Genomic DNA, 57671 nt, shown 5'->3' with positions numbered 1-57671 from the left:
GAGTCACTGGATGACAAAACCTGACCTCAATTTATTAATTACACTCAATGTCCTGCTTGCGGAAGGTAGCGTGGTGCGAGCTGCTCAGCGATTAGGGCTTAGCCCATCGGCGATGAGCCGGTCACTGGCCAGATTGCGCCAAACCACCGGCGACCCATTATTGGTTAGGGCGGGGCGGGCGTTGGTTCCGACGCCAAGAGCGCTGGAGCTACGTGAACAAGTGAGCCAATTGGTACAAGACGCGACTTCGGTTCTGCGCCCGGCAGAGACACTCAATCTTGCGCAATTGACGCGTGTTTTCACATTGCGTAGCAGCGACGGTTTTTTCGAAAATTTTGGTGCGGCGCTGTTGGCTCGGGTTAACCAAGATGCTGCGGGGGTGCGGTTGCGCTTTATGCAAAAAATGAACAAAGACAGTGCGTTACTTCGCGATGGCATTGTCGATCTGGAAACCGGTGTGGTGGGGGCTGCGGCCAGCCCTGAACTGCGCACGCGGGCATTATTTGGTGACCGTTTTATCGGTGTGGCCAGAACTGGGCATTTATTAAATGAGGGGGAGATAACCGCTGAGCGCTACGCGGCCCAAGGCCACATTATGATTTCACGGCGTCAAGGTCATAAAGGGCCAGTTGATGAGGCGTTGCAATTATTGGGTCTTGAAAGAAACGCCGTCACTTATGTTGATGGCATCTCGACCGCACTGGCCTTAGTGAAAGGTTCTGATTTAGTGGCCACGGTTCCGGAACGTCACACACTGAATTTGCGCGGTGGTATGTTCAGCTTCCCGCTGCCAATAAACTTACCGACTATCAGGGTTTCTATGCTCTGGCACCCACGAATGGATGCTGACCCAGCGCATCGCTGGTTGCGAAAATGTGTGTTGGATGTCTGTGGTGATAGCGATTAGGGCAGCACATTCGCTGCCCTGTTAGCCAGTTGAATTAGAAGCGCGGGATTGCCGTCCCCCAATTGCGCCAGTCTTTAGGTTCTTGTGGGTTCAGCAAAAAGTGTTGATTAACTTCGGCTTTCGGGGCCAGCGGTGTGGTGGGGGGCGTGGCGAAAGCAATGCCACCGCGAATAAACTGCTGGAAAGTGCCACTTTTCACTACTCCGCCAGTCAATCCGAACTCAAGGTTATAGCCCGATGCTAGCCAGAAGACGGTATTTTGCCGCACTAATTGCTGGAATTTCTGACTGATGCGCAGAGAAACTTGCACCCGATCAGACATTGCCCCCAGATTAAACCCAGTGACAGTGCCCACTTCCAACCCACGGAACAGCACTGGCGTGCCAATTTGCAGCGAACCTGCTTCTGCGGTATCGAGAATAATGCTCAGGCCATCAAGATAGCGCGAGTCTGTGATGGTGGCGGTTTGCAGCTCAAAAGTGCGCAATGTGCCACCTTTACCCGGCTCGACATTAATGTAGGGCTGGAACAGGGTATCCAGATTATTGACCCCCGCGGCTGAGATCTCCGGCGAAACAATGGAGAAGCGGGTACCGGCGCGGGTAAAGCTCTGCACATATTCTGGGTAGAGCACCGCCTTGGCTAAAACTTCATTGCGCTCAGGGGCCAGTTTGAGTGATTCAACTTGACCAATATTGATGCCGAGATAGCGAATTGGCATACCCGCCGCCAGTTTACTGGCATCAAAAGTGCGTAAGATAATCTGGCTGCCGACCGCGCGGGCGGCGGTTTCATTGGCATAAAGTGTGCGTTTTGCCCCTTTATCCAGTGTGACGCCCTCCAGATTATCGAAACTGATGGCGCCTTTTAATGCCCGATTCAGCGGGGAGGCCTGCACGGTGAGGCCGCTACCATTAAATTGGACTTTCGCGCCGCCCTCGGCCCAGAAAATACTCTTATCTGTGAGTAGCTTGCGATATTCTGGCTGAATGTAAACATCCACCTCGAACTCATTGGCTTTCGGCCTGATTTGGGTAATTTCACCCACCTGGAACTTGCGATACAGCACCACGGATCCGGTTTGCACATCGGGCAAGCTGGTGGCGGTCAAGGTGAGGGTGGCGGCCGGGCCGCTGCCTAAAATCCCATCAAGGGCTTTATTCACACTGCGGTACAGCGGGTATTTATTGAGCGGCTCGCCTTTACTGCCCGGCAGAATCAAGATGCCGCCATCAATCCACTCCTGTGCACTGGCGCCTTGTATGTCAATGCCGTCGATGCCGAATTTCACATCCAGCCGGCTGTTCACCACAAACTTGCTGTCTTTATGCACTAAGTTCCGGTATTTCGCTTCAATTGCCACGGTAAAGCTGACGCCATTGGCAGACAGCTCGCGTGTCAAAACCTGACCAATTTTAATGCCATGCAGTGAGATTGGCTGACCCACATCAATGCCATAGCTTTCTGGTGCGGTGAGTTGCAATTCAAGCACATTAGGTTGCTGTAACAGGCTTTTACTGCTGGGCAGCACGGTAAAGCGCTGTTGCGGCTCACCCTCGCCGGGGATAAGTTCCAGGGTATTGCCGGTTAAAAGTTCACTCAGTTTGGCGTCATTAAGACTGATTCGCGGGCTGTTCATCTCAATACGCGTGCCGGTGCGCATTAAATCCACCACTGACGGATCAATGGTCAATTCGCCGGTCACTTTGCTGTCTGGCTGAAGAGTCATTTTTGTCAGAGTTCCGACTTGTAAACCCTGATAAATCAGTGGGGTGCGCCCCTCACTCAAGCTGCTGCCGCTGGGCAAATCCAGTGTGATAGCCACACCGCGTTGGCTGTGCGCTAAATCTGGATAGAGCTGGAAGGGCTGATCTGGCTTCGCATTCTGGCTGTTTGGTGGGGAATCAAAGGCAATCGCGCCATTCACCAAAGCGGCCAAGCTTTCCATTTGCACAGAAGCGCCACTTAGGCTGAAATCACCTTTAAAACCAGATACATTCCAGAAACGGGTGTCATTCTTGACCAGTTTGGCAAAACGCCGGTCAATCAGCACGTCAATGACAACGCCGCTATTATCAGGCGCGATGTTGTAATCATAGACTTTGCCCACCGGAATTTTACGGTAATACACCAGCGAGCCGCTATTGAGCGAACCTAAATCAGGCGCATGAAGATGCACCATTAACTCGCCGGTATTTAGACGGAATTTGGGCTGAGTATCTAACGCGGTAAAGTGGCTCTGAGGTTTACCCTCTCCCGGCATCATGCCGATATAGTTGCCGCCCACTAAAGCATCCAGCCCGGAAACCCCAGCTAATGAGGCTTTTGGGGTGACCAACCAGAATTGAGTCCCTTCGCGCAGTGAATCTTCCATATCATTTTTGATACTGGCGGTGACTTTAATATTCCGCAGATCATCATCCAGACTGATGGACTGCACTATGCCAACTTCTACACCTTGATAGCGAATCGGGGTGCGCCCCGCGACAATCCCTGCCGCAGACTGGAAATCAATGGTGACTTCGGTGCCGCGTTCCTGCCAGTTGTTATAAACCAGCCAGCCAGCAATCAGCAGGGCAATAAAAGGCAGCAGCCAAAAAGGCGATATCCGGCGTTTATGTTTAACCTGTGCCTCAGTCGGTGTACTCGGCGTTTCCTGTTGCATGTGCATCCCAAATCAACCGGCTATCCAGCCACTCAACAGCAAGGATAGTCAAAATGACCGCAGACCCAAAATAGAAAGCTGCTGGCCCCATAGTGAAAGAAAGGAGCTGATCGCGATTAATCAGCGACATCATTAGTGCAATAACAAAGAGATCCAGCATTGACCAGCGGCCAATCCAGGTTATCAAACGCAGCAACCGCATGCGGGTTTTCAGACTGTGCTGTGTCTTGAGATGAATACTCAGCAACAATGTTATTAAGACAATGACTTTAGTAAAGGGCACCAACACACTGGCGATAAATACCACGGCGGCTATGGGCATATTACCCGATGAAGCCAGAGAAACCACGCCCGAGAAAATAGTATCCTCCATACGCACGCCGTTGGCATAAACAATTGATATCGGCAATAGATTGGCGGGCAGTAACAATACAATAGAGGCAATTAAGGTTGCCCAGGTTTTTTGGATGCTATGACGGCGGCGATGGCGCAAAGGTGTATGGCAACGCGGGCAGCGCCCCAGTGCATCAGGATGCCCGGTGTAATGGCAGGAGAGACAAACGCGCAGTGTTTCTCTGGGGCCAGGCGGCTGTTCTTGCGGATAAAACCGCTCCCACAATTGCTCCAAATTCAAATGCACCAGCGCCAGAATACTCAGCAATGTTAAAGTCAGGTAGGCTATTAATCCGCTACCGGCCATCACGTCGGCGTATTCTTTGACTTTAATACAGGCCACCGCCATGCCGATAAGATAGATATCCAGCATTACCCACTCTTTTAAGCGCTCCAACATCAGCAAAATAGGGCGCAGGTTCATGCCAATCCGGCTACCAATTCGCAGATACAGTATTGAGACGGTCAATGTAATTGGCGCACCCATAATACAAAACGCCACCATACTGGCGGTGATGGGGTGACCCTGACGGCTCATTTGCCAAATGCCCTCCAGCAAACTGGCATCAATCCGCGTGCCGAGCAGGCGGATAGTGATGAGCGGCTCGGTAAAGGCAAACGGCATCAATAACAGCATGGCGACAGCAATGGCCGTCAGCCGGGTTAATGACCAATCGCGCCCATTGGCTATTTTCGCACTGCAACGCGGGCAATAGGCAGTCTGCTTGCCATTGAGAGGGGGCAAGGTAAATAGCGCATCGCACTGACAGCACCGCTGAACTCTGGCGGTGGACAAGGGGCGTTGAATGGCATGTATCTTCATCAGATAAGAACCCTGACCCCAATATATAAATAATAAAGCGGATGGTAGCAGAGCAATGAGTCAAAACAAGGGGCAAAAAGGGGCAAACCCCACGGTGGGCAAATCTTTTCCATGGTAAGCGCCGAATAACCTTGTAGCAACGCGCATTTAATGATTATTTTATATAAGCTAGGCAGATCAATTGTCTCTGGCTATTTTTAGGTTTCTAACGGTTATTACATGAAAAAAGCAGAATTCTACGCGGAATTAAAACGTGATTTGAGTGCCCTGATTGCAGGTGAAACCAACTTCATTGCCACATTGGCTAATGCCAGCGCGTTAATTTATGAACGCCTTGAGGGTTTGAATTGGGCCGGTTTTTATTTGCTCGATGGCAATCAATTGGTATTAGGCCCTTTCCAGGGGAAAATCGCCTGTGTACGAATTCCTGTCGGGAAAGGGGTATGTGGAACAGCTGTAGCAGAAAATCGCGTTCAGCGGGTCGGTGATGTGCATGCATTCCCCGGTCATATTGCATGTGATGCCGCCAGTAATGCTGAAATTGTGCTGCCAATCACAGTTAAAGGAAATGTTATCGGCGTTTTGGATATCGACAGCATTGTTTATGATCGCTTTGATAAAGACGACGAATTAGGCTTAATCTCAGTCGTGGCGGGGCTTTGCGAGCATCTTGAGCTTTGTGACAGTGCAAAATATGTTACAAAGAGTGCAAGTTGATAGACGGATAACGTGGCAATTGCTGATGGCGTCATTATAATGACGCCTGTTCATGCCTGCGCTGGTTGGCAAACCCGTTGTAATCAGGAAATTTCATGGAAAATCAACCTAAGTTGAACAGTAGTAAAGAAGTCATAGCCTTTTTGGCTGAGCGGTTCCCGCTTTGTTTCACCGCCGAAGGCGAAGCACGTCCACTGAAGATCGGTATTTTTCAAGATCTGGTCGAACGTGTTCAGGGGGAACAGAATTTAAGCAAAACGCAATTGCGTTCTGCGCTGCGTCTCTATACATCTAGCTGGCGTTATCTTTATGGGGTCAAAGTCGGTGCTGAACGTGTTGATTTAGACGGCAACCCTTGTGGTGTGCTGGAAGAACAACATGTCGAACATGCCCGCAAACAGCTGGAAGAGGCGAAAGCCCGTGTTCAGGCACAACGTGCTGAACAACAAGCTAAAAAGCGCGAAGCTGCCATTGCTGCGGGTGAAACTCCAGAGCCACGTCGCCCACGTCCGGCAGGTAAAAAACCTGCACCGCGTCGTGAAGCGGGTGCTCCGGTGGAAAACCGCAAGCCTCGTCAGTCACCTCGCCCACAGCAGGCTAATCAAAAACAGGCTCGGCCACCTCGTCCACAGGCCGAGGAAAACCAGCCACGCCCTGTGCCGGTCACAGATATCTCTAAACTGCAAATTGGTCAAGAAATCAAAGTCAGAGCAGGCAAGAGCGCGATGGACGCAACCGTATTAGAAATCGCTAAAGATGGCGTACGGGTGCAGCTGTCTTCAGGTCTGGCGATGATTGTGCGCGCAGAACACTTGCAGTTCTGATACGGAGGCCAACCTAGGCATGAACAAATTTGTCAGACTAACAGCAATCGCAGGCTTGTTACTGGCGGGGGCAAGTTACGCGGCTGATACAACGTATCGCGTCGATCAACTTCCTCAATTGCACCAGGAACCAGAGCATGCAACCGTGAGTGAGCGCGTAACATCGCGCTTCACTCGCTCTCACTATCGTCAGTTTGCATTGGACGATCAGTTTTCTGCCAAAATATTTGATCGCTTTCTCAACATGCTGGATTACAGCCATAACCTGTTGTTGGCATCAGATGTGGCACAGTTCGCGGATAAAAAACATTCGCTGGACGATGAGTTAAAATCCGGCCAGCTAGATACGCCGTATGCATTATTCAATCTGGCGCAAAAGCGCCGTTTTGAACGCTATCAATATGCGCTGTCAGTTTTAGACCGGCCAATGAATTTCGCCGGTAATGACACCATTGATATTGATCGCAGCAAAGCGCCTTGGCCGACCAGCGAAGCTGAGCTGAATAAGCTTTGGGACGCAAAAGTTAAGTATGACCAGCTCAATTTGAAATTAACCGGTAAAACGGATAAAGAAATAAAAGAGACGCTGACCAAGCGCTATCAGGCAGCCATTAAGCGCTTGACGCAAAGTAATAGCGAAGACGTCTTCCAGCTGATCATGAATGCTTTCGCTCACGAAATTGACCCGCATACCAATTACTTATCCCCACGAAATACCGAACAGTTCAATACTGAAATGAGCTTGTCTCTGGAAGGTATTGGTGCAGTCCTGCAAATGGATGATGATTACACATTAATCAATTCCATGGTTCCAGGTGGCCCGGCAGCGAAAAGTAAAACTATCGCGGTGGGTGATCGGGTAATCGGCGTAGGGCAAACCGGTAAACCGATGGTGGATGTCATCGGCTGGCGTTTGGATGATGTGGTCGCGCTGATTAAAGGGCCGAAAGGCAGTAAAGTCCGGTTAGAAGTTTTACCTGCCGGTAAAGGGACTAAACCGCGCACTGTGACGTTGACGCGTGAGCGTATTCGCCTGGAAGACCGCGCGGTGAAAATGTCGGTGAAAACCATCGGCAAAGAACGCGTCGGCGTACTGGATATTCCGGGCTTCTATGTTGGCTTGACCGAAGACGTCAAGGTGCAATTGCAGAAGCTGGAGAAAGAAAATGTCAGTAGTATTATCATTGACTTACGCAGCAATGGTGGGGGTGCTCTGACCGAGGCTGTTTCTCTGTCTGGTTTGTTTATTCCGAGTGGTCCTGTGGTTCAAGTTCGGGATAACAATGGCAAAGTACGTGAAGACAGTGATACTGACGGCGTGGTGTATTACAAAGGCCCGCTGGTGGTCTTGGTTGACCGCTACAGTGCCTCTGCCTCTGAGATTTTTGCTGCTGCAATGCAAGACTATGGCCGTGCATTAATTGTCGGTGAGCCGACCTTCGGTAAAGGTACGGTTCAGCAGTATCGTTCGCTGAATCGTATTTACGATCAAATGCTGCGCCCTGAATGGCCAGCCTTGGGCTCACTGCAATACACTATCCAGAAATTCTATCGGGTAGATGGCGGCAGTACTCAGCGCAAAGGGGTTGTCCCAGATATCGTGATGCCAACGGGTGTTGATCCGGCAGAAACCGGTGAAAGCTTCGAAGATAATGCTTTGCCTTGGGACAGCATCAATGCTGCCAGTTATACCAAGACGGGCGATTTGAAACCGCTGGAGCCGGAATTGCTTAAAACGCATGCCGCGCGTATCGCTGCTGATCCTGAATTCCAACATATTCAGCAAGATATTGAACGTTATAAGGCGCTGAAAGATAAGAAGAACATTGTCTCTCTCAATTACGCTCAACGCGAAAAAGAGAATCATGATGATGATGCCACGCGCCTGAACCGCTTAAATGAGCGCTTCAAACGTGAGGGTAAAAAGCCGCTGAAGTCATTGGAAGATTTGCCAAAAGACTATCAGGAACCGGACCCTTATCTGGACGAAACGGTTCATATCGCATTGGATTTGGCCCATAAAGAAAAAGCGCAGCCGCAGGTTGAATCTCAACCCGCAGCACCTGCGCAGGTAGCTACCGCCGCAAAATAGTCTGCGGATGATAGACATAATCCGGGTTCTTGGAGCCCGGATTTTTTTTACTTTTTTTTCATGTCCAACCGTTGGATTGGTGGAAAAACAGCTTAATATGTAATGAAAAGTATCCAAATTTGTAAAGTTATGTTGATTTCCTCTCTTAGGACTTAACAAACCTTGAAAATTTGTCAGATGCCCATACGATCAGCATATCTCAGTAATCATTTAGCTAAGTCATCATGACAAATTTGGCTTAATACGATGTAGATTTAATACGGTCGTCAATTAACAGAATAAGGAAATAACTTTTTATGATGCGTATCGCTCTATTCCTTCTCACCAACTTGGCTGTCATGTTGGTGTTCGGGTTGGTGCTTAGCCTGACAGGTATTCAGTCCAGCAGTGTGCAGGGGCTGATGATCATGGCCGGTCTGTTTGGTTTCGGCGGCGCATTTGTTTCGTTGCTGATGTCAAAATGGATGGCTCTGCGCTCCGTGGGCGGTGAAGTGATTGAACAACCACGTAATGAAACTGAACGCTGGTTGTTGGAGACTGTCCGTCGTCAGTCTCAGCAGGTAGGCATAGCTATGCCACAAGTGGCTATTTACCAGGCCCCGGATATTAACGCCTTTGCGACCGGTGCTCGTCGTGATGCTTCACTGGTCGCCGTCAGCACCGGTTTGTTGCAGAACATGAGCCGCGATGAAGCTGAGGCGGTTATTGCCCATGAAATCAGCCATGTGGCAAATGGTGATATGGTCACCATGACCTTGATTCAAGGCATTGTGAATACCTTTGTTATCTTTATTTCGCGCTTGATTGCACAGGTGGCTGCGGGCTTCTTGTCGGGTGATCGTGATAATGAAGGGAGCAGTTCAGGTAACCCAATGGTTTACTTTGCGGTATCAATGGTATTGGAGCTGGTGTTTGGTATTCTTGCCAGCATTATTACCATGTGGTTCTCACGTCATCGTGAATTCCATGCCGATGCCGGCTCAGCAAGATTGGTCGGGCGGGAGAAGATGATTGCCGCATTGCAGCGGTTAAAAACCAGCTATGAGCCACAGGAAGCAGGAACTCTGATGGCTTTCTGTATTAACGGTAAATCTAAATCATTCAGTGAGCTGTTTATGTCCCATCCGCCGCTGGACAAACGTATTGAAGCTTTGCGTTCTGGTGAATACCTGAAATAAGCGCAACAAAAACCCCGCTTCGGCGGGGTTTTTTATTGTTGAGCACCAAGGTTAACTGCGTTTTTGGTTGACCCGCAGTAGGCTGACTAGTGCCGCGATGCTGGCGAAACAGCCCGCCAGAATCAGTGATGCATGTGTTCCATTGGTTGAGAATAGATTAAACATCAAAGCGACTAATGCTGCCCCTGATGTCTGCCCCAACAGGCGCGCTGTGCCCAACATACCACTGGCCCCGCCACTGCGATGTTGTGGTGCTGCGGAGATAAGAGTGTGGTTATTGGGCGCTTGAAACAGACCAAAACCCGCACCGCACAACACCATACGCCAGATAATATCTACATCAGTGGGGTTGGCTGGCAATATGGCTAACAAGAATAACCCACTGGCAAACACCGCCAGACCAATCCCTCCGAGTAATCCTGCATGGTAGCGTTCAACCAACCGCCCGGCTATTGGGGCAACCACCATGGTGGCGAGTGGCCATGGAGTTAATAGCAGCCCGGTGGCAACTTCATCGCGGCCCAATACAGTTTGTAGGAAGAAAGGCAGTGAAACCATGGCCAGCATTTGTGCGGCAAAGGAGCAAACTGATGTGCCGATCGATAAGGCAAAAATAGGAATACGCAGTAAATCCACGGGCAGCAAGGGGAAGGGCTGATTGAGTTGGCGGCGTACAAAGAAAAAGCCGATGACTAATAAGGCGACCACTTCGGCGGCAATCAGTGTCGGGCTTTGCTCTTGGGCAAAACCACTGATAGCGGTTATCAGTAAACCAAAGGTCAATGCATTCATAATACTGCTGGTGACATCGAAATGGTTGCCGTTGCTTTTCATATTGTTGGCAGGTAAGAACTTCATGCCCAGCCCCCAAGCGACCAGGCCGATCGGCACGTTAATAGCAAATAGCCATTGCCAGGAGGCAACTGACAACACCGCGGCTGCAATGGTTGGCCCCGCCGCCGCCGAAACCGCCACAATCAAGGCATTAATACCGATACCTCGGCCTAACTGAGCTTTGGGATAAATAATTCGGATGAGAGCTGTATTCACACTCATTAATGCGGCGGCCCCAAGCCCTTGCAGTACGCGAGCAAATGTTAGTGTCCACAAAGAGTCGGACAGGGCGCAGAACAGGGATGTCACACTGAATACCAGTAAACCGGCCTGATAAACCCGTCGATAACCAATGATATCGCCCAGTGAGGCCATCGAAAGTAAAGATACGGTAATGGCTAGCTGATAGGCATTCACTACCCAGATAGAAGTGGCCGGGCTGGCATTGAGATCACGAGCAATGGTCGGTAATGCGACATTGGCGATAGTGCCGTCCAGCACCGCGATCATAATACCTAAAGCAATAACAAAGACTGCGGCATAGCGCTGTGGAACCGGCATTCCATCAGTTGCAGATGGGTTCATAGATTTTATCTGTAAAAGTAATGAGGTAGCTGAATCTTTCTATGCTAACGGCTATTGTGCTTGAATGCATCCTTGTGGCCGGGTTATTTGTAAAAGGCCATGTTGCGGCTGGGCAATGAGTGTTATTGGCGCGCGTGACTAAAGAATCGAGTGAAACTTCCCTTTTAAGCCAGATTAACCGCCTGATAAAAACCGTAATTTATGCAAATCATTAAAAATAGAACCGCGATCACGTAAAAATGAAACATCGTTTCTATAATTTGAGGTAGTATTAACCGAACAGGTTTTCCTGCGGGTAAATTTTAATTCTCTGATGATTTTAAGGACTTTCCGGATGGCTAAAGGTAAACAAATCCCCCTGACATTTCAGACTTATCAGGATGCCTCTACCGGTGCACAAGTGACACGGCTGACGCCTCCTGACGTGACTTGCCACCGTAACTATTTCTATCAAAAATGTTTCACCCGTGATGGTAGTAAGTTGTTGTTTGGTGGCGCTTTTGATGGCCCATGGAACTACTACTTGCTGGATCTTAATACTCAGGTGGCAACACAGCTGACAGAAGGGCGTGGCGATAATACCTTTGGTGGTTTCTTATCACCGGATGATGACGCGCTGTTTTATGTCAAAGATGGCCGCAATCTGATGCGTGTTGACCTCGCCACATTAGAAGAAAATGTGGTTTATCAGGTACCTGAAGAGTGGGTTGGTTACGGCACTTGGGTAGCAAATTCAGATTGTACTAAGTTGGTTGGCATCGAGATCAAACGCGAAGATTGGCAGCCCTTGACGGACTGGAAGAAATTCCACGAATTCTACTTCACTAAACCTTGCTGCCGCTTGATGCGAGTTGATCTTAAAACAGGTGAATCAGCGGTGATTTTGCAAGAAAATCAATGGCTCGGTCATCCAATTTACCGCCCTTATGATGACAACACTGTGGCGTTTTGCCATGAAGGCCCCCATGATCTGGTTGATGCGCGGATGTGGCTCATCAATGAAGATGGCAGCAATATGCGCAAGGTGAAAACCCATGCGGAAGGCGAAAGTTGTACCCATGAATTCTGGGTGCCAGATGGCTCAGCGCTGGTGTATGTTTCCTATCTAAAAGGTAGCCCAGATCGCTTTATCTACAGTGCAGATCCAGAAACACTGGAAAACCGACAATTGACCTCAATGCCAGCGTGTTCGCATCTGATGAGTAACTATGACGGCACGTTGCTGGTGGGCGATGGTTCTGATGCGCCGGTAGATGTGCAAGATGATAGCGGGTATAAGATTGAAAATGATCCATTCCTGTATGTTTTCAATCTGAAGAATGGCACTCAGCATCGTGTGGCTCGCCACGACACTTCATGGAAAGTATTTGAAGGTGACCGCCAGGTCACACATCCACATCCTTCCTTTACACCGGACGATAAGCAAATCCTATTTACCTCGGATGTTCACGGTAAACCGGCATTATATTTAGCCACATTGCCTGAATCGGTCTGGAAATAGTTGAGTTTTACACTAGCCTCTTTCATGGAAAGGGGCTAGTTTGCTGTCTGCAAGGCTAATATCTTATTATTCACATTGGTTTATTGCACAGTCTCGCGACTTCCCTTTATAATAAAACCACTGTTCTATTTTTTTTAAAACATATTGTTTTATCAAACACAGAAAATGAGTAGGGTAACCAAAAAATGGCTATTGCAGATTTAGATAAACAGCCCGACTCTGTTTCGTCGGTTCTGAAAGTTTTTGGCATCTTACAAGCCTTGGGTGAAGAGCGGGAAATAGGTATTACCGAGCTTTCTCAGCGTGTAATGATGCCTAAGAGTACCGTGTACCGCTTCCTACAGACCATGAAATCTTTGGGATATGTCGCACAGGAAGGCGAATCAGAGAAGTATTCCCTGACTCTGAAGTTATTTGAGTTAGGTGCTAAAGCATTACAAAACGTTGATTTGATCCGTAGCGCTGATATACAAATGCGTGAATTATCCAATGAAACTCGTGAAACTATTCACTTGGGTGCCTTGGATGAAGATAGCATCGTTTATATCCATAAAATCGATTCTATGTATAACCTGCGGATGCATTCTCGTATCGGCCGTCGTAACCCGCTGCACAGTACTGCCATTGGTAAGGTATTGTTGGCGTGGCGTGATCGCGGCGAAGTAGAAGAAATCTTGTCTCATGTCGAGTTTACCCGCAGCACCAAACACACGCTGGGCAGTGCAGCGGAACTGTTGCCGGTGTTAGATCAGGTTCGTGAGCAAGGCTTCGGTGAAGATATCGAAGAACAAGAAGAAGGTTTACGTTGCATTGCTGTGCCGGTTTTTGACCGTTTCGGTGTCGTCATTGCGGGTTTAAGTATTTCATATCCGACGTTGCGATTCTCTGAAGATAGCAAGAGTAATATTGTGAAATCTTTGCATCGCGCTGCACGTAATATTTCTGAGCAAATGGGCTATCGCGATTATCCTTTCTGAGGAAATCTCTTTTAGGGTAAATACTGTATAATTATTGGATATTTTAAGTCAGCTGTTAATTATAACTATTTATTCCTTCCTTCCCATATTCCAAACGGCTCCTCTCATCAGGAGCCGTTTTTTATTAGTATCATAGGTAATATCACCATCAACTAATTTATAGATATAAGTATTATCTGATGATATTACTTATCATTTGCACATACTGTTGACGAGCCATTTAATTTAGTGGGTTCACTATAACCGTGCTTAAGCATCATTACAGGGAGAAAAAGATGAGGAAGTTATTAAGCATAGGGTTATTACTGCTGTTGGCGGGCTGTAGTAACTCTCATCGTGATGGCTCGCATAAATTGATTGATCGTGGTGAGTATAAAGTGGATACCAGTATCCCTTCTGTTGCTCAAAATACGCGCGTGAGGTTTTTGGTTCTTCACTACACCGCAACAGATGATGCAGAATCACTGAGATTACTGACACAAGGTAATGTTAGCGCCCATTATTTGGTCAAAACACATCCAGATAACCTTGATGGTAAACCTATCGTTTTACAATTGGTTCCTGAATCTGAGCGCGCTTGGCATGCCGGTGTTAGCTATTGGCATGGGCGTAATAGCCTCAATGATACCTCGATAGGCATTGAAATCGTCAATAAGGGCTTTACTGAGAAGATGTTGGGTCGGCAGTGGTATCCGTACAACGAATCACAGATTCAATTGATTGAGCGGCTAACCAAGGACATTGTTGAGCGTTATAATATTGACCCAACGGATGTTGTTGCCCATAGCGATATTGCACCACAAAGAAAGTCAGATCCTGGGCCGTTATTTCCATGGAAGCGTTTAGCGGAACAGGGCATCGGGGCTTGGCCTGATGATGCGACGGTTACAAAGTATATTGATGGTCGAAATAAAAAGGATCTCGCATCTGTCGCCATTATCCAGCAGGCATTAGCGCGTTATGGTTATCAAATCCCCCAAAGTGGCGAGCTGGATGATGAGACCAAACACGTTATTGAAGCATTTCAAATGCACTTCAGGGCGCAAGATTTTAGTGGTGTACCTGATGTAGAAACGGAAGCAATTGCATTGGCATTGGTTGAAAAATATCGTCCCCTTCATCCTTGAGGCCGCAGGGGGTTAGTTGTTCTCAGTCTTTTAAAAACAAAAAGCCAGTCACAGATGACTGGCTTTTGAGGACTCATCAGCGATGTTTATTGATGGGCTAAATCGCCATCATCTTCACTGTTAAGAATGTCTTTATCTGTTTGTTTCATCAATTGGCTGGTAATCGTACCGGCAGTCATTGAGCCGCTGACATTCAAGGCGGTGCGCCCCATATCAATCAATGGTTCAACAGAGATGAGCAAAGCAACCAAAGTGACGGGCAAGCCCAACGCAGGTAATACGATTAGCGCGGCGAAAGTCGCGCCACCGCCAACACCGGCAACACCGGCAGAGCTGATGGTGACAATGCCGACCAGTGTGGCAATCCAGATTGGGTCAAGTGGGTTAATACCCACGGTTGGCGCAACCATCACGGCCAACATTGCAGGATACAAACCAGCACAGCCATTCTGGCCGATAGTCGCCCCAAAAGACGCGGAGAAACTGGCGATAGATTCTGGCACACCCAAGCGGCGAGTTTGTGCTTCCACATTCAACGGGATACTGGCAGCACTGGAGCGGCTGGTAAATGCAAACGTCAGCACAGGCCAAACTTTGCGGAAGAATTTCAGCGGGTTAATGCCAGTGAAAGACAGCAGCACGCCATGTACCACAAACATAATGGCCAAGCCGAGGTAAGAGGCAACAACAAAACTGCCCAGCTTGATAATGTCTTGGATATTAGAACCGGCAACCACTTTGGTCATCAAGGCCAGTACGCCGTAAGGGGTCAGTTTCATCACCAGACGCACCAGCTTCATCACCCAAGCTTGCAGGGTGTCGATAGCCACTAACACGCGTTGGCCTTTTTCTACATCATCTTTCAGTAATTGCAGGGAAGCTATTCCCAGGAAAGTGGCAAAGATAACCACACTGATGATTGAGGTTGGGCTAGCGCCGGTTAAATCGGCAAATGGATTTTTCGGGATAAAGGACAGAATCAGTTGAGGGACTGTCAGGTCAGTCACTTTACTAAGATAATTGCTTTCGATAGCACTCAAACGCGCTGATTCTTGTGTACCTTGCACCAGACCATCGGCCGTTAAGCCAAACAGATTAGTGACCAACACACCCACCAGAGCTGCGATTAATGTGGTGAATAGCAATGTGCCAATAGTCAATACACTGATTTTACCCAAAGAAGAGGCATTGTGAAGTTTGGCAACCGCACTTAAAATTGAGGCGAATACCAGCGGCATAACAATCATCTGCAGCAATTGCACATAGCCATTACCGACGATATTAAACCAAGTGATCGACTCTTTCAGTAGCGGATTATCTGAGCCATAGACCCATTGTAGCCCCAGACCAAATAGCACACCCAGCCCCAGACCGGCCAAGACTTTCTTGGACAGACTCCATTGTTTATGCCGGGTTTGTGCCAACAGTAATAGCAGTGCCACAAATAACAGCACGTTAATCACAAGCGGTAGGTTCATCCCCAAATCTCCAAATTATTATTTTAAATACTGGCCACATATTCTATGTCTATTTTTATCTAGAATAGAGCCACGCACAGGCAACTGCGCAAATTAGTCGCGTATGTTAGCAGTTACTTAGGAAGCTCACTTATACTCAAAAAGAATTTTATATAATTTTTTTACCTTATTTGTATGTAATTCATACAAATTGGGCATTATTCACACACTAAAATGTGATCATAATCTAAAATTCTTCAATTGCTCCATATAGGATTGTAGCGGAATAGTGGTGTCAGTTTGCCAATAGACGGAAAAACAAACTAATAGGACACATAATACGCGCTCTAATTGATTGCCTTTTTGTGGGCGTAATATTGGAACAGAAAAACGCCAACGGCATGGCCATAAAAGCGGTACTCCGGCAGGCGTAATCATATCGGCCAATAGATGGCTAAAATAGCCAATAATCATCGCGTGAAATGCATCCGCGGGGATAATCCAGTCACGAGAAATATCCATTTGAAAAAGCGCAATACCGCCGAATACCGCCAACAGGCTATGAGTAAACCCGCGATGACCAAATGCACGAGCAATAGGTGTTGATATCCACTTTAGTCGCTGACCAAGGATTGATTTGGGGTGATCAATATCTGGCAGCAGGGAAGTTAGCAGGGTGCCAGGGATAATATGCCACCAATCGCCATGCGCCAGTTCAGGGGTGAGGCCGACTTTCTTGGCAAAAATAACGCAGGCGACAGAAAAAATAAGGTGTCCTTCCCCTGTCATACTTGAATTCCGAATCTGTAGCTGTTGATTTATCCAGTATATGAGATTTTTAATGGCATGAATAGCCGTTACGCTGTAACTAAATGTCTCATTTTTCGTGGATTAAGGAAATGTCATTTAACCTGAGGTTTTGTAATGGAAATATCGGGTGTTGGGCTGAAATAGTGGCGTCAGACAGGGGCAACTTTGGAACGGCCATGGCTCACACTAGGGGGGGCTTAAAAAAGGGGAAAAGCAACTGGGAGTCAGCTTTTCCCCAAAGTCATACGGTAGGGCATAATTAACAAATAATGATGAGGGTACTAATAACTACAGATCTATTAACAACTACAGATCCATTAACAACTACAGATCTATTAACAACTACAGGTTTATTAATATCGACAGGTCTATTTACCCGGTCAAAATTAGAAGCTGTACTGCACACCTACGCGGTAACGAGTTTGGCGTTCGTCGGTTGCTTTACTACCAGGGACGTTACCGATAGCAACGTAGGGTTTCCAGCTTTTATCCCATTTGTAGGCGATTTTTACATCATGTGCCCATTCGTATTTTTCTTTATTTGCCAGAATTTCGTCTTCAGATTTCTTGTAGTTCAATTCATATTCAGCTGAATAGTCTTTCAAGAAATTATAAGCAAACAGCATGGTAAACTCATGGCCTTTCTCAGTTTTTTTAGTCTGAGCAGGTTGGTTACGTTTGTAATATGGGCGGTAACGTAGGGATGTTGAAAAATCATCAGTGAAAGCCACTTTACCGCGCACATATGGACGGTAATTATTGGAGTCAGAGGTTGAATCTAATGAGAATCCTGGTTCAACTTGGAAAGTTTTGTTGATTTTGTAAACATAGCTGGCAACGACTTCGGTGCCATTACTCACTTGTTCATTGAATGGTTTATTCGGAGTGGTGTCAGAACTGTGCTGGCCCCATTTCCCTTCTAAAGACAAGCCAAAGCCATTGGCAAAGCGGTTGGAAAATAGCAAACGATCTTTATGGTCAGATTTACTGGTGTCTTTCATTTCGTGCCGGTAGTCAATTGTTGTTGCAACAGAACTAAAGCTGATTACAGATGCCACTGCCAGAGTTAGTAATTTAAATTTCATTTTTATATAATCCCAGAGTTATGGTTATTTAAATCAAAATCAATTAACAATTCTATAAAGATCAACATACGACTAAAAATCAATTTCACGAACAAAGAAACAATGTTTCATTTATTGTGAATGCATATTCTATTTATATTAATAATTATTTTTGTGATCCAAGTCTGTGTTAGTGATTAATTTTTTAAACAGATATTAAATTGTGATGTCGATCTAATTGACTATTACTTTTTTTAAAACGAAATAACCCCGCCAAATTAATGGCAGGGTTTAATAGGGACTTAAGTTAAATTGGTTTATTAACGCATGGCACGTTTGAGAATACGGTCACCTTGTTTGTTAAAGTATTCTGCAGTTTCTTGTACAGTCTTCTGACCATAATCTATATATTGGATGGCATCACCGAATAGTGAAACAATCTGCGGGTCATCAAAGTATGGTGAAGTTGTCATTTTGTGTGGCAACTCCAATGCCATACTTAAACCGGCAACAGAAGGATCTTCATCTTTAATTACGCCGGTTTCGCGTAGTTGAGCCACCGCCGCTGCACTTAATGGTACGCCACGCTCCAGACCTAATGCTTCAATCCCTTCTGGGCTGTTCAACAAGAAGTTGATTAACATAGCACTTTCTTGTGGATACTTAGTTGATTTACCAATGGAAAGCATCTGCGCTGGTTTAAAGAATAAGCCAGCATCTTTTGCTCCTGGCAGCATCGGATATGGACCAAGCACCAGTTTAGCGGGTTTGGTCAAGTTATCAGAATACTTAGTTATAGTGGAGTTCCACATATAAGTACCTGCCCATTCACCATTAATCCACGGCTTCATTTCATACATATTACTCTTGCCGAATGAAGCATAGTATTTGGTAGATGGCATAACATGATTATCGACCATGGTTTTATACATGGTAAAGAATTCGACCCACTGTTCTGGCGTGTAGGCAAATTTCTTATTAGCTTCATCAATGGTTGGAATGTTGTATTTTTGTGTCATATAAGAGCGGATTAACGCTAAAGTATCTTGATGCTCTAATACTACTGGATAATATTGGTCACCCAGTTTTTCTTTAAATACTTTACCTGCAGCAAGCAATTCATCCCAAGTTTTAGGATATTCTACGCCAGCTTTAGCCCAGGTCGCATCATTGAAATAGAAGATACGTGCAGTCACTGAAATTGGAATGCCATTCAACTTGCCATTAACGGTAGTTTGTTTCAGTTCTTTAGGATCGAATTGTGATAAATCTAATTGTTCCTTAACACTAAACAAATTATAGAATCCGGTGCCGTCTTTAGAGAAAATAGGCAACCAGTTCCAGTTAGTTTGCATAACGTCAGGTTCAGTACCACCGGCAATTTGTGTCGTCAGACGAGATAAATGACCATCCCAGCCGGTATATTCTGCTTTAACATTAATATTCGGATGTTGTTTGTGGAATTCTTCTAATGCTTTTAATGTCACCTGATGACGGCCATTACCACCCCACCATGACATGCGTAAATTAACTTCGTCCTGTGCTGCAAAGGCTTGATGTGATAATAGTGCCAGAGTGGATGCTATTAGCGTGTGTAGGATCGCTTTTTTCATTGGGTACTGCTCCTGTTAAAGAGAGATATTTTTTTCTGTTTTTGCATCAAAGATATGGCATTTATCCATATCAAACTGGAAGTACACTGTGCGATGTAGACCATTTTCGATAATAGGGCGCGCTTCGTCAGACGGCAGACGGCAAGTCAGCTCAAAATCATCAACTTTGATATACATAAAGAATTCGTGACCCATGTTTTCCACTCGTACCAATTCACCTTGAGAGTGATTTTCAGTAAATGGATTCATAGACATGCTGACGAATTCAGGACGAACGCCAAAGAACACTTTTTCCCCGGCGTGGGCGGCAACTTTGGCTTGTTGTCTTGCATTTAATACTAAGGTGTATTGACCCACGGTCAGGCCAATTTCCCCGTCTTTTTCTACCAGCGTGCTCGGTTTGATATTCATTTCCGGCGCGCCAATAAAACCAGCAACAAACATATTGGTAGGGTAGTGATAGAGATTATCTGGAGTATCCACTTGCATAATGTGGCCCAGTTTCATCACACAGATTCGGTCACCCATGGTCATTGCTTCGGTCTGATCGTGGGTTACATAAACTGTGGTTGCTGCTTTACCGCTTTTTTTCAATTGCTTATGTAAGTCAGAGATACGAATACGCATAGAGGCGCGCAGTTTGGCATCCAAGTTTGATAAGGGTTCATCGAACAAGAATACGTCGGGCTTTTTAACAATGGCACGACCAACAGCCACACGCTGTGCTTGACCACCAGATAGCTGACGCGGCAAGCGGTCAAGCAAGTCTTCTAACTCTAAAATCTTTGCAGCTTCAGCAACTTGTGTTTCAATCTGGTCTTTTGGCAGTTTGCTTAATTTAAGGCCAAACGCCAGGTTCTCTTTTACAGTCATGTGCGGATACAGCGCATAGTTCTGGAACACCATGGCAATACCACGTGATTTCGGGGCCAGATTATTGACCACCCGATCACCAATTCGAACTTCACCATCACTGATGGTTTCCAGCCCGGCCAACATACGCAGGGTCGTGGATTTAGCACAGCCAGATGGGCCAACAATCACCATAAATTCGCCATCATGGATTTTCAGATCAATGCCATGAACCGCGCGAAAACCGTTGGAGTAAACTTTGCCTAACTTATTAAAAATGACTTCAGCCATGATAAATCCTCTATTAACCTTTAATTCCGCTGCTGGTTACGCCTTGCACGAAGTAGCGTTGAGCCAGGAAGAAAACAATGATGGACGGCAGAATGGAGATGCTCGCCATTGCCAGAATTTCGTTCCAAGGTGCGCCTTCGGTCACGTCAATTGACATCTTAAGAGCCAGCGCTATCGGGTACTTGTCTACGCTGTAGACGTAAATCAGTGGGCCGATAAAGTCGTTCATTGACCACATGAACTGGAACAATGCCACGGAAATAATGGCTGGCTTCAAGATTGGCACAACCACGTACCACAACACTTGGAATGAGTTACATCCGTCAATTTGTGCGGCTTCTTCCATGTCGCGAGGAACACCGCGCAGGAATTGGATCAACATAAAGACAAAGAACCCTTGTGTTGCGAACGCTAATGGCAGATACAGCGGCATATAGCTATTCAGCATGCCCATTTCACGGAACATGATGTATTGAGGAATCAATAACACAGTACTTGGCAGCAACATGGTGGTGATTAATGTTGCGAACCAGAATTTCTTCCATGGGATCTCAAAGCGTGCGAAACCATACGCCACGATAGTGGAGGAAATAATCGTCAGAATGACTTTCGGGATAACAAACTTAAAAGTGTTAAGCATGTAATGACCGAAATTATATTCTGTACCGGTTTTCCAACCGTTAACAAAACCATCGCTCGTTGGGTGTTCTGGCCATAATCCTAAAGTGGTGAAGATTTCATTATTAGGTTTAAAGGCGGCGGAAAACATCCACAGCAATGGGTAAAGCATCATCAGTCCGACAATAATCAAAACAATATAGCGGATAGCAGCACTGACTTTAGCTTTGCGTAATGTCCGGCTAATTTCTGCATCAGCGATATCCTGCGCCAGATCTAATTTCTTCTGGTTGGAGTTTTCGTGTACGTCAGTCATTTTTTCCTCCTTTATCGGCGGAGTAGAAGACCCAATATTTGGAAGATTTAAATGCAATTGAGGCAAAGAGGGCGACGACTAGGAATAATACCCAAGCCAGCGCAGCACCGTATCCCATATCAAAGTATTTAAACGCGGTATCATATATATAGAGCGAGAATAAATAAGTGTAATGGGTTGGCCCACCACCGGTGATGACATAAGGCGCGGTAAATTCTTGGAATGCCTGTGTGGTTTGCATAATAAAGTTGAAGAAAATAACCGGCGTAATCAGTGGCACGGTAACTTTCATGAACATTTGCCATTTTGAGGCACCATCTATCATGGCAGCTTCATATTGTGACTGCGGTACGTTCTGCAATGCGGCGAGGAAAATAACCATGGCAGAACCGAACTGCCAAACACGCAGTAATGTTACTGAAGTCAGTGCCAGCGCCGGCTCTCCCAGCCAGTTGACAGGGTCAAACCCAAATACCCCGATAAAACCATTTAACAAACCATCAATGGCAAATAGAGCACGCCATAACACCGCAATAGCTACGCTACTGCCGAGAATTGAAGGAATATAGAATGCGGTACGGAAGAACCCAATACCGCGTAATTTAAAGTTCAGTACAAAAGCAATCCCCAGAGCAAATGCCAGTTTTAATGGAATAGTCAGAAATACATAAGCGAAAGTCACTGCCATGGATTTCCAAAATAAATCATCTTCAAGGAACATATGACGGTAATTCTCGATCCCGTTGTAAACGGGAGGGTTCATTAAGTCATACTCAGTAAAACTGAGAAAGAAAGATGATACAAAGGGGAAAGCCGTGAATATTATCAACCCTATTATATAAGGTGATATATAGGCTAACCCCAGCATTCTGTTTTCATTCATAATGCTTACCTATTTTTAATAACATGAAAGATAAATAAAACTACTGATTCAAAAGTATCGGATAAATAAAATCGATGTCATACAGAGTGCGGCTTTCTCCGTTCACCTGATAATCTCCATGGATGTAACCACCATTGGTAATAAATTGAGGAACGGCTGCCAATTTATTTTGTTTGGCAGCAATCAAGGTCAATATTGCTAATGCAATCGGATTGTCGATACGAAAATAACGGTGCTGTGCTGATTCGACAAACAAGCCGCGATGATAATGCTGGTTAAATAGGTCATTCCCAATTTGCCAAGCCAATTCAAATAATTGTTTGCATTGGCAATGCTCGGCCAGTTCAACTAAGGCCAGTAGTAAAGACGGGGAAATCACTGTTTTTTTGTCATTGATTAGCACTGCGCGGCGTTCTTGTTTGTTTAATTCAGCCAACTGCCAGCGGTGCAGCAAAACCCCAATCAGATCGAATAATTCTTCGTCTTCACTGATTCGCCAGGCACGAACCAGCGGGAGCAGATAATCAACCTCTAATGGGAATGACGAAATAACCTGGCCTTTTGCGCCATAATAACCATCGCGTTGTAAGACATAACCGCTCATATCCTGTCCATCGTTCCATAACGGGCGCAATGTATTGCTCTCAACATCATAAGCGAAACGATAATAATTCTTTAACCCATCAATAACCCATTGCAGAACTTCCGCATCAGGTTGCTGGCGCAAGATATCCAACATTGCCAATGGGTTATCAATCAGCAATGGCCGCATATCACGGAACAAGACATTGGCTTCACGGGCAATTTCACCAAATTCAGGGCCAAATTGGCGTTTGGCTCGATCGCCATACCAGGATTGGGTCTGATTATCATCTGCCGGTATTGGCCGACGTTGTTGCGGCGAGCTGAACTGATAAACCGGTAATCCTGTTTCAGGATTACGGGCTAAGACGTATTGACGGTATAGATGTTTTCCCCAAGCAGCAGCTGCGATGTCACCCGTATACGCCGCATATTTATAAGCTGCGTAAATGAGGTCGGTACCGGCATTCACAAAGGTCAGGCCTTTAGTCTCCGGTAATTGTGGCAATGCTTCTGGTTTAACCACGTCATTGCGCACATGGGTGAAAACATGGGGGTCGCGTTGCTTGTCATAGCTACCATGACGGCCTAGGTCCAGTGTTTGCCAATCTTCGACATGGGCGTGCCAAAAACCTTGTAGGAAATTAAGCGTTTTCTCACGATCAACACTGAGCAATAAGTCGTAATAGGGCAGGTGATGTTTAAGTTCATGCACTTGCGCCTTTGATTCTGGGCCTTCAGTTTGTAAAGTGTCCAAATTCAGGAAGCGGTGACCACCCCAATAAAACAGCCCGCTCTGCTCATGAACACCTTTTTGCATGAAATAGCGGCTTTGTACCCGCGCTTGTTGATGATATTGCGGGTCTTGTGTGACCAGGCTGAGAGCATCCAACGTCCGTAGCCAGTTTTGTTGACTGGCGAAGTTAGATATCGGAATATTACGGCCATCTGGGAATTTCCAGGTCACAGGTTGGTGAGTCAAAACATCAAAGCCATCGGCCATTAGTGGGGTCGGGTTTTGATGACTATGGCTAACAGACTGGACTAATTCAACATAGCTACGGATAGCGCTGAGCCAGTTAATCATCACTGCGTCACTGTCTTTAATGTTACCGACAAAATTCATCACCATAACCCCATCATAGAAATATCTGGTCGGAACCGGTTTTAGGTTCCTTATAAATAGAAACACCGTTTCAATCTATTATATTTGTATTTACTGGCGAGTCATTGGGCGAATGACAAAAGTGTGATCAGAGTCGGAACGTTGTTTTGAATTTTTTATTTTTGCACTTTTTGACGGTTTTTTTAGCCGGTTTGCTTTGTTAACCAATTGATAAATAACCAATAAAAAAAGGCACAACAGAAGTTGTGCCCGAATGGAATTTTGAGCTGGAATATTGCGAATAACCGCAGTAAATAATCCTTAACTCAAATTGGTGATATTTCTGGGTTTAGCGAGCTAACCAACCGCCATCTACAGCGATAGTGTAACCACTGATATAGTCTGATGCTTTAGAGGCCAGGAACACGACTGGGCCTTTCAGGTCATCAGGTAAGCCCCAACGACCCGCCGGGATACGGTCAAGGATCTCTTTGCTGCGTTCTTCATCTTTACGCAACTGTTGGGTGTTGTTGGTTGCCATGTAACCAGGTGCTACCGCATTCACATTGATGCCGTGTTTAGCCCATTCGTTGGCTAACAGACGGGTCACACCCATCACTGCACTTTTCGATGCAGTATAAGACGGAACGCGGATACCGCCTTGGTAAGACAGCATGGAAGCAACGTTGATGATTTTGCCGCCAGTACCTTGTTTGATAAATTGCTTAGCAACCGCTTGAGACATAAAGAACACCGTTTTGATGTTCACATTCATCACATCGTCCCAGTCCTTCTCGCTGAAGTTGATCGCATCTTCACGACGGATTATCCCGGCGTTATTGACCAGAATATCAATTTGGCCAAATTCAGCGATGGCGCGTTCTAACAGGGCAGGGATGCCATCAATCTTGCTCAGATCAGCTGTCAAACTTAAGAAGCGGCGGCCTAATGCGGTCACTTTCTCAATGGTATCTTTTGGCTCAACAATATTCACACCAACGATATCGCAACCTGCTTCGGCTAAACCAATCGCCATACCTTGGCCCAAACCTGTGTCACAGCCGGTAACCAGAGCAACTTTACCCTTTAACTCAAAGGAATCTAAGATCATAGCTAACATCTCTCTCAAGGCGGTCAACGATTGCCGCGATTTCAATATTGGGGAAGAAAACGCCCAAAGGACGGATTCAGTTGGTGACGCTTAACACTATTCGTAAACATTTAGCGCAGTTCACTAACGGCTATGTGGTCCATATCACCGAAGACTTGGTTTTCACCGACCATGCCCCAGATGAATGTATAACGCTTGGTACCCACGCCAGAATGAATAGACCAGCTGGGTGAAATCACCGCTTGTTCGTTGTGAACGAGCAAATGGCGGGTTTCTTGTGGCTGGCCCATCATATGGAAGACGGCCGTTTCTTCGTCCATATCAAAGTAGAAATACACTTCCATGCGGCGGTCATGGGTATGGCAGGGCATGGTGTTCCAGAGATTGCCGGGGGCCAGTTTGGTCAACCCCATAGTCAGTTGGCAGGTTGGCAACACATCGGGCACGATGTATTTATTGATAGTGCGGCGATTACTTGTCGCGTCATCACCCAATGTTTGTGGTGTGGCCTCTGCCAGCGTGATTTTCTTATTGGGATAAGAGGTATGTGCTGGGGCGCTGTTGTAATAGAACTTGGCCGGTTTTTGACTCTCAAGGCTACTGAAGATCACATCCCTTGCACCTTTACCCACATACAAGGCTTCTTCGTTACCAATTTCATAAACCTGTCCATCAACTGAGATAAGGCCAGGTCCACCAATATTGATCACGCCCAGCTCACGGCGTTCCAAAAAGTAACTGACACCCAGTTGCTTACCCACTTCATCACCAATGCTGACCGTTTTCTCGACCGGCAAAATACCACCCACAATGATGCGGTCGATATGGCTATAGGTCATGGTGTATTCATCGGCGACAAAAATATTCTCAATCAAAAATTCACGACGCAGGCCGGCGGTATCGAGTTGTCTGGCGTGGTCGCTATGAATGCTTTGACGAATTTGCATGTCGGTGCCTCTCTTTCGGTTCGGACCGGTGTTTCTTTTGATGCGGTGATGATAGTATTTGCGGGAAGTTAATTCAATTAAAATGAAATGATGTTTTATTATTTTTTGAGGGGCGTCATGATTTTTGGATTAATAATGATCGAACTGTGAATTTTGGCCGTAGAATGAGCCGAATTCAGCGTGAAACTGTGACTGGGCTACAGACTATTCTGCATAATAGTGAGGAGAAATAATGAAGATGTTCTTTATTAATGATGAAACGCCTTGGGAAGAGCTAGGTAATGGTATTAAACGTAAAGTGATGACCTGGAGCGATGAGCTGATGATGGTCTGTGTTCACTTTGAGAAAGGTGCCATTGGTGTAGCGCACAAGCATGATATTCATGACCAGATTGCTTATGTGGCGGCAGGTAGTTTCGAAGTGGAAATCGACGGTCAAAAACGCGTTTTAAAAGCCGGAGATGCGTATCGGGCGATTAAGAACGAAATGCATGGTGCGGTATCACTGGAAGATAATAGTATTTTGATCGACACCTTTACGCCTAAACGGGATGATTTCCTGTAAAACGAATTCGGGCGGTTGAGTTACTCACTCTGACCGCCCTTTATCGCCAAGATAATAATCAACCTGCCGCTACGAAATATGTTCCTTTCGCAATTGTTCTAATGAGTTCAACTGAATATCTGACAGAGCCCAGCGGGGGTCGGTGCGGTATTCTTCCGACGGAATGACAATAGAGCGCATACGTGCTGCTTTAGTGGCAATCATCCCATTGACAGAATCTTCCAGCGTGACACATTCCAGAGGGTCAACACCCAGTTCAGCCGCAGCATTCAAATACACTTCAGGATGTGGTTTGCTGTGGGGCAGATATTCTGCGGAAACCAGGCGGTCGAAGTATTTTTCAATGTTTAACATCGCCAGGACGCGTTTTTGCATATGTAGTGGAGAAGCGGATGCCAGGCCAATTTTCAGCCCTTGCGCACGGCAAAGATCCAATGCATATCCCACACCGGGTAATACCGGCTTGGTTTCTTCTACCAAATCTATCGCTCTGGCAATAATACGGTTGCAAACTTCTGCCTGACTTGGCCCTTGCCATGGCATGGACTGGAACCAAAGTTTCACGACTAAATCGATGCGTAATCCGAGGGTGTCGGGCAATGAATCTCTTGAGGAGGTATCCAGCCCCAACTCAGTGAAAATATCGAGTTCAGCCTGTAGCCATAAAGGCTCCGAATCAATCAGCAAGCCGTCCATATCGAAAATTGCGGCCTTAATAGTGTGAGGGGTCGCCATTTATTATTACTCCTGTTTGGTCTCTAGCTACGGATTTAACACTGTAACATTGCTTCATAATGATTGAACCGGTGGAACACAATTCTTTGTCTTTCTTACGATGTAATTTATTAACTTAATGATATTGCGCTGGATGAGCTAGGCTTGAGTTTGTGTTAATCGTAAGAACTTCAGCAAAATTCTGCACAAGACCGGGATGTAGCGGGTAAACTAAGGCTACATAAGTTGTGGTATTTACAAGGAGAAGTCATGACCTATCAACAGGCTGGGCGTGTCGCTGTCATCAAACGGATAGCCGGGTGGCTCGTTTTTATTCCAGCACTGCTGTCAACATTGATTTCAATTATCAATTTTGCCTATCAATATAGTCAAAAAAGCACTGGGGTTAATGCGGTAATGCTGGATTTTATCCGCGTCATGACCGATATGATCCGCTTTAACACGACTTTTCTGGATATCTTCTGGTACAACTCACCGGTGCCGAATTTCGAACAGGGTTTTTCAGCATCGAATATGATGTTCTTTATCATTTATATGCTGATTTTCGTTGGTTTGTCATTACAAGCCTCCGGTGCGCGGATGTCACGACAAGTCCGTCACATTCGCGAAGGTATTGAAGACCAAATGATTTTAGAGCAGGCCAAGGGCAGTGAAGGGCGTAGCCGCGAACAGTTGGAAGAGAAAATTGTATTACCGCATCACACCATCTTTTTGCAGTTTTTCACCTTATATATTCTGCCATTAGTAATAGGTGTGGCGTTCTATTTTGTCATCAAGCTGTTAGGAGTGATGGCTGAAGGGTAGCAACCATACCGGACAACACTGTTAAGTCTGATTAATCAGATCATAATGAAAAGGTCCATAATATGGGCCTTTTTTCTATCCCCCCGAACAAAAAAAGTCTAATCCTTTACTTTAGGGGGGATTAGCGCTGCATTAAAATCTTTCTGGATACAGCAGTTTTTCAACCGCAATCTGAGCATTAATCCAGTGTTGCCCACCAAACAGATTACTGCGGTTCAATAAGTAATAAAGTTGATAAATAGGTTGGCGCTCAATAAAGTCAGCCGGAAGTGGCCAGATACTCTGATAACCATCATAAATCTGTGCCGGAAGTTCTGGGTAGAGCGGCAACATGGCAAGGTCACACTCGCGGTCACCCCAATAACAGGCGGGATCAAAAATAACCGGCCCATTGGCACTGGAAGCACAGTTTGCCGGCCATAAATCGCCATGTAGCAGGGAAGGTTGCGGCTGGTGGCCCTGTAAGCGTTCTTGAATCAGATGAGTGATATGCTCGATATCACCAAACGACATGCCTTTCTCGGCCGCCAATTGTAATTGCCAACCAATGCGCTGTTCAGCGAAAAACTGCGCCCAGCGCCGTTGCCAGCTATTGGGTTGTGGTGTGGTGGACAAATCATTATCAAAATCCAGCCCAAATTGCAGTTGTTCACTCCATTGATGTAAATGCGCTAATTGTTGACCCAGACAATAAGCGTTATGAGCATCTAAGGGTTTAAGCGGGATATATTCAAGTAGCAGGAAGCTGTATTCACGATCACTGCCCACACCATAAACTTCAGGGACTTGGACGGTTTTGCTGCGGGCTAATAGAGAAAGTTGGTCTGCCTCGGCGGTAAATATGGGCAGCATTTCACGGGCATCACATTTGACGAAAACTTCAGTATCACCATAGCTGAGACGCCAGGCATCATGAATATCCCCGCCGGGCAGTTCGGTTCTTTCTCGGATTTCAGCGGGCCCGAAATATTCACTTAACAGACGATTCACTACTTGCCACATGATTCACCCCCTATCAGCTGCCAGTTATACCCTTCATTTATGATTATTGAAGCGTTGTTCGCTTGCTGCCTACCTGCAATCCCAATGATCTTGAATGCAGAATGTTAGGTTAACTTCTTTATGGTGCGAAGCACAAGACCCCGTGCACAGGGAACACATGCAGGATCAAACAAAAGGAAGATTCCACTGCTTATTGGGCCGCAATTCATGCTCTGGCCGATGACTTACTGCTATGGCGACAGAAATACATTTGGTGAATAGTCATTAATAATAAGCCGTAGTGCGCAAATACAATACGGCAAGTATATTAAAGCTCAATTTATTATAGCAGGTTACCTTTGGGCGTATTTTCAGCCCCGCCATCTTTGGTTTTCAACGCTATTGGGCGGCCTTTCATCGGCTTTATATGGCTGTATATGAGTGCGATGACAAAGAATAATGCCTGAATAATGACGATGCAGGGGCCTGTTGCGCCGTCAATATGGAAGCTTATTAATGTCCCTAATACACACGAAAGCACTGAAGCCAGAGTGGCGACAACCAGCATCTGATCAAAGCTGCGGCACACCATAAAGGCGATAATACCCGGAGATATCAACATGGCGATAACTAAAATAACCCCAACCGCCTGCAATGAAGCCACAATAGTTAATGCCAGCAAACAGAGTAAACTATAGTGCAATAATTTAACCGGCAGCCCAATGACACGGGCGTGGTTTGGGTCAAAGCAGTACAGCATGAAATCTTTGCGCTTTAACAGCACCACTAACAGAGTGAACCCGGCAATCCATAAGGTTTGTTTCAGTTCCGCCAGTGAAATACCCAGCATATTGCCGAACAAAATATGGCTAAGATGCTGGTCAGTATCCATACGGGAAAATAGCACCAGACCAAAAGCGAACATCCCCGAGAATACAATCCCCATGACCGTATCCTCTTTAACCCGGCTGTTTTCTTTTAAATAGCCAGTGGCGACAGCACAGAAGATCCCCGAAATAAAAGCCCCGATAACCAATGGGATACCCAACCAAAAGGCCAATACAATGCCCGGTAGCACGGCATGAGAGATAGCATCCCCCATCAATGACCAACCTTTTAGCACCAGGTAACAAGATAAAACTGCGCACACCACACCGGTAATGATGGCGGCCACTATCGCCCGTTGCATAAAAGGGTAGGCGAAAGGTTCGCTGACCAGGCTGAACAAGGTATTCATATATTATCCTCCGGACGTGGGGCCGCAGGTTGACGGCGCTTCTGGCGCGTTTGATAACGTGTTGCCAGCAAGCCGTGTTTAGGGGCGAAGACAAAGGCCAACAGGAACACCACTGTTTGTAAAGTCACAATGACCCCGCCGGTTGCCCCATTAAGATAAAAGCTGAGATAAGCGCCAAAAGCACTGGTAAAAGCCCCAATGGCGATAGCTATCACCAATAAACGGCTGAAACGGTCAGTCAACAAATAGGCGGTTGCGCCCGGCGTGACCACCATAGCAATCACTAAAATCGCCCCGACAGTTTGCAGCGCAGCCACAGTACAGGCGCTCAGCAAGGTGAAGAATAAAATCTTTAACCGCAGTGGTGACAGGCCAATCGACAGAGCATGGCCTTCATCAAAAAACACCGCCAGCAAGTCTTTCCAAATCAGACATAAAATCACAAAAGAGACCAAAATAATGATTTCGACTTGCAAAACATCTTCATCGGCTATGCCCAAAATATTACCGAAAATAATCGACTGCACATTAACCGAGGTGGGATTGAGCGAAACAATTAACAGCCCGACGGCAAAAAAAGTGGAGAAAATAAAACCGATGATGGCATCTTCACGCAGGCGGGTAATGTGGCGGACTAATGTCATAGCCAATGCAGCGAGCATGCCGGTAAAGAATGCGCCAGCGGCATAAGGCAGGCCGAGGGCATAAGCACCCGCCACACCGGGCACCACGGAGTGCGAGAGCGCATCTCCCATCAGCGACCAGCCTTTCAGCATCAAATAAGCGGATAAGAAAGCACAGACCGCACCGACAATCGCGCTCACCCAAATGGCCTTCACCATGTAATTGTAGTTAAAGGGTTGCAGTAAAATGTCCAGCATTAGGGAGTATTCTCCTTCGACTGGCTTTGCGCCGGTGGATCATCTTTGGTATGACCATAAAATACCGCAGGGCGCTCGTCATCAGTGATAACTGTCACGGTGCGCGGGTCATTATCGTCGTGAAGCGTATTTCCCGATAGATTGATATGGCGCAGGACGCCACCAAAGGTCATTTCAAGGTTTTTTTGAGTAAAGGTGGTTTCTGTTGGGCCCGCCGCGAGCACAGTCTGATTAATCAAAATAACGTGGTCACAAAACTCCGGCACACTGCCGAGGTTATGAGTTGAAACCAAAATAAGATGGCCTTCATCGCGCAGCGCGCGCAGCAAATCAATGATGGCATTTTCTGTTTTGACATCAACTCCGGTGAAAGGCTCATCCAGCAGTAATACCGTGCCTTGCTGGGCCAGTGCGCGCGCCAGAAATACCCGTTTTTTCTGCCCGCCAGACAGTTCGCCGATTTGTCGTGAACGCAATGCGGTTAATCCGACCCGCTCAATAGCCTTATCAACCAGAGCTTTATCTTCCCGGCTCGGGATACGCAAAAAATTCATTTTCCCGTAACGACCCATCATCACCACGTCTTCAACTAAGACCGGAAAGTTCCAATCTACATCTTCGGTCTGCGGCACGTAGGCGATGGTATTTTGCTTTAAGGCGTGGCTAACCGGTTTATCACTCAGTTCTACTTTGCCCACGCTGGGTTTGACTTGCCCCATGATGCTTTTAAACAGAGTCGATTTACCGCTACCATTGACGCCGACTAATGCGCAAATAGTCCCGCCAGTGAGGGAAAAACTGGCATCATAAATAGCCGTATGCCCATTGTTATAGGTGACAGTGACGTTATCCACTATCAACTCCGGGCGGACAAAAACAGCAGGGTTCATTGACCAAATCCTTTCGCAATAGTTTGCACCGTGGTGTTAATCAAATCGATATAAGTAGGAACAGGGCCTTGCTCATTCGAGAGAGAATCAACATATAACACGCCACCATATTGTGCGCCGGTTTCTTTGCTGACTTGTTTAGCAGGTTTATCAGAAATAGTGCTTTCGCTAAATATGACCGGGATTTTATTGGCGCGCATGGTATCAATAACATGGCGTACCTGTTGTGGAGAACCTTGCTCTTCAGCATTGATTGGCCATAAATAAACTTCTTTAAAACCATAATCTTTTGCCAGATAACTGAAAGCACCTTCACTGGTCACTAGCCAGCGTTGCTGTTCTGGAATTCGGGATAAACGCTCACGTAGCGGAGCATCCAGTGCGGCAATTTTTTCAGCATAGGCTTTAGCATTGCGATTATAAGTATCAGCATGAGCGGGATCGTGTTCAACCAGCGCCTTGCGAATATTTTCAATATAAATCAATGCGTTTGAGGGGGACATCCAGGCATGTGGGTTAGGAATACCTTTATATGGCCCTTCACGGATAGGGAGCGGAGTAATGCCGTCAGTCACTACAGCAGAGGGGACATCTTTAATATTTTCGAAGAAGCGCTCAAACCAACGTTCCAGATTCATGCCATTCCATAAAATCAGGTCCGCTGACTGTGCTTTGACGATGTCACGCGGGGTCGGTTGATAGTCATGGATTTCAGCACCGGGTTTGGTTATCGACTCGACCACGGCCGCATCACCGGCGACATTTTGCGCAATATCCTGAATAATCGTGAATGTTGTCACAATTTTGAATTTTTTATCCGGATCGTTGGGCTTATTTTCTGCCAACGCTGAGGTGCTGATCAGTGATGAAATTGCCACAGCTGTTAACAAGGCGATAGCCCGTAAAAAACCAGGTCTGAAGCCGTGAATAGAGTGCAGGTAGGGTATTTTTTGCTTAGTAAACATGGCGATGTTCCCTTTCTTTAAATGAAAATGATTATCAATATCATTAGCGATGAAGTCAAGCCCCGCCATACAATAAACTAAAACTTACCGATAGTTACCGAATATAGCCTGATCATTATGTTAATAATGGTCAAACTAGCGCAAAAAATCTATTTGGACGAAGTGACAACTTGTATATGCTACCAAACAGCTTACTAGCTCGGGGAATACTGTGAATTCAAAAGTCGGTTGCCTAATGGCAATTTTATTGCTGGCGGGGTGCGCCAAACAAACCCCGCCACCGCAAGCAAATAATGGGTGGCTGAAGAACGCGCCCCAAGGTGGTTTCCTTAATGCACAAAAAAGCAGCGTAGGTTCAAGTACAGTTGCATATAGCGATGTAATTAAACAAGCCGCCAGCCATTATGGTGTTGATGAAACTTTGATTAAAGCCATTATCCAAGTGGAGTCTGGTTATAATCCTAATGTGGTCAGTACTTCAAATGCTGTGGGTTTGATGCAAATTAAAGCCTCTACTGCGGGTCGTGATGCCTACCGGATGAAAGGGCGTAATGGTCAACCAAGCTCTGGCGAATTAAAAGATCCAGTGAAGAATATTGATATTGGGACGGCTTATATCAATATTTTGCAAAACCAGCAGTTAGCGGGGATCAGTGATCCGCAAACATTGCGTTATGCGACTATCGTCTCTTACGCCAATGGCGCGGGTGCTATGCTGCGGACGTTCTCATCTGATAAACGTCTGGCAGTGAATAAAATTAATAGTCTTAGCCCGAACGAATTTTATCAGCATATACAAAAGAAGCACCCAGCCGCACAAGCGCCACGTTATTTGTGGAAAGTCGATACCGCTTACCGGGCGATGTCAGAATAATATTAAAACGCTAACCGATGTCGTTTATGGATGCATCAGCGTAAACATCGGCTAGCGTTTCTTTCTTGGTCATTGTTAGGTTATGCAACCACAGTGTGGTAATTGGCAATAATATCCAGCACACCGTTGATAATAAACTGTACGCCCATACACACCAGTAAGAATCCCATCAGCCGTGAAATAGCTTCAATACCACCTTTCCCGACCCAACGCATAATGGCACCAGAACTGAGCAGTGAACCCCATAAAATCAGTGAAACACTGAGAAAAATCAGCACGGGTGCAACTGTCACAACCCATGGGCTGAACATGTCATGACCTTTTACCGAGGCTGCTGAGCTGATGATCATGGCGATAGTTCCTGGCCCGGCGGTACTGGGCATTGCCAATGGCACAAAGGCAATATTGATCGATTTTCGTTTCTTTAAATCCTGTGATTTTGCTTCTAACTGCGTATCTTCTGCGGATTGCTGTGGGAAAAGCATACGAAAACCAATGAATGCCACAATCAGTCCGCCCGCGATGCGCAATCCAGGAATCGAAATACCAAAGGTACTCATGACAACCTGACCTGCGTAGTAAGCGACAGTCATAATAAAGAAGACATAAATTGATGCCATCTTCGACTGTTGATTACGCTCTTCGCTGGTCATATTGCCGGATAAACCGAGTAATAGTGCCACTGTCGTCAATGGGTTTGCCAATGGCAGCAGGAGAACTAACCCCAGGCCAATGGCTTTAAATAACTCAAGAATACTATGCATTCATCTTGCTCCGGACATAACTTTAAACCAACCCAATGAAAGTAAAACATATTAGGCAATTAGCTGCACATCAGGCAAATATGCCCGCATACGCAATGATTACTTACCTTGCCACTCTACGCGATACCAATGCTATTGCCCAACGTCATTGGCATCGACGCCCAGCAATGAGTGTAACGGAGATAACAAGCACCCGAAGATATGTGATGTAGATCAAATCTTTGGCTGGCAACAGTTGGCTCAATACCGCAGATCCAGAATATACTCACCATAGTTCAAGCTGCTGCCGGCAGATTTGTCATCCTAGTCACTTACTGATTGTTGACCTTAAAATAAGTAAGCTCCTGGGAGTTCGCTTAATTGCCGCCTTCCTGCAACTCGAATTATTTAAAGCATAATCATGTCAGCATCAATTTTTGCAAGGAATAAGGTTTTGTGTATTTGTGATATCAGTGTTGAAGATGAATATATTCGTCAGCCATTATCGGCTTCCGCTGCGTGGGTGTTAGATACACAAGCTGCACGTGATCGTGGTCGTTTGCGTTTTTTAAAACCTAAACGTGAAGCCCGTCCCCGTTGGCGCTTAGCACCGCTTAAAGATACTTACGAAATCCGCTTTTATCCTAACCGTTTGCCCGAGCTCTGGTTTTTCAGTGCGGAAAATGCGTCCAGGAAGCGGCTCTAATCACTTTTAACTGAGCCCATAGTCGGTTTTGTTTGACAAGATGCACAAGATGAATTCATTTTCATTTATTGTGCATTTAAATTCATTTTGAGGTTTTATGTCAAGCGCATTATTACCGGTAGAAAAACAGTTTTATGCTTATAATCAGCATGATCTAGCCGCTTTCGTGGCAAATTTTAGTGACTCATTTGTTGCTTACAGAATGCCGTCTACCACACCATCGCTGGTGGGAAAACAGCAATTGACAGAGTTTTATCGGACACAACGTTTTAATATTCCTGCATTAAGAGCTGAATTAATTTCTCGTAGCGTATTGGGTAATAAAGTGTTCGATTTGGAAAAAATTTACGGATTAAGTGATGAGCCAATAGAGAGTATGGCTGTTTTTGAAGTAAAGGATGGTTTGATTGTGACAGCATGGTTTTACTTTAAATAACGTGCCTTTTTATTAACTTTCACCTTATCTCTCCGGAGGCTAGCATGGCATTTACTGATAATGAACGCAGCGCTTTGTTGGCCGTCAAGGGGGTTGGGCCGACTGTTATTACACGTCTGGAGCAGCTCGGTTTTACTTCTCTGACTCAACTTGGTCAGGCTGATATGAATGAGATTGTTAGCAGCGCGGTTGCCATGGTGGGATCGACGTGTTGGAAAAATAGCCCTCAAGCGCGCTCAGCAATTCAAGCCGCTATCGATCTGGCCAAAATGCACTCATCAGAGTGAGTGCATCTCAACCGTTATCCTCTTTTTACTCAATATCTCTCTCGACTCGCATAGCTTATTTCTTTTGGTACTCTGTAGCAGCAGGGTATGGCTTCAGTAAATCATCCAGTATCTGCATCCTTTCTTCTATCGGAATATACAACCAGCGAGTAAACCAAGGTGTTTTCTCTGTGTTCTGTTGATGTGTCCGGCGAAAGTAAAGTTCGAGGCCCGACAGAACGTCGTTAGTCTGTTTCATCGTATTTCTCCCTCTTATTGACCAGTGTGCAAATCATAGGCAATAAAATACGGAAGAAAAAGGGATGGAATATATCTTATTGTTCAGTATTTAGGGAAACGCCGCCATTTTAAGCAATGAGGAGTATTGACGAGGAGAGGGGAAAGAAAGCATGTAATTCTTGGTCTGGGCCAAATAAAACGCCCCGATTGCGTAAACAATCGGGGCGGCGTTCCAGTAACCATTGCTACACGGAAACGGAAATTGATTATGGACATATCCTGTTGAAATAGCAATACACCCAGTGCTACTCAAAAGCAATAGATCATAATGTAAATCATTGTTGGTAAGGATAAACACCTTTATACAACTGACGCCTGTTGTATGTGTGATAAAATCAGTTCCCTTCGCCAAACGTAACATTTAAAAAAATTGTGTCGGCGATTCAATCGTTTGTCTTTAGCTATTAGCGGAAATACCAATTCTAAAACAGACACACTTTAACTCATCAGAACGCATTTTAGCGGTTGGGAGCATGCTATGGTCGGTCCATTTATTAACAGTGCTGGGATAATCCTTGGGGGTATCGTAGGTGTCTTGCTTGCCCGTCATGTGCCCAAACGGCTCCAAGAGGGATTACCGGCAACATTCGCTCTGGCATCGATATCCATTGGTATTGTGATGGTGATAAAAGTGCACTTTATGCCTGCTGTCATTTTGGCACTGATTATTGGGACAGCAGTAGGGGAGCTACTATCGCTGGAACAAGGTGTGAAGTGGGGGGCCAATAAAACTCGTGCTTTGTTAGACCGCATCATTCCTTCACGCAGTACCTTACCGCCACAGGAGTTTGCACAAAGTTTTACCGCCATGATTGTCTTGTTTTGTGCCAGCGGATTAGGGGTTGTAGGTTCTCTAACTGAAGGTCTTACCGGTGATTTTCAGCTGCTATTCGTAAAAGCTCTGATGGACTTTTTCACCGCGCTGATATTTTCCATCTCACTAGGTATTGCATTGGTAGCCATTGCGATTCCTCAATTGCTCATTCAAATCGCATTGGTTTTTCTGGCAAAACTTATTATGCCGTACATGGATGACATCGCTTTTGCCGATTTTTCCGCCTGTGGTGGGATTATTATGATTGCAGTTGGATTGCGAATTGCTCAAATTAAAATATTTGCTGTGGTGAATTTTCTACCAGCATTATTGTTTGTCGTGCCAATTTCTTATTTATGGCGTCACTTCATGGGATAAGAACTTGAGGGCGTGAGCGGCTAAGATACTGAAACGGTAGGCTTCTTTGCAAATGCTTATCATAGAAGTAACCGTTTCAATGTGGTGTAATGATGTGTTTTTATTTGATTATTTTTTGCCTAGCCAATTTTCCGGCATAAAAATTTGCCTTTTATTACGCCATCAAAAAAACGACCTTTCGAAACGGCCGACATAAAATTCTGGTGAACACGCTCAGGGACGCCAAGATACTGATAAATCCCTTGTTCTCTGAACTGTATCTCCAGCATGCGATTTTCAGGATCATAACCAATCGACAAAATTCTGGAGGATGTAACAGGGTGTCGCTGCAATAGTAGACCCTCAGTTATATGGTGTTGATATTATGCTGATCGTAGAGCAGTTTAAGCATGATAACTTTGTCGGTGATCATTATCACTGTTTGGTTGCAGTATTAATAGATTATTCGCTAGGTTTTATTGCCATTGCATTAAGTGGTGATAATATGACTTCACTTTATGGCATGATCTGTGTCACAAAGTAAACTGTATACACAGTTGCGTACCTGACCTGCTCCCCGTTGATTAGTACACCCCGATATTAGTAATTAGTAATGTCTTCATAAGCCACATGAGGACATCCCCAGTGCAAACAGACGAATGATCTTGCGTTCGATCTCGTCGGACAGTGTGGTTTGATGCTTTTTCACTAACAGGGGTTCAAACGAGCCATTACGATCACGTGGCGTCGCCAGTTCGAAGTTGCCCGTAGTGGCTTTAATGGTCTTTTTACTGGAGCCGTTTTTACGGTTGGCTTCCATATCCTGAGCCAGATGAGAGTCAAGCTCAGCAGCCAGTGCTGCTTCGGTTAACTGTTTTATTAAAGATGTTAAAATACCATTTTTCCCCGTTAGTGCCTGACCAGACTGGAGTGCTTTAAGGGCTTTGTCAAAATCGAAGGGGTGGAACATGTGTCATTCCTTTTTGATTGCATATTACTGGAATGACACAGAATTTCTAACACTCTCTATTGACAACCTAATTTGCTATTTCAAATGCTAATTAGAAGTTATATTTAATACCTAATATCACAGCAGTGTCACTGTAGCCTTTACTACCAATTTGTTGAGCTACATTACCCCAAAGATTGACTTTCTTGTTAATCTGACCTTCAACACCTGCTTTTAGCTCACCGATATTTGCAGCCCCATCTTGCTTCACGGTAGCATTATCCATTGTGACACCAAAATCTTTAGTGTTGTGTATCCAATTAGCTTCAACAAAAGGCTGGAACACCCGATCTTTGCCTTTATCTTGGCTACTATAGCCGTTCATAAAGGCTTTCACTCCCAGACGTACCTGGATATTTCCATCTCCATCAACCGATATATTGGTACCGTTTGCTTCTTTATGGTCATCGGCTTTTACTCCCATCCAGGTTATCTGTGACTTAGGCTGGATAAAGTAGGTCGCATTCTTAGCAGCATTTTCACCGACTTTAAATGTATAACCGCTTTCGACAGATGTTGTTATCCCTTTAGATTTGTATTCTTCAGCAGCTAGATCCTGACCTTCCACTGTATTGTTGAACCAATTGTATTGCACCCAACTGTCCACGTATAACCCAGCTTTATCTTCTTTATTAGCGTACCAGGTTCCATATACGCCCGCGCTATAACCATAAGTTGACCCTTTGGCATTGTAGCCTGATACGCGTGATACAGTGGTACTTTTGCTGTTACCATAACCAGCCATAACGCCAAGATGAAAACGGTCCATTTCATTATTGCTCCATTGAGCAATATCTCCACCTAATTGCATTACATAGCGGTTAGCTTGTGTATTCAGTTGACCTGAAGTATCACGAGAGCGGGTATGGCCACCTTCATTACGCAACCACATGCTGGTCACTTTGTATTCGCCAGTCAACGCATCAATATATTGAGTTTCGCCTAAACGATCATGCAAGCGTGTTACAAACATATTGTTCGAGGCAGCTAAGTTGGCCATATAACTACCAGCCTCGGGGCGCACGGTCAATGGTGATGGGTTAACTGAGTCAACTCGCTCACCTGGGTCACCTGGGGCTGCCGGGTTAACTGGGGCTGCCGGGTCAACTGGGGCTGCCGGATCAACTGGGGCTGCCGGATCAACTGGGGCTGCCGGGTTAACTGGGGCTGCCGGGTCAACTGGGGCTGCCGGATCAACTGGGGCTGCCGGGTTAACTGGGGCTGCCGGGTCAACTGGGGTCGCCGGGTCAACTGGGGTCGCCGGGTCAACTGGGGCCGCCGGGTCAACTGGTACCGCTGCGCTGCTCAGATACCAGTTGACGGCATTCGCACCGACACCACGCGCCAAACTGTAGTCATAAGCACCCGCGACAATACGTCCACGTTGCACGAAATCACCGTCTGACTGACCGTTCACTTGAATCAGCTCAATTCCATTAAGAGTTTTGTCTCCCTGACCGCCAGCATTGCTAACACTCACATTAGTGATACCAGAAGTATTCCCTTCAATGACTATTTTATCTGTGGAGGAAGTATCATCCCCTAACTGAGTATTGAAGTGCAAAGTGCCATTATTACCTACATAGTCACCATGTATGACAAGAACATCCCCTGGAACAGGATTCATGAAATTAATTAAACCGGAGTTAGTAATACTCGCAACATCAGAATTACGTGTCAAATCCCAACGGCTGAGTCCATCAATCTCAATTTTCCCGCCGTTGGTCGCAGCGCCAGTCCACTGTGTGTTGTACATAGAAAGATCAGCAATACTGATTGTGTCAGCCAGAATGTCGCCTTGCATAGATAAATTACTGGTCTGTAAGGAAATATCGCTTTGATGCCCATTAACATCAGAAAGAGCGCTAATCAGCAAACCACTGTTGCGTACCTCGCTTCCATCCAGAGTTGCATTGATCGTTCCACCGCTAGCACTGAAGTTTGTCCCATGGTTACTCACTAACTGACCAGAGCGTTGGCTTAATATTACAGTTCCTAGGCTTGTTGCTACGACAGAATCAGCACCTAAACCATAAGCAACAATGGAAGTATCGCTTGCATTAATTTGTGTTTTTTCATCTGCAGCCCATAGACCATGCGCATACTCTCCCAGTGTATTAATCAAACTCCCGGCACCTAGACTTATTTGCCCGCCTAGGTTTGCAACAGCTCCGTAAGACCAATCACCTGAAGTTGACAATACAGCTCGTGTAACTTTGACTTTAGAATCACGTTGAGCATTAATGCCATAAGAAATATTTCCACCAGTATTGATATTGACATTTTCAATATCAATACTGGTTAGCTTTCCTGCACTCCATATGCCATCCGAAGTTTCACCAGTGGTATGTAGGTTTGAATTCCCAGTTAATATCACTTCGGCCACCTCCCCCGCAGCGGCTCCCATAGTATCAACATAAATACCATTGGCAGCCAAACCCTCGGTAGTCAAAGTGACAGCATCTCCAGTAATAAGACCACCACCACTGATAATATTAATGCCGTTTGAGGTATTACCACTAGTGTTGATCCGCGCGCCACTTCCAAGGTTGACCGCTCCTGCTAGAGTGGCTGATGCTGCATGGGCAGAGTTACCAAATGTATCAATCGTTAGATCACCCGCTGAATTAACGATGGAGTCGACCCCGCTTGCACTTACCCCATGCCCAGATACCCCCTGGGTATCAATAGCGGTATTATTTAGTTCCACAGTACCGCCATTTGTCGCATAAACAGCGAAACCTCTCTGGCTGACGGTGCTGACTTTACTGTTACTTAATTTTATACTGCCGCTGTTTTCAGCACTGATACCTCTAGAACCCCAAGTGTAAGCGGTAGTATATCCACCTTGCGTACTAATATTTGCATTATCAATTTGTACCAGACTGTTCTGTCCAGTACTTAACACCGCTCGGGAACTATTATTCGTAGTGGTAATATCAGTATTATTGAGAGTAACTTGACCACCACTAAGCGCCCCAACACCCGTACCATTAATGCCATTAGTTAATATATCACCCTGCGTTAAATTTATTCCCCCATTATCTCGTGCATAGAGCGCATAAGTAGTGCGGCCATTAGTGGTGATAGATAGTGGCCCATTTGAGTTAATAGAAGCACCACTGTCACTGTATACGCCATAGCCTGTACCCTTAATTATTATAGCGCCGCCTTGTGCCAAATCAGCAGTGGCATTATTATTTAAGGAAATACCATGCGCGAGATTACCCGATGTAAATAATTCAACACTATTATTTACAATTAATTTACCAGCATTGGAAACACTAATAGCGTAGCCAGCACTCCCCGCCACTGACCCAGTGTCAATTACTATTGGATTATCTAGGATAACTGTGGTTCCGTTTAATACAATGGGCTGGGCATTTACACCACCAAATAATTGACCGAATATTAATGCAATTACACTCAGGCGCGGAGTAATAAAAATCATATTACTTTTTATTTTCTTAACTCTATATAAATATAACATTTAAACCTTGAAATATATTAAGAAGCTTTACTATTAAAAAAAGCTTATCATTCAAATTAATTGCCTATAAAAGGCCCGTGGGTAAACAACTTATTAACATTATGATAATAAGTTTATAGTTTAATTGAAATAAGAAACAAGAAATTTAGTTGTAGGAAATTTCCTATATATAGAATGCAGGAATTCGATGTTTTTAAAAATATCAGGAAATATCGGGTCACGTATTCACTGTGTAGATCATGTTATTGCAAATAATGTTTATGTTCTAGAATGTACCGATTATCTTATCATGCATCTCCACTGATTTTGAGTACCCGAGAGTTTTTCTATTTAGACGTCTTAATCGGTTACGAAGGTTCAGGTTTTTACGTTCAATCCGTTGTGTGTAAAGCTTACCAGTGATGTGCTTTTACTCGGTAACACATCATAAGGACTGAAGTTATCCACGCTGCGGAAAACCCGCGGTCGTGGCCGCTAATCTGTTGAACCGGCAGTTTAATCCAGAGACATTGAATACCTGATGGTCAGGTGATATTACCTATCTGCGTACCACTCAGGGTTGGTTATATCTGGCTATCGTGATGGACTTATCAAGAAAAATAGTGAGTTAGGCTTTCTCAGACAACCGGACAGCGACTTGACTGTCCGGGCCTTAAGGCTGGCAGTCAATAAACGACGACCCACAGGGTCAGTGGTGTTCCATAGCGATCAAGGGGAGCAATATACCAGAACTCAGTTCCAGTCCTGCCAGCAGGAACTGGATGTTACAGGTAGAATGAGCCGAAAAGGTAACTGCTTGGATAATGCTGTTACAGAAAGGTTTTCCGCAGCCTGAAAGCTGAGAGGGTTAACTATCGTCGTTATGAAACCCGAAGTCAGGGTATCGCTGATGTTATCGATTATATCGACAGTTTTTATCATCTTAAAGGCGGCATTATCGGCTGGGAAATATATCGCCGGATGAATATGAGCGCCGACTACAGCAATGTGTCTAAATCCGTGTCCGGTTTTAGTTGACCGCTATAATATTGAGGATACTGAGGTTGCAGTCGAGGGCGTTGTAACCTGGTCGATTAACGATACTAGGACAGATGTGTTTGACGATAGACCGTGTATGTAACGGAAGGGCAGGGATGCTTAATAAAGAAAACATTCTAAGTAGATAAACCAATAATGAGAATGTTAGTATGACTTGTCCGTTATAGCGTCACACTATATGTGCAAAACGAGTTGTGTACATATGAGTGTACATATCAGGCAAAGTAAAGCCGGATAGCGCATATAACATATTGATTTTAAATAGTATTAGAATTTTGCATGTGATCTGTCGTGTGGGTCACCACTGTAGATAAGGAATTAGAATGCCTGTTATTACCCTTCCTGACGGCAGTCAGCGTCAATATGATCACGCCGTTTCTGTCCTTGATGTTGCCTTAGATATCGGCCCCGGTCTGGCAAAAGCCTGTATTGCTGGCCGCGTCAATGGTGAACTAGTGGATGCCGGTGACCTGATCGAATCTGATGCACAACTGGCCATTATCACCACCAAAGATGCTGAAGGCTTGGAAATTCTTCGCCATTCATGTGCGCACTTACTGGGGCACGCTATTAAGCAACTTTGGCCAGATACCAAGATGGCTATCGGCCCAGTTATCGACAACGGTTTCTATTACGATGTTGATATCGACCGTACTCTGACGCAGGAAGATCTTGAGCTGCTGGAAAAGCGGATGCATGAACTTGCCGATAAAGATTACGACGTGATCAAGAAAAAGGTCAGTTGGCAAGAAGCCCGTGATACTTTTGCTGCTCGTGGTGAAGATTATAAAGTGGCTATTCTTGACGAGAATATCAGCCGCGATGATCGCCCTGGTTTATATCACCATGAAGAATACGTTGATATGTGCCGTGGCCCACACGTTCCCAATATGCGTTTCTGCCATCATTTTAAATTGCAGAAAACCTCTGGGGCCTATTGGCGTGGCGACAGCAAAAATAAAATGCTGCAACGTATTTACGGCACGGCTTGGGGTGATAAAAAGCAACTGAATGCTTATCTGCAACGTCTGGAAGAAGCCGCCAAACGCGACCATCGTAAGATTGGTAAGCAATTGGACCTTTACCACATGCAGGAAGAAGCACCCGGTATGGTGTTCTGGCACAATGATGGCTGGACAATCTTCCGTGAGCTGGAAACTTTTGTGCGCATGAAGCTCAAAGAGTACCAGTACCAGGAAGTGAAAGGGCCATTTATGATGGACCGTGTTCTGTGGGAAAAAACAGGGCATTGGGAGAACTATGCTGAGCATATGTTCACCACGTCGTCAGAAAACCGCGAGTACTGCATCAAGCCAATGAACTGCCCAGGGCATGTGCAGATCTTCAACCAAGGGTTGAAGTCATACCGTGACCTGCCACTGCGTATGGCTGAGTTCGGTAGCTGCCATCGTAATGAACCATCAGGCGCGTTGCACGGCTTAATGCGTGTGCGTGGCTTTACTCAGGACGACGCCCACATCTTCTGTACTGAAGAGCAGGTTCGCGATGAAGTGAACAGCTGTATCAAGATGGTGTACGACATGTACAGCACCTTTGGCTTCGAAAAGATTGTGGTCAAGTTGTCTACGCGCCCTGAAAAACGTATTGGCAGCGATGACTTATGGACTCGTGCTGAAGACGATTTAGCCGCTGCGCTGACCGAAAACGGTATTCCGTTTGATTATCAGCCGGGTGAAGGTGCCTTCTACGGTCCGAAAATTGAATTTACCTTGCATGATTGTTTGGATCGTGCGTGGCAGTGTGGTACCGTACAGCTCGATTTCTCATTACCGGGCCGCTTAAGTGCGTCTTACATCGGCGAAAATAACGATCGCCAGGTGCCAGTAATGATTCACCGGGCTATTTTGGGGTCAATGGAGCGCTTCATCGGTATTCTTACCGAAGAATATGCAGGCTTCTTCCCAACTTGGTTAGCACCGGTACAAGTCGTGGTGATGAATATCACCGATAGTCAGTCTGATTATGTCCAACAAGTGACCAAAAAACTGCAAGATGCAGGGATTCGGGCAAAAGCGGACTTGAGAAATGAGAAGATTGGCTTTAAAATTCGTGAACATACGTTGCGTCGGGTTCCATATATGTTGGTCTGTGGCGATAAAGAGGTCGAATCTGGCAAAATTGCCGTTCGTACCCGCCGTGGTAAAGACTTAGGAAGCTTAGACGTCAACGTGGTCGTAGACCAGCTGCTAGCAGAAATTCGCAGCCGTAGTCTTCATCAACTGGAGGAATAAAGTATTAAAGGCGGAAAACGAGTTCAACCGGCGCGTCCTAATCGCATCAACAAAGAGATTCGCGCCACAGAAGTTCGCTTAACAGGCGTCGATGGTGAGCAGATTGGCATTGTCAGTCTGAATGAAGCTCTTGAAAAAGCCGAGGAAGCCGGTGTTGATTTAGTAGAAATCAGTCCGAATGCCGAGCCGCCGGTTTGCCGTATCATGGATTACGGCAAATTCCTCTATGAGAAGAGCAAGTCGACAAAAGAACAGAAGAAGAAGCAAAAAGTCATTCAGGTCAAGGAAATTAAATTCCGTCCTGGTACCGATGATGGCGACTATCAGGTCAAACTACGCAACCTGATTCGCTTTCTGGAAGATGGCGATAAAGCCAAAATCACTCTGCGATTCCGTGGACGTGAGATGGCGCACCAACAGATCGGCATGGAAGTCCTTAACCGTGTCAAAAAAGATCTGACTGAAGATTCTGATTTGGCCGTCGTGGAGTCTTTCCCGACTCGTATCGAAGGTCGTCAGATGATCATGGTGCTCGCACCTAAGAAGAGACAGTAAGGCACTCAAGTAACAGGCTTCTCTATGCTTGCATAGCAAGAGGTCTGTTCGCCTAGCTAGCTCGTTGTAATTAACAATGCGAAGTGGATATATTCAATGCCAAAAATTAAGACAGTACGCGGCGCCGCTAAGCGCTTCAAAAAAACCGGTGCCGGTGGTTTTAAGCGTAAGCATGCCAACCTGCGTCATATTTTGACCAAAAAAGCTACTAAGCGTAAACGTCATTTACGTCCAAAAGGCATGGTATCTAAGAACGATCTAGGTTTGGTCGTAGCATGTCTGCCATACGCATAAGTAATTTTGGTTTGAATTAAGACGATAGGAGAAGTAAATGGCTCGCGTAAAACGTGGTGTGGTAGCTCGTGCACGTCACAAAAAAATCTTAAAGCAGGCGAAAGGTTACTACGGTGCCCGTTCGCGCGTTTATCGTGTTGCTTTCCAGGCAGTAATCAAGGCAGGCCAATACGCCTACCGTGACCGCCGTCAACGGAAGCGTCAATTCCGCCAATTGTGGATTGCACGTATCAACGCAGCTGCACGTCAGAATGGTCTGTCTTACAGCCGTTTCATCAATGGTCTGAAAAAGGCTTCTGTTGAAATCGACCGTAAGATCCTGGCTGACATCGCAGTATTCGATAAAGTGGCATTCTCTGCACTGGTCGAAAAAGCGAAAGTAGCTCTGGCGTAAGTCAGAATTGAAGAGGGAGCTGGTCTCCCTCTTTTAATCTTTAGCTTATTAGTAAGAAGGTCATCGTTATGATGCATGCTGTTACTTTTCGCTTCTTTTTTTACTTTAGCGCCTGATTTCAGGAGGCTTGCGCGTAAGAATAGAAACGAAAAATAGCGCCGAAGCCTCCCATCGTGGAGGCTTTTTTGTTTTTTTACTCTACAGCACTTATGGTGACGTGAGTAAAGGTGTCACTGATGGGATACCTTACTGATTTTGTGTGAAAATTTATTTTAATTATCGGATTTTAACTCATTACCTATAGCCAAGGTTATTGGCGTTGCTGGTAGGCAGCAAGCGAGTGAATCCCGATGAGCTTACACAAGTAAGTGATTCGGGTGAGTGAGCGTAGCTAACACCCCAGCAGCTTCAAGAACAAAGGATATAACTACAAGCGGGCCATACGGCCAGAGGAAGAGAAAACAATGCCACATCTCGCAGAGCTGGTTGCCAAAGCTAAAGCAGCCGTAGAAGATGCCCAGGATGTTGCCGCGTTGGATTTGGTGCGCGTCGAATATTTAGGCAAGAAAGGCCATTTGACCCTTCAAATGACATCGCTGCGCGAGCTACCAGCTGAAGAACGTCCAGCAGCAGGTGCCGTCATTAATCAGGCTAAACAAGAAGTACAAGAAGCGCTTAATGCTCGCAAGGAAAAGCTGGAATCAGCGGTTCTGAATGCCCGATTGGCGGCCGAAACCATTGATGTCTCCTTACCGGGGCGTCGTATGGAAAATGGTGGGTTGCATCCGGTGACTCGTACTATTGATCGTATTGAAACTTTCTTTGGTGAGTTGGGTTTTTCTGTAGAGTCTGGCCCAGAAATCGAAGATGACTATCATAACTTCGATGCATTGAATATTCCGGCTCATCACCCAGCTCGTGCTGATCATGATACGTTTTGGTTCGATGCCACTCGATTGCTGCGCACGCAGACGTCAGGTGTGCAGATTCGTACCATGCAAGGCCAGCAACCCCCGATTCGGATTATCGTGCCTGGTCGTGTTTATCGTAATGATTACGACCAAACACACACGCCGATGTTCCATCAAATGGAAGGGTTGATTGTTGACCGTGATATCAGCTTCACCAATCTGAAAGGCACTCTGCACGATTTCCTGCGTAATTTCTTCGAAGAAGATTTGCAAATTCGCTTCCGTCCCTCTTATTTCCCGTTTACTGAACCTTCTGCTGAGGTCGATGTTATGGGGAAAAATGGTAAATGGCTCGAAGTATTGGGCTGCGGCATGGTGCATCCCAATGTATTACGAAACGTAGGTATTGATCCTGAAATTTATTCGGGCTTTGCATTTGGCATGGGAATGGAGCGCTTAACGATGCTGCGTTACGGTGTCACCGATTTGCGGGCATTCTTCGAAAATGATCTACGTTTCCTCAAACAGTTTAAGTAAGGCGGGAATATCTCATGAAATTCAGTGAACTTTGGTTACGCGAATGGGTAAACCCAGCCATTAGCAGTGATGATTTAGCCCATCAAATTACCATGGCAGGTTTGGAAGTTGATGGCGTAGATGCGGTAGCAGGCGAATTCAATGGTGTTGTTATCGGCCACGTTGTGGAATGCGGTCAGCATCCAAATGCAGATAAATTACGTGTAACCAAAATTGATGTTGGCGGTGAGCGCTTGTTGGACATCGTTTGTGGTGCACCTAACTGCCGGCAGGGTTTGAAAGTTGCGGTTGCAACGGTCGGTGCTGTACTGCCGGGTGATTTTAAGATTAAAGCGGCTAAATTACGCGGTGAGCCATCTGAAGGTATGTTGTGCTCTTTCTCTGAACTGGCTATTTCAGAAGATCATGACGGTATTATTGAGCTACCTGCTGATGCACCGATTGGCGTTGACCTGCGTGAATATCTGAAACTTGATGATAAAACTATCGAAATCAGTGTCACACCTAACCGTGCAGATTGCCTGGGTATTATCGGTGTAGCACGTGATGTGGCGGTGTTGAATCAATTGTCACTCACTGAGCCAGATATCAGCCCGGTTGCGCCGTCTATTAATGACAGCTTCCCGATCCGCGTTGATGCCCCACAAGCTTGCCCACGCTATTTGGGCCGCGTGGTGAAAGGCATAAATGTTAAGGCCGCCACCCCATTGTGGATGCGCGAGAAATTACGCCGCTGCGGTATTCGTTCAATTGATCCTGTTGTCGATATTACTAACTTCGTCTTGTTAGAGTTAGGCCAACCGATGCATGCGTTTGACTTAGACCGTATCGACGCTGAGATTATTGTTCGCCTGGCGGCTGAAGGTGAAGAATTAACCTTATTAGATGGCACCGCAGTCAAACTGAATGCAGACACTCTGGTTATTGCTGATCAACAGAAGCCGTTGGCGATGGCGGGCATTTTTGGCGGAGAGCATTCAGGGGTTAATGAAGAAACGCGCAACGTGCTGTTGGAATCTGCTTTCTTCAACCCACTTTCAATTACGGGTCGCGCGCGTCGTCATGGTTTACACACAGATGCTTCTCATCGTTATGAGCGTGGTGTGGATCCGGCGCTGCAACATAAAGCGATTGAACGCGCTACACGGCTGCTGATTGATATCTGCGGTGGTGAAGCAGGCCCGGTGATTGATGTGACTGCTCCGGCAGAATTACCCAAACGCGCCACTATCACCTTGCGCCGCGAGAAACTGGATCGCCTGATTGGTCACCATGTGCCTTCTGAACAGGTCAGCGATATTCTGCGCCGTCTCGGCTGTCAGGTGACTGAAGTAGGTTCTGACTGGCAGGCAGTCGCACCAAGCTGGCGTTTCGATATGGAAATCGAAGAAGATTTAGTGGAAGAAGTTGCGCGTATCTACGGGTATAACAATATTCCAGACGTGCCTATTAAGGCTGATTTGGTGATGACGAAACACCGCGAAGCCAACTTGTCACTGAAGCGAGTTAAGACCGCTTTAGTCGATCGCGGCTATCAAGAAGCAATTACTTACAGTTTTGTTGACCCCAAAATACAGGCATTGCTGCACCCACAGCAAGATGCACTCATCTTACCCAGCCCAATATCCATTGAGATGTCTGCAATGCGGTTGTCATTGTTGACAGGTTTACTGTCAGCGGTGGTATATAACCAGAATCGCCAGCAATCTCGTTTGCGTTTATTTGAAAGCGGTTTGCGCTTTGTGCCTGATAGTAAAGCAGATCTTGGTGTTCGGCAGGAGGTAATGCTGGCTGCTGTCATTACCGGTCACCGTTATGATGAACACTGGGATTTGGCACGTCAGCCAATCGACTTCTATGATTTGAAGGGCGATTTGGAAGCAATTCTGGAACTTACTGGCAAATTATCGGATGTTCAGTTCCGTGCCGAAACGCATTCTGCACTGCATCCAGGGCAGAGCGCTGCAATTTATTTATCAGGGGAACACATTGGTTTCATTGGTGTAGTTCATCCTGAACTGGAACGTAAGCTGGATTTAAATGGCCGCACTGTGGTGTTTGAAGTGCAGTGGAACAAGCTTGCAGACCGCGCTGTGCCTCACGCCAGCGAGATTTCGCGCTTCCCAGCAAACCGTCGTGATATCGCTGTTGTCGTGGCTGAAAACGTTCCCGCAGAAGATATTTTGGCGGAGTGTAAGAAAGTTGGCGCAAATCAGGTAGTTGGCGTAAACTTGTTTGATGTGTACCGTGGCAAGGGCGTAGCAGAAGGTTATAAGAGTCTGGCTATTAGTCTGGTGTTGCAGGATACCGCCCGTACACTGGAAGAAGAGGAGATCGCCGCTACTGTCGCAAGATGTGTAGAGGCGTTAAAACAGCGATTCCAAGCATCCTTGAGGGATTGAACCTATGGCGCTTACTAAAGCTGAAATGTCAGAACATCTGTTTGAGAAGCTAGGGCTTAGCAAACGTGATGCAAAAGATCTAGTTGAGTTATTCTTTGAAGAAGTACGTCGTGCTCTTGAGAATGGCGAACAGGTCAAACTGTCTGGCTTTGGCAATTTTGATCTGCGAGACAAGAACCAACGTCCGGGCCGTAATCCGAAGACGGGTGAGGATATCCCTATTACGGCGCGCCGTGTGGTGACTTTCCGTCCAGGGCAAAAGTTAAAAAGCCGGGTAGAGAGTGCCACTCCGAAAGAGTGAATTTTTTTCCCGAAACAAAAGGCCGCGCAAGCGGCCTTTTTCTTATCAATAACCTATTGAAATTCATTAACTTTTTAAAAATAGCCACATCCTAACCGCAAATTAGGGCTATCTTCCCTAATGCGAGTGTCTGCTTTAATTGAGGTAGAAGCTCAAAAACCAATAAAGTTGATTTGAAATGACATTGGATGAACGACAGCAACATTCTGACACTGCAAAACCCCAGCCTTTATAGCCCCTTAAACTCAAGCGACACAGTGATCAGGTCTAGCAACCTAGTACAGACTCAAAAATTACAGGTATAATCCCACAAATTATTCAACTGGTTTAGAAGCGAAGATGACAAAACTAACCTTACAAGAACAGATGTTAAAGGCTGGATTAGTGACCAGCAAAAAAATGGCTAAAGTCCAAAGGACGGCTAAAAAATCACGAGTTCAAGCGCGTGAGGCAAGAGAGATTGTGGAAGAAAATAAGAAAGCACAACTGGAGCGCGATAAACAGCTAAGCGAACAACAAAAACAAGCTGCTTTGTCTAAAGAATATAAAGCTCAAGTGAAGCAGTTGATTGAAATGAACAAAATCAGTCTTTCAAAAGGCAATATTGGTTTTAACTTCACAGATAATAATTTAATTAAAAAAATAGTTGTGGATAAGCTTACTCAAACTCAGTTGATTAGTGGCCGTCTCGCCATTGCTCGTTTGGTTGTTGATAACAGTGGAGAGAGTGAATACGCTATTATCCCTGCGAGCGTAGCCGATAAAATTGCGCAGCGAGATGCGAGCAGTATTGTATTAAATAGTGCGCTGAGTCAGGAAGAGCAAGATGGAGAAGATCCGTATGCTGACTTTAAAGTACCAGATGATTTGATGTGGTAATTAACGTTTTTGCAGATGCTTATTAATGAAAAGTCTCCCAAGGCTTTTCATTAATATTTTATATTCAGTCAGTTCATGGCACACACAGGATTATTCTGGATAGTTGCCAACACCGTTGCTACCAGCCCGACTGAATTACATCTTTTGGCTTAGATTTACAATGTTTAAATAGCAAAATAGCCACTATTTAAACTGGTGATTGAAAATATTTACAACGATGATTAAATATCAAACCAGTAACTATCAACGGCATGTTAAATGATGCCGAGAATAGTAGTAGATTAAAATAGATAATCTGAAATGAGTGTATGGATTCCGTTAGTAATATGCAATGAAATTGAAAATGGGAAGTTATCCGATAGATAGACATTATTTTCACTGATATAAAATTATCAATGTTAAATAATACATTCGGATTAATATGAAAAAATATCTGCTGTTACTAGGCATCCTATCATTAATGCCATTGATCGCGCAGGCTGATGTGTCGCTGGACATCAATATACCCGGAGTCAGCTTACATTTAGGTGACCAAGATAACCGAGGCTATTACTGGGATGGTTATGATTGGCGTCCACCACAATGGTGGCACGAGCACCGTGATGGACATATCGGTGACCGTAGTGAACGCGGTTATTATTGGGATGGTGGGCGTTGGCAGCGCCCCTCTGAACATGATGGTCATAATCCATTCCGTGGGTCGGAACCTAGTGAAAGGAACAGTGGGCGTGATTCTCGTGGTAATCAATCACAGCACAATGAAAATAATGGGCCTGGTCAACTGGGTAATAATCATAGTGTGGGCAACCCCGGCAAACCGGGAGAGTCAAATAGCCCAGGGAGTCAGAATAATAATGGTCGTCATGGCGGTCAGCAGGTCAAGCCCCCGCAAAGTAATGGTTATCGCGGATAATAAATAACAGATAGCGCTCACGTTGCCTCTGATATTAGGGGCAACGCTGGCGTTTTCTCTCAATAAAAAATCAACTTCTTCATGCAAAACTTCCCCTTATCCCCTGAACCTCTTACTATCATTGCTTAGCAATCAATAATAGCCCCTGATACTTATCAGATATCTTCAGGTAGATCCTGAGGCAATGGCCGAGGATGTCATGCAGACCAGTCAGTTATTTACCGCACTTCAACAACGACAACAACAACGTGATCACCTTTATCTCAACGTGCTGGTTGTCATAGTGTTTTTGGCGTTTTTCATTAGTTTATGTGTCGGTGATATTTGGATTTGGCCCACTCAGTGGTTCAGCGAAACCGGGCAATTATTCGTTTGGCAGTTACGTTTGCCTCGAGCATTGGCAGTGATGATGGTAGGGGCGAGTCTTGCCGTATCTGGCGCCGTCATGCAGGCATTGTTTGAGAATCCATTAGCAGAACCGGGCTTATTAGGGGTGGCAAACGGCGCTGGTGTTGCGCTGGTAATGGCTGTTTTATTGGGGCACGGGTTGCTGCCTATCTGGTTTTTAAGTGCTTGTGCTATTGCGGGAGCCTTATTGATGACGGTGCTTCTGCTGGCTTTTGCCCGCCGACGCTTATTAACCAATGCCCGATTGTTATTGGTTGGGGTTGCTTTGGGAATTGTTTGTAGCGCCATTATGACGTGGGCAGTTTATTTCAGCACCAGCTTGGATTTACGCCAATTAATGTATTGGATGATGGGCGGATTTAGCGGTATTGACTGGCGGCAACAAGGGCTAGTACTCGCATTGCTACCTGTTGTTATTTGGCTCTGTTGCCAAGGTCATGTACTTAATTTTATGTCTCTCGGTGAACAACAAGCCCGACAATTGGGGGTTTCTCTCCATCTATGGCGGAACTTATTGGTTCTCGCGATTGGTCTACTGGTGGGTATTAGTGTTGCCCTGGCGGGAGTGATCAGCTTTATTGGCCTGGTCATTCCACATATCTTACGGCTGACGGGGTTAACGGATCAGCGCCGGTTATTGGCTGGATGTGCCTTGGCGGGGGGCGGAATATTGTTATTAGCCGATGTCGTGGCGCGAATCGCCTTATTCTCGGCAGAATTGCCGATTGGTGTGGTAACGGCAACCTTAGGCGCGCCATTATTTATCTGGTTGCTGACACGAGTGAACCGTGTAAAGTGATTAGCCTTACATGGGCTTATGTTCCGGTAGGTTTATCATCGCTGAATAAGGATTCCTCCTGATGAATGATTCAATTTATTCCATCCCAGTAAAAACAATTGAAAACCAATCAGTTAAGCTGGAAAAGTATAAAGGTTCGGTTTTGCTGGTGGTCAATGTCGCTTCCCAATGCGGTTTAACCAAGCAGTATGAAGGTTTGGAAAATCTGTACAAAACTTATCAGCAGCAGGGTTTTGAGGTATTAGGATTTCCTAGTAATGAGTTTGCGGGGCAAGAGCCGGGCAGCAACGAGGAAATTCAGGCATTCTGCCGCGGTACTTTTGGTGTTGATTTCCCGATGTTTAGCAAAATTGAAGTCAATGGCTCACAACGCCATCCTTTATACCAGCAATTGATCGCAGCTAAACCTGTTGCTGTAAAACCTGAAGGCAGTGAATTCTATCAGCGCTTAGCGAGTAAAGGGCGTGAACCAAAGCAGGTTGGCGATATTTTATGGAATTTTGAAAAATTCCTGATTAGCCGAGAGGGTGTGGTTCTTGAGCGTTTTGCTCCCGATATGACACCAGAAGACCCGATTTTGATCAATGCTATTACTCGGGCCTTAGCGGCTCACTAATTTACGGATGAAAAAGTTATTTTTATGTTATTGCAACTCAGTAATGTCAGTGTAGATACCCGTCTTGCTCCTTTTTCTACGCAAGTCGCTGCTGGGTTGCAAATTCATGTGATAGGCCCGAATGGGGCAGGGAAAAGTACGTTACTCACTGCTTTAGCGGGATTATTGCCCTCGGAAGGGGATATTACCCTCGCGGGGAAATCATTATCCCGTTATTTAGGGCATGACTTGGCTCGTTTTCGGGCTTATTTATCTCAACAACAATCGGCTCTGACAATGATGCCGGTTTTTCAATACCTTTCTCTTTATCAACCGGCGGGTGTTCCTCAGGATGCCATTGCGGCTACTATTGGTTATCTCTGTGAGAAATTACGATTAACCGACAAGTTATCTCGCATGTTGTCACAACTTTCTGGCGGAGAGTGGCAGCGGGTTCGTTTAGCAGCGGTTTTTTTGCAAGCTTGGCCAGATATTAATCCTGATAGTAAATTGCTGTTACTTGACGAGCCGTACACCGGTCTTGATGTCGCGCAAAAAGTGGCATTGGATAGTTTGCTACGCGAGTTCTGTTCTGCTGGCCGCAGCGCAATAATCAGCGCCCATGATCTTAATCACACCTTACAACAGGCTGACCAGGTTTGGTTAATGGCACGTGGTCATGTGCTGGCCCAAGGTGGGACTCATCAGGTGATGGAAACTCATATTCTCTCTGAAGTATTTGAGGTCGATTTCCAAATACACAGTTTTAATCAACAGAGTTGGATCATTACCAAAAGTTTTCAATCGTAAAATTTGTTGATTATTATTAGATTATATCCGCCAACAACCGGCCGGTATCTGTCGTTTCTATTTCGATACTTCCTTTCTGATAAAGATAATTAATCGTGGTCTCAACCGCGTCAGGATATCTTTTTCATTAGATTGATTTTTCTGAAAAAATGAATAATTCAACTTAAAATAATCACGTCAAATACTACCGCAAAAAAATCCTATCTTAAGGTTTATTTAAGGTTAATAAACTAAACTTCATGTTCAGCCAAGCATGTATCTATCTGAGTAGTGTTTAGTTTCCGTTAACTTATAGGGGCATATAGTTCCCCAAAGTGCCAAGTATCCTAGGGATTTCTCAATGCAGAATTTTTTGCCTTTTTCTCGTCCGGCGATTGGTTCGGACGAAATTAATGCGGTAGTAAAAGTGCTAGGCTCCGGTTGGATAACCACAGGCCCTCAGAACCAACAGTTGGAAACTGATTTTTGTAGCGCATTGGGTTGCAAACATGCAGTTGCTGTCTGTTCTGCTACGGCAGGTATGCATATTACGCTAATGGCGCTAGGGATTGGCCCTGGTGATGAGGTCATTACGCCATCTCAGACGTGGGTCTCAACCCTTAATATGATTGTGCTGCTGGGCGCTGAACCGGTAATGGTTGATATCGACCGCGACACCTTAATGGTGAATGCTGCGGATATTGAAGCCGCGATCACACCGAAAACCAAAGCCATTATTCCCGTTCATTATGCAGGGGCACCTTGTGATCTTGATGCTTTGCGTCTGATAGCCCAGCAATACGGAATCCCATTAATTGAAGATGCGGCTCATGCTGTTGGTACGCGTTATAAAGATCAATGGGTTGGTGAGAAAGGTACCGCTATCTTTTCTTTCCACGCTATCAAAAATATCACTTGTGCTGAGGGTGGTTTAATTGCCACTGACGATGATGAATTGGCAGCCAGAGTGCGCCGACTCAAGTTTCATGGCTTAGGAGTTGATGCCTTTGACCGCCAAATCCAAGGCCGCAGTCCGCAGGCTGAGGTTGTTGAGCCGGGATATAAATACAACTTATCGGATATTCACGCCGCTATTGCAGTGGTTCAACTTGGGCGTTTACCTGAAATCAACGCCCGCCGGCAAGAGCTAGTCGCTCGTTATCATGCGGCATTAGCTAATTCTCCTTTGCAACCTTTAGCTGTTCCGCATTATGCCCATCAACATGCCTGGCATCTTTTTATGGTACGAGTTGATGAAGAACGTTGTGGCATTGACCGGGATTCACTGATGGCGCGTCTGAAAGATGCAGGGATAGGCACAGGGTTGCATTTTCGTGCGGCGCATACCCAGAAATATTATCGCGAGCGTTATCCGCGCCTTAACTTACCAAATACTGAGTGGAATTCTGCCAGATTATGCACATTGCCCCTTTTCCCCGACATGCTAGACAGCGATGTTGATCGGGTGGTTGATGCATTGGCAACAATTATAGGGCCGCACCGTGTCTGAATGTAAAGAAATCAAGAAAGTCTCAATCGTTATCCCTGTTTATAACGAGCAAGAGAGTCTACCAGTATTAATAGAAAGGACGTTGGCTGCCTGTAAGTTACTAACGCAACCCTATGAAATTATTCTGGTTGATGATGGCAGTAGTGACAATTCCGCCGAGCTTTTGACGGCAGCGGCGAATGAGCCAGAGAGCCATATCATTGCCGTTTTACTCAATCGTAATTATGGACAACATTCCGCCATTATGGCGGGGTTCAATCAGGTCAGCGGCGACTTGGTCATTACACTTGATGCTGATTTGCAAAATCCGCCGGAAGAGATCCCCCGGCTGGTGAGTGTCGCTGAAGAGGGTTATGACGTCGTGGGCACTGTGCGTGCGAACCGTCAGGATTCTTTGTTTCGCAAGACGGCTTCCCGCATGATTAATATGATGATTCAACGCGCCACGGGGAAATCCATGGGTGATTATGGCTGCATGTTACGTGCTTATCGCCGTCATATCGTTGAAGCAATGTTACACTGTCACGAACGCAGTACCTTCATTCCTATTCTGGCAAACACATTTGCCCGCCGCACGACTGAGATTACTGTGCATCATGCAGAACGTGAGTTTGGCGATTCTAAATATAGCCTGATGAAACTCATTAATCTGATGTATGACTTGATTACTTGCCTGACAACAACGCCATTACGCTTATTAAGTCTGGTAGGCAGTGTTATTGCACTTTCTGGTTTCACTCTCGCCGTGTTGTTAGTGGTTTTACGTTTG

55 protein-coding genes, 2 pseudogenes and 1 other annotated feature (1 of these 58 cut by a window edge) are annotated in these 57671 nt (G+C 45.8%); of the genes and pseudogenes, 32 read left to right on the top strand and 25 right to left on the bottom strand.

All coding sequences use genetic code 11. The features are described 5' to 3' along the window. Nucleotides 1-10: 10 nt before the first annotated feature. Nucleotides 11-907, top strand: coding sequence for a LysR family transcriptional regulator (locus tag OP863_RS11100; RefSeq protein ID WP_145588193.1), 897 nt, complete (start codon nucleotides 11-13; stop codon nucleotides 905-907). 34 nt (nucleotides 908-941) lie between these two features. Here OP863_RS11100 and OP863_RS11095 read toward each other — a convergent pair whose 3' ends face one another. Further along, a complete protein-coding gene (locus tag OP863_RS11095) occupies nucleotides 942-3572 on the bottom strand; it encodes a PqiB family protein (RefSeq protein ID WP_265525258.1) in 2631 nt (876 codons plus the stop codon). Then, nucleotides 3541-4788, bottom strand: a complete 1248-nt coding sequence (gene yebS / locus OP863_RS11090) for a membrane integrity lipid transport subunit YebS (protein ID WP_145588197.1) — start codon at nucleotides 4786-4788, stop codon at nucleotides 3541-3543. The genes OP863_RS11095 and yebS overlap by 32 nt, the downstream gene beginning before the upstream one ends. Nucleotides 4789-5007: 219 nt before the next feature. Between yebS and OP863_RS11085 the strand changes: the two genes are divergently transcribed. From OP863_RS11085 to htpX, 4 genes are all read left to right on the top strand, one after another. Next, nucleotides 5008-5505 (top strand): GAF domain-containing protein, encoded by a 498-nt coding sequence (locus tag OP863_RS11085; protein WP_050116334.1) that lies wholly within the window; start codon nucleotides 5008-5010, stop codon nucleotides 5503-5505. Nucleotides 5506-5600: 95 nt separating this feature from the next. After that, the gene (proQ, locus tag OP863_RS11080) at nucleotides 5601-6329 is read left to right on the top strand and encodes an RNA chaperone ProQ (protein ID WP_038632507.1); all 729 of its coding nucleotides are present in this window, start codon (nucleotides 5601-5603) and stop codon (nucleotides 6327-6329) included. 19 nt (nucleotides 6330-6348) lie between these two features. Beyond that, on the top strand, nucleotides 6349-8421 hold the full coding sequence (prc, locus tag OP863_RS11075; protein ID WP_265525257.1) for a carboxy terminal-processing peptidase: 2073 nt from the start codon (nucleotides 6349-6351) through the stop codon (nucleotides 8419-8421). Nucleotides 8422-8717: 296 nt separating this feature from the next. Further along, nucleotides 8718-9599 (top strand): protease HtpX, encoded by an 882-nt coding sequence (gene htpX / locus OP863_RS11070; protein ID WP_050291187.1) that lies wholly within the window; start codon nucleotides 8718-8720, stop codon nucleotides 9597-9599. 51 nt (nucleotides 9600-9650) lie between these two features. Here htpX and OP863_RS11065 read toward each other — a convergent pair whose 3' ends face one another. Then, nucleotides 9651-11018 carry an MFS transporter gene (locus OP863_RS11065; RefSeq protein ID WP_265525256.1) on the bottom strand — a complete coding sequence of 456 codons (1368 nt, stop codon included), beginning with the start codon at nucleotides 11016-11018 and terminating at the stop codon, nucleotides 9651-9653. Nucleotides 11019-11352: 334 nt separating this feature from the next. Between OP863_RS11065 and ogl the strand changes: the two genes are divergently transcribed. The 3 genes from ogl (at nucleotide 11353) to OP863_RS11050 (ending at nucleotide 14623) form a co-directional block, all read left to right on the top strand. Beyond that, the gene (ogl, locus tag OP863_RS11060; protein ID WP_038632518.1) at nucleotides 11353-12519 is read left to right on the top strand and encodes an oligogalacturonate lyase; all 1167 of its coding nucleotides are present in this window, start codon (nucleotides 11353-11355) and stop codon (nucleotides 12517-12519) included. A gap of 185 nt (nucleotides 12520-12704) precedes the next feature. Then, nucleotides 12705-13496, top strand: coding sequence for a DNA-binding transcriptional regulator KdgR (gene kdgR / locus OP863_RS11055; RefSeq protein WP_038632520.1), 792 nt, complete (start codon nucleotides 12705-12707; stop codon nucleotides 13494-13496). A gap of 275 nt (nucleotides 13497-13771) precedes the next feature. Next, a complete protein-coding gene (locus OP863_RS11050) occupies nucleotides 13772-14623 on the top strand; it encodes an N-acetylmuramoyl-L-alanine amidase (protein WP_038632522.1) in 852 nt (283 codons plus the stop codon). Between the two features lie 86 nt (nucleotides 14624-14709). Here OP863_RS11050 and OP863_RS11045 read toward each other — a convergent pair whose 3' ends face one another. From OP863_RS11045 to kduI, 10 genes are all read right to left on the bottom strand, one after another. Next, complete coding sequence (locus tag OP863_RS11045) at nucleotides 14710-16101, bottom strand: L-cystine transporter (protein WP_038632525.1); 1392 nt, start codon at nucleotides 16099-16101, stop codon at nucleotides 14710-14712. 219 nt (nucleotides 16102-16320) lie between these two features. After that, nucleotides 16321-16869 (bottom strand): metal-dependent hydrolase, encoded by a 549-nt coding sequence (locus OP863_RS11040; protein WP_145588203.1) that lies wholly within the window; start codon nucleotides 16867-16869, stop codon nucleotides 16321-16323. Between the two features lie 407 nt (nucleotides 16870-17276). Beyond that, nucleotides 17277-17975, bottom strand: coding sequence for an oligogalacturonate-specific porin KdgM family protein (locus tag OP863_RS11035; RefSeq protein ID WP_038632528.1), 699 nt, complete (start codon nucleotides 17973-17975; stop codon nucleotides 17277-17279). 299 nt (nucleotides 17976-18274) lie between these two features. Continuing rightward, nucleotides 18275-19567, bottom strand: coding sequence for an ABC transporter substrate-binding protein (locus OP863_RS11030; RefSeq protein WP_038632530.1), 1293 nt, complete (start codon nucleotides 19565-19567; stop codon nucleotides 18275-18277). Between the two features lie 15 nt (nucleotides 19568-19582). After that, the gene (locus OP863_RS11025) at nucleotides 19583-20710 is read right to left on the bottom strand and encodes an ABC transporter ATP-binding protein (RefSeq protein ID WP_038632531.1); all 1128 of its coding nucleotides are present in this window, start codon (nucleotides 20708-20710) and stop codon (nucleotides 19583-19585) included. Between the two features lie 13 nt (nucleotides 20711-20723). Next, nucleotides 20724-21644: a carbohydrate ABC transporter permease gene (locus OP863_RS11020; protein ID WP_032821132.1), complete on the bottom strand. Its 921-nt coding sequence runs from the start codon at nucleotides 21642-21644 to the stop codon at nucleotides 20724-20726. Next, nucleotides 21637-22527: a carbohydrate ABC transporter permease gene (locus OP863_RS11015; protein ID WP_038632534.1), complete on the bottom strand. Its 891-nt coding sequence runs from the start codon at nucleotides 22525-22527 to the stop codon at nucleotides 21637-21639. Before OP863_RS11015 ends, OP863_RS11020 begins: the two co-directional genes overlap by 8 nt. 40 nt (nucleotides 22528-22567) lie before the next feature. Further along, nucleotides 22568-24235 (bottom strand): pectate lyase, encoded by a 1668-nt coding sequence (locus OP863_RS11010; protein WP_265525255.1) that lies wholly within the window; start codon nucleotides 24233-24235, stop codon nucleotides 22568-22570. 328 nt (nucleotides 24236-24563) lie between these two features. After that, nucleotides 24564-25325, bottom strand: a complete 762-nt coding sequence (kduD, locus tag OP863_RS11005; RefSeq protein WP_050116430.1) for a 2-dehydro-3-deoxy-D-gluconate 5-dehydrogenase KduD — start codon at nucleotides 25323-25325, stop codon at nucleotides 24564-24566. A gap of 110 nt (nucleotides 25326-25435) precedes the next feature. After that, the gene (gene kduI, locus OP863_RS11000; protein WP_038632538.1) at nucleotides 25436-26272 is read right to left on the bottom strand and encodes a 5-dehydro-4-deoxy-D-glucuronate isomerase; all 837 of its coding nucleotides are present in this window, start codon (nucleotides 26270-26272) and stop codon (nucleotides 25436-25438) included. A 232-nt stretch (nucleotides 26273-26504) separates the two neighbouring features. Between kduI and OP863_RS10995 the strand changes: the two genes are divergently transcribed. Beyond that, nucleotides 26505-26837, top strand: a complete 333-nt coding sequence (locus OP863_RS10995; RefSeq protein ID WP_038632541.1) for a cupin domain-containing protein — start codon at nucleotides 26505-26507, stop codon at nucleotides 26835-26837. Nucleotides 26838-26906: 69 nt separating this feature from the next. Here the strand turns inward: OP863_RS10995 and hxpB are convergent, their stop codons facing one another. Beyond that, nucleotides 26907-27572 (bottom strand): hexitol phosphatase HxpB, encoded by a 666-nt coding sequence (hxpB, locus tag OP863_RS10990; RefSeq protein WP_145588384.1) that lies wholly within the window; start codon nucleotides 27570-27572, stop codon nucleotides 26907-26909. 249 nt (nucleotides 27573-27821) lie between these two features. Here hxpB and OP863_RS10985 point away from each other — a divergent pair, with 249 nt between their 5' ends. Further along, entirely contained in the window at nucleotides 27822-28376 is a 555-nt protein-coding gene (locus OP863_RS10985; RefSeq protein ID WP_038632545.1) for a YniB family protein, read from the top strand. A gap of 132 nt (nucleotides 28377-28508) precedes the next feature. Here the strand turns inward: OP863_RS10985 and OP863_RS10980 are convergent, their stop codons facing one another. The 5 genes from OP863_RS10980 to yfeA all read right to left on the bottom strand — a co-directional run bounded on the left by OP863_RS10980 (nucleotide 28509) and on the right by yfeA (nucleotide 33330). After that, nucleotides 28509-29378, bottom strand: a complete 870-nt coding sequence (locus tag OP863_RS10980; protein ID WP_145588386.1) for a fructosamine kinase family protein — start codon at nucleotides 29376-29378, stop codon at nucleotides 28509-28511. 322 nt (nucleotides 29379-29700) lie between these two features. Next, nucleotides 29701-30594, bottom strand: coding sequence for an iron/manganese ABC transporter permease subunit YfeD (yfeD, locus tag OP863_RS10975; RefSeq protein ID WP_038632549.1), 894 nt, complete (start codon nucleotides 30592-30594; stop codon nucleotides 29701-29703). After that, a complete protein-coding gene (gene yfeC / locus OP863_RS10970; RefSeq protein ID WP_145588387.1) occupies nucleotides 30591-31475 on the bottom strand; it encodes an iron/manganese ABC transporter permease subunit YfeC in 885 nt (294 codons plus the stop codon). The genes yfeD and yfeC overlap by 4 nt, the downstream gene beginning before the upstream one ends. Next, the gene (yfeB, locus tag OP863_RS10965; RefSeq protein WP_038632553.1) at nucleotides 31475-32365 is read right to left on the bottom strand and encodes an iron/manganese ABC transporter ATP-binding protein YfeB; all 891 of its coding nucleotides are present in this window, start codon (nucleotides 32363-32365) and stop codon (nucleotides 31475-31477) included. The genes yfeC and yfeB overlap by 1 nt, the downstream gene beginning before the upstream one ends. Further along, on the bottom strand, nucleotides 32362-33330 hold the full coding sequence (yfeA, locus tag OP863_RS10960) for an iron/manganese ABC transporter substrate-binding protein YfeA (protein ID WP_038639472.1): 969 nt from the start codon (nucleotides 33328-33330) through the stop codon (nucleotides 32362-32364). The genes yfeB and yfeA overlap by 4 nt, the downstream gene beginning before the upstream one ends. Nucleotides 33331-33541: 211 nt before the next feature. On the opposite strand from yfeA, the gene OP863_RS10955 reads away from it, so the two are divergent. Beyond that, nucleotides 33542-34204 carry a transglycosylase SLT domain-containing protein gene (locus OP863_RS10955; RefSeq protein WP_038632555.1) on the top strand — a complete coding sequence of 221 codons (663 nt, stop codon included), beginning with the start codon at nucleotides 33542-33544 and terminating at the stop codon, nucleotides 34202-34204. A gap of 80 nt (nucleotides 34205-34284) precedes the next feature. On the opposite strand, the gene OP863_RS10950 is transcribed toward OP863_RS10955, so the two are convergent. Further along, the gene (locus OP863_RS10950; protein WP_038632557.1) at nucleotides 34285-34968 is read right to left on the bottom strand and encodes a MarC family NAAT transporter; all 684 of its coding nucleotides are present in this window, start codon (nucleotides 34966-34968) and stop codon (nucleotides 34285-34287) included. A 433-nt stretch (nucleotides 34969-35401) separates the two neighbouring features. On the opposite strand from OP863_RS10950, the gene OP863_RS10945 reads away from it, so the two are divergent. The 3 genes from OP863_RS10945 (at nucleotide 35402) to OP863_RS10935 (ending at nucleotide 36376) form a co-directional block, all read left to right on the top strand. Then, nucleotides 35402-35653 carry a hypothetical protein gene (locus OP863_RS10945; protein WP_038632559.1) on the top strand — a complete coding sequence of 84 codons (252 nt, stop codon included), beginning with the start codon at nucleotides 35402-35404 and terminating at the stop codon, nucleotides 35651-35653. A 97-nt stretch (nucleotides 35654-35750) separates the two neighbouring features. Then, nucleotides 35751-36089: a nuclear transport factor 2 family protein gene (locus OP863_RS10940; protein WP_038632561.1), complete on the top strand. Its 339-nt coding sequence runs from the start codon at nucleotides 35751-35753 to the stop codon at nucleotides 36087-36089. A 44-nt stretch (nucleotides 36090-36133) separates the two neighbouring features. Further along, nucleotides 36134-36376, top strand: coding sequence for a helix-hairpin-helix domain-containing protein (locus OP863_RS10935; RefSeq protein ID WP_265525254.1), 243 nt, complete (start codon nucleotides 36134-36136; stop codon nucleotides 36374-36376). A gap of 55 nt (nucleotides 36377-36431) precedes the next feature. Here OP863_RS10935 and OP863_RS10930 read toward each other — a convergent pair whose 3' ends face one another. Continuing rightward, complete coding sequence (locus OP863_RS10930; protein WP_038632565.1) at nucleotides 36432-36614, bottom strand: hypothetical protein; 183 nt, start codon at nucleotides 36612-36614, stop codon at nucleotides 36432-36434. 519 nt (nucleotides 36615-37133) lie between these two features. On the opposite strand from OP863_RS10930, the gene OP863_RS10925 reads away from it, so the two are divergent. Continuing rightward, nucleotides 37134-37847 carry a DUF554 domain-containing protein gene (locus OP863_RS10925; protein WP_038632567.1) on the top strand — a complete coding sequence of 238 codons (714 nt, stop codon included), beginning with the start codon at nucleotides 37134-37136 and terminating at the stop codon, nucleotides 37845-37847. A 119-nt stretch (nucleotides 37848-37966) separates the two neighbouring features. On the opposite strand, the gene OP863_RS10920 is transcribed toward OP863_RS10925, so the two are convergent. Beyond that, the gene (locus tag OP863_RS10920) at nucleotides 37967-38179 is read right to left on the bottom strand and encodes a KTSC domain-containing protein (RefSeq protein ID WP_038632569.1); all 213 of its coding nucleotides are present in this window, start codon (nucleotides 38177-38179) and stop codon (nucleotides 37967-37969) included. Nucleotides 38180-38211: 32 nt separating this feature from the next. On the opposite strand from OP863_RS10920, the gene OP863_RS10915 reads away from it, so the two are divergent. Beyond that, nucleotides 38212-38370, top strand: a complete 159-nt coding sequence (locus OP863_RS10915; protein ID WP_162928744.1) for a hypothetical protein — start codon at nucleotides 38212-38214, stop codon at nucleotides 38368-38370. A 90-nt stretch (nucleotides 38371-38460) separates the two neighbouring features. On the opposite strand, the pseudogene OP863_RS10910 reads toward OP863_RS10915, so the two are convergent. The 3 genes and pseudogenes from OP863_RS10910 to OP863_RS10900 all read right to left on the bottom strand — a co-directional run. Further along, a pseudogene (locus OP863_RS10910) lies at nucleotides 38461-38796 on the bottom strand (transposase); the annotation flags it as partial. Nucleotides 38797-38887: 91 nt separating this feature from the next. Continuing rightward, nucleotides 38888-42286, bottom strand: a complete 3399-nt coding sequence (locus OP863_RS10905) for an autotransporter outer membrane beta-barrel domain-containing protein (protein WP_265525253.1) — start codon at nucleotides 42284-42286, stop codon at nucleotides 38888-38890. Between the two features lie 281 nt (nucleotides 42287-42567). Continuing rightward, nucleotides 42568-42731 (bottom strand): annotated as a pseudogene (locus tag OP863_RS10900) (IS1 family transposase); the annotation flags it as partial. 153 nt (nucleotides 42732-42884) lie between these two features. Between OP863_RS10900 and OP863_RS20010 the strand changes: the two are divergent. From OP863_RS20010 to arnC, 16 genes are all read left to right on the top strand, one after another. Beyond that, on the top strand, nucleotides 42885-43160 hold the full coding sequence (locus tag OP863_RS20010) for a DDE-type integrase/transposase/recombinase (protein WP_120011281.1): 276 nt from the start codon (nucleotides 42885-42887) through the stop codon (nucleotides 43158-43160). Nucleotides 43161-43686: 526 nt separating this feature from the next. Then, the gene (gene thrS, locus OP863_RS10895) at nucleotides 43687-45615 is read left to right on the top strand and encodes a threonine--tRNA ligase (protein WP_038632573.1); all 1929 of its coding nucleotides are present in this window, start codon (nucleotides 43687-43689) and stop codon (nucleotides 45613-45615) included. 3 nt (nucleotides 45616-45618) lie between these two features. Further along, nucleotides 45619-46170, top strand: a complete 552-nt coding sequence (infC, locus tag OP863_RS10890) for a translation initiation factor IF-3 (protein ID WP_011816226.1) — start codon at nucleotides 45619-45621, stop codon at nucleotides 46168-46170. A gap of 96 nt (nucleotides 46171-46266) precedes the next feature. Next, a complete protein-coding gene (gene rpmI, locus OP863_RS10885; protein ID WP_004713020.1) occupies nucleotides 46267-46464 on the top strand; it encodes a 50S ribosomal protein L35 in 198 nt (65 codons plus the stop codon). A 37-nt stretch (nucleotides 46465-46501) separates the two neighbouring features. Next, nucleotides 46502-46858: a 50S ribosomal protein L20 gene (gene rplT / locus OP863_RS10880; protein WP_004706556.1), complete on the top strand. Its 357-nt coding sequence runs from the start codon at nucleotides 46502-46504 to the stop codon at nucleotides 46856-46858. A 67-nt stretch (nucleotides 46859-46925) separates the two neighbouring features. Continuing rightward, nucleotides 46926-47048, top strand: a sequence feature (Phe leader region). Further along, entirely contained in the window at nucleotides 46927-46974 is a 48-nt protein-coding gene (gene pheM, locus OP863_RS20005) for a pheST operon leader peptide PheM (RefSeq protein ID WP_152414234.1), read from the top strand. Its footprint overlaps the feature before it by 48 nt. Before the next feature lie 274 nt (nucleotides 47049-47322). Then, a complete protein-coding gene (pheS, locus tag OP863_RS10875; protein WP_004393358.1) occupies nucleotides 47323-48306 on the top strand; it encodes a phenylalanine--tRNA ligase subunit alpha in 984 nt (327 codons plus the stop codon). 14 nt (nucleotides 48307-48320) lie between these two features. Further along, nucleotides 48321-50708 carry a phenylalanine--tRNA ligase subunit beta gene (pheT, locus tag OP863_RS10870; protein WP_145588283.1) on the top strand — a complete coding sequence of 796 codons (2388 nt, stop codon included), beginning with the start codon at nucleotides 48321-48323 and terminating at the stop codon, nucleotides 50706-50708. A 4-nt stretch (nucleotides 50709-50712) separates the two neighbouring features. After that, nucleotides 50713-51009: an integration host factor subunit alpha gene (gene ihfA / locus OP863_RS10865; protein ID WP_002211830.1), complete on the top strand. Its 297-nt coding sequence runs from the start codon at nucleotides 50713-50715 to the stop codon at nucleotides 51007-51009. A 339-nt stretch (nucleotides 51010-51348) separates the two neighbouring features. Beyond that, complete coding sequence (locus tag OP863_RS10860) at nucleotides 51349-51888, top strand: DUF2058 domain-containing protein (protein ID WP_038632579.1); 540 nt, start codon at nucleotides 51349-51351, stop codon at nucleotides 51886-51888. Nucleotides 51889-52309: 421 nt separating this feature from the next. Then, the gene (locus OP863_RS10855; protein WP_145588285.1) at nucleotides 52310-52801 is read left to right on the top strand and encodes a DUF2502 domain-containing protein; all 492 of its coding nucleotides are present in this window, start codon (nucleotides 52310-52312) and stop codon (nucleotides 52799-52801) included. A gap of 199 nt (nucleotides 52802-53000) precedes the next feature. After that, complete coding sequence (gene btuC / locus OP863_RS10850) at nucleotides 53001-54008, top strand: vitamin B12 ABC transporter permease BtuC (RefSeq protein WP_038639479.1); 1008 nt, start codon at nucleotides 53001-53003, stop codon at nucleotides 54006-54008. 61 nt (nucleotides 54009-54069) lie between these two features. Next, nucleotides 54070-54624 carry a glutathione peroxidase gene (locus OP863_RS10845; RefSeq protein ID WP_038632581.1) on the top strand — a complete coding sequence of 185 codons (555 nt, stop codon included), beginning with the start codon at nucleotides 54070-54072 and terminating at the stop codon, nucleotides 54622-54624. Between the two features lie 24 nt (nucleotides 54625-54648). Beyond that, complete coding sequence (gene btuD / locus OP863_RS10840; protein ID WP_038632583.1) at nucleotides 54649-55413, top strand: vitamin B12 ABC transporter ATP-binding protein BtuD; 765 nt, start codon at nucleotides 54649-54651, stop codon at nucleotides 55411-55413. 340 nt (nucleotides 55414-55753) lie between these two features. Beyond that, complete coding sequence (gene arnB, locus OP863_RS10835; protein ID WP_265525252.1) at nucleotides 55754-56902, top strand: UDP-4-amino-4-deoxy-L-arabinose aminotransferase; 1149 nt, start codon at nucleotides 55754-55756, stop codon at nucleotides 56900-56902. Beyond that, nucleotides 56895-57671, top strand: partial view of an undecaprenyl-phosphate 4-deoxy-4-formamido-L-arabinose transferase gene (gene arnC, locus OP863_RS10830; RefSeq protein ID WP_145591310.1) — the 5' portion only. The gene runs 207 nt beyond the window's last position; 777 of the gene's 984 nt are visible here — the first part of the coding sequence; the start codon lies at nucleotides 56895-56897; its stop codon lies off the right edge, out of view. The genes arnB and arnC overlap by 8 nt, the downstream gene beginning before the upstream one ends.

The organism is Yersinia sp. SCPM-O-B-9106 (C-191) (genome assembly GCF_026183365.1).
Taxonomy (GTDB): domain Bacteria; phylum Pseudomonadota; class Gammaproteobacteria; order Enterobacterales; family Enterobacteriaceae; genus Yersinia; species Yersinia rochesterensis.
The sequence above is the reverse complement of the archived record's forward strand: the minus strand, read 5'-3'. Positions and strand labels throughout refer to the sequence as shown.

Coding starts and splice junctions, on each gene's coding strand:
- OP863_RS10985 (WP_038632545.1), top strand. CDS start 27,822: ATGACCTATCAACAGGCTGGGCGTGTCGCTGTCATCAAACGGATAGCC.
- OP863_RS11065 (WP_265525256.1), bottom strand. CDS start 11,018: ATGAACCCATCTGCAACTGATGGAATGCCGGTTCCACAGCGCTATGCC.
- yebS (WP_145588197.1), bottom strand. CDS start 4,788: ATGAAGATACATGCCATTCAACGCCCCTTGTCCACCGCCAGAGTTCAG.
- yfeA (WP_038639472.1), bottom strand. CDS start 33,330: ATGTTTACTAAGCAAAAAATACCCTACCTGCACTCTATTCACGGCTTC.
- OP863_RS11100 (WP_145588193.1), top strand. CDS start 11: ATGACAAAACCTGACCTCAATTTATTAATTACACTCAATGTCCTGCTT.
- OP863_RS10925 (WP_038632567.1), top strand. CDS start 37,134: ATGGTCGGTCCATTTATTAACAGTGCTGGGATAATCCTTGGGGGTATC.
- OP863_RS11085 (WP_050116334.1), top strand. CDS start 5,008: ATGAAAAAAGCAGAATTCTACGCGGAATTAAAACGTGATTTGAGTGCC.
- ihfA (WP_002211830.1), top strand. CDS start 50,713: ATGGCGCTTACTAAAGCTGAAATGTCAGAACATCTGTTTGAGAAGCTA.
- OP863_RS11035 (WP_038632528.1), bottom strand. CDS start 17,975: ATGAAATTTAAATTACTAACTCTGGCAGTGGCATCTGTAATCAGCTTT.
- hxpB (WP_145588384.1), bottom strand. CDS start 27,572: ATGGCGACCCCTCACACTATTAAGGCCGCAATTTTCGATATGGACGGC.
- yfeB (WP_038632553.1), bottom strand. CDS start 32,365: ATGAACCCTGCTGTTTTTGTCCGCCCGGAGTTGATAGTGGATAACGTC.
- yfeC (WP_145588387.1), bottom strand. CDS start 31,475: ATGCTGGACATTTTACTGCAACCCTTTAACTACAATTACATGGTGAAG.
- kdgR (WP_038632520.1), top strand. CDS start 12,705: ATGGCTATTGCAGATTTAGATAAACAGCCCGACTCTGTTTCGTCGGTT.
- OP863_RS11020 (WP_032821132.1), bottom strand. CDS start 21,644: ATGACTGACGTACACGAAAACTCCAACCAGAAGAAATTAGATCTGGCG.
- ogl (WP_038632518.1), top strand. CDS start 11,353: ATGGCTAAAGGTAAACAAATCCCCCTGACATTTCAGACTTATCAGGAT.
- OP863_RS11045 (WP_038632525.1), bottom strand. CDS start 16,101: ATGAACCTACCGCTTGTGATTAACGTGCTGTTATTTGTGGCACTGCTA.
- OP863_RS11040 (WP_145588203.1), bottom strand. CDS start 16,869: ATGACAGGGGAAGGACACCTTATTTTTTCTGTCGCCTGCGTTATTTTT.
- OP863_RS10950 (WP_038632557.1), bottom strand. CDS start 34,968: ATGCATAGTATTCTTGAGTTATTTAAAGCCATTGGCCTGGGGTTAGTT.
- OP863_RS10855 (WP_145588285.1), top strand. CDS start 52,310: ATGAAAAAATATCTGCTGTTACTAGGCATCCTATCATTAATGCCATTG.
- OP863_RS11030 (WP_038632530.1), bottom strand. CDS start 19,567: ATGAAAAAAGCGATCCTACACACGCTAATAGCATCCACTCTGGCACTA.
- OP863_RS11095 (WP_265525258.1), bottom strand. CDS start 3,572: ATGCAACAGGAAACGCCGAGTACACCGACTGAGGCACAGGTTAAACAT.
- OP863_RS10940 (WP_038632561.1), top strand. CDS start 35,751: ATGTCAAGCGCATTATTACCGGTAGAAAAACAGTTTTATGCTTATAAT.
- pheS (WP_004393358.1), top strand. CDS start 47,323: ATGCCACATCTCGCAGAGCTGGTTGCCAAAGCTAAAGCAGCCGTAGAA.
- OP863_RS10935 (WP_265525254.1), top strand. CDS start 36,134: ATGGCATTTACTGATAATGAACGCAGCGCTTTGTTGGCCGTCAAGGGG.
- OP863_RS11050 (WP_038632522.1), top strand. CDS start 13,772: ATGAGGAAGTTATTAAGCATAGGGTTATTACTGCTGTTGGCGGGCTGT.
- OP863_RS10915 (WP_162928744.1), top strand. CDS start 38,212: ATGCTGATCGTAGAGCAGTTTAAGCATGATAACTTTGTCGGTGATCAT.
- btuD (WP_038632583.1), top strand. CDS start 54,649: ATGTTATTGCAACTCAGTAATGTCAGTGTAGATACCCGTCTTGCTCCT.
- thrS (WP_038632573.1), top strand. CDS start 43,687: ATGCCTGTTATTACCCTTCCTGACGGCAGTCAGCGTCAATATGATCAC.
- yfeD (WP_038632549.1), bottom strand. CDS start 30,594: ATGAATACCTTGTTCAGCCTGGTCAGCGAACCTTTCGCCTACCCTTTT.
- OP863_RS10930 (WP_038632565.1), bottom strand. CDS start 36,614: ATGAAACAGACTAACGACGTTCTGTCGGGCCTCGAACTTTACTTTCGC.
- rpmI (WP_004713020.1), top strand. CDS start 46,267: ATGCCAAAAATTAAGACAGTACGCGGCGCCGCTAAGCGCTTCAAAAAA.
- OP863_RS10860 (WP_038632579.1), top strand. CDS start 51,349: ATGACAAAACTAACCTTACAAGAACAGATGTTAAAGGCTGGATTAGTG.
- OP863_RS11015 (WP_038632534.1), bottom strand. CDS start 22,527: ATGAATGAAAACAGAATGCTGGGGTTAGCCTATATATCACCTTATATA.
- htpX (WP_050291187.1), top strand. CDS start 8,718: ATGATGCGTATCGCTCTATTCCTTCTCACCAACTTGGCTGTCATGTTG.
- kduI (WP_038632538.1), bottom strand. CDS start 26,272: ATGCAAATTCGTCAAAGCATTCATAGCGACCACGCCAGACAACTCGAT.
- arnB (WP_265525252.1), top strand. CDS start 55,754: ATGCAGAATTTTTTGCCTTTTTCTCGTCCGGCGATTGGTTCGGACGAA.
- OP863_RS11025 (WP_038632531.1), bottom strand. CDS start 20,710: ATGGCTGAAGTCATTTTTAATAAGTTAGGCAAAGTTTACTCCAACGGT.
- OP863_RS11010 (WP_265525255.1), bottom strand. CDS start 24,235: ATGAATTTTGTCGGTAACATTAAAGACAGTGACGCAGTGATGATTAAC.
- prc (WP_265525257.1), top strand. CDS start 6,349: ATGAACAAATTTGTCAGACTAACAGCAATCGCAGGCTTGTTACTGGCG.
- kduD (WP_050116430.1), bottom strand. CDS start 25,325: ATGATCTTAGATTCCTTTGAGTTAAAGGGTAAAGTTGCTCTGGTTACC.
- OP863_RS10845 (WP_038632581.1), top strand. CDS start 54,070: ATGAATGATTCAATTTATTCCATCCCAGTAAAAACAATTGAAAACCAA.
- OP863_RS10995 (WP_038632541.1), top strand. CDS start 26,505: ATGAAGATGTTCTTTATTAATGATGAAACGCCTTGGGAAGAGCTAGGT.
- rplT (WP_004706556.1), top strand. CDS start 46,502: ATGGCTCGCGTAAAACGTGGTGTGGTAGCTCGTGCACGTCACAAAAAA.
- OP863_RS10905 (WP_265525253.1), bottom strand. CDS start 42,286: ATGATTTTTATTACTCCGCGCCTGAGTGTAATTGCATTAATATTCGGT.
- pheT (WP_145588283.1), top strand. CDS start 48,321: ATGAAATTCAGTGAACTTTGGTTACGCGAATGGGTAAACCCAGCCATT.
- proQ (WP_038632507.1), top strand. CDS start 5,601: ATGGAAAATCAACCTAAGTTGAACAGTAGTAAAGAAGTCATAGCCTTT.
- OP863_RS10980 (WP_145588386.1), bottom strand. CDS start 29,378: ATGTGGCAAGTAGTGAATCGTCTGTTAAGTGAATATTTCGGGCCCGCT.
- btuC (WP_038639479.1), top strand. CDS start 53,001: ATGCAGACCAGTCAGTTATTTACCGCACTTCAACAACGACAACAACAA.